The sequence below is a fragment of the Sphingomonas sp. NPDC092440 genome (assembly GCF_044754985.1).
Lineage (GTDB): Bacteria > Pseudomonadota > Alphaproteobacteria > Sphingomonadales > Sphingomonadaceae > Sphingomonas.
In genome coordinates, this window is the sequence record NZ_JBIVQA010000006.1 from 284,788 (window position 1) to 338,781 (window position 53,994).

The window sequence follows — 53,994 nt, forward strand, 5'->3', positions numbered from 1 at the left end:
ATCGCGGCGCGCAGGCTGATGCCTTCGCGGACCCGTGCCGCGACGCCGAGCGCCTTTTCGCGCACCCAGCGATTGGGGGTGACCGCCGCCGCGGCATGCAGCGCGTCGACCAGCGGGACGGCGCTGCCGACCAGCGTGGCGAGGCTGCCGGCGAAGCGGGCGGCGCTGAGCTGGCGGCTGAAGCGGCGGAACGGGCGCTTCTCGGAGAAGAAGCGATCGATGCGCAGCCGGTTGGCGGGCACACGGGCCCAGCGCAGGAAGAGCAGCCCGGCCACGGCAATTCCGAGCAGCAGGTACAGACCGAAATTCTGGAGGAACCAGCTCACCGCGATCAGCGCCTTGGTGAGGAACGGCAGGTCGGCCCCGCGCGAGACGAACACCTTCACGATGTCCGGCACGATATAGACGAGCAGCAGCGCCATCATGCCGATCGACACCAGCGCGAGCAGCGCGGGATACATCAGGGCAAGCTGGAGCTTCTGGCCATTGGCCTGGCGGTTCTCGACGAATTCGGCGAGGTGATTGAGCACGTCAGGCAGCTTGCCCGATGCTTCGCCCGCCGCGACCGAGGCGCGGTAGAATTCGGGAAAGGCCGCGGGATGCTGCGCCAGCGCGGCGGCGAAGCTGCGCCCGTCGAGGATCGCGGCACGCACGTCGAGCAGGAGCGAGCTGGTCGGGGCGTGCTCGGACTGGGTGGCGACCAGGCGCAGCGCTTCCTCGATCGCGATGTCCGAGCCGACCAGCGTGGCGACCTGGCGGGTGACGGTGGCAAGCGCCTTGGAGGACAGGCCGGGGCGGCGGAAGCGGGGCAGCTGGATGGAGCCGAAGCTGGCCCCTTTCGCGGCCGCCACCTCGACGGAAAGCGGCAACAGCGCCTGCTCGCGCAGCATGGCGCGCGCGGCGGCGGGGCTGGAGGCCTCGATGATCCCCTTCTTCGAGACGCCGGCCTTGTCGGCGGCGCGGTAGGAGTAGGCGGGCATCGTTCAGAGGGCCGGAACTGCGGAAAGCTCTTCCCCGGCGAAGGCCGGGGCCCAGACTTTCAGGCCGGGACACGGGGACTGTGGCCGGGCCTTCGCCGGGGAAAGAGAAGGAGAAAGGCTCACCCTTCGTCCCTCACCACCCGGGCAACTTCCTCGACCGTGGTCACCCCCGCCTTCATCTTCGCCAGCCCGTCGTCGAGCAGGCTCGGATTGTCCTTGCGGGCATGCGCCTCGAGTTCGGCCTCCGAAGCGCCGTCATGGATCAGCTTCTGGAACTTCTCGTCGACCGCGACGACTTCGTAGAGGCCTGCCCTCCCCCGATAGCCCTCGCCATGGCATTCCGCGCAGCCGACCGCGCGCCAGATCTTCTTGCCGGGCTTGATCGCGCCGCCGAGGAGGAGCGAATCCGCCTCGTTCGCCTCGTCCTGCCGGGCGCAGCTCGGGCAGAGCTTGCGCACCAGGCGCTGGGCGCACAGGCCCACGACCATCGGGGCGAGCAGATAGCGCTCCACCCCCATGTCGATCAGACGCGTCACCGAGCCGACCGCGCTGTTGGTATGGAGCGTCGAGAGCACGAAATGCCCGGTCATCGACGAGCGGACGGCGACCTGGGCAGTCTCCTGGTCGCGAATCTCGCCGACCATGATCACGTCCGGATCCTGGCGCAGGATCGCGCGGAGGCCGCGGGCGAACGTCATGTCGGTGCGCGGATTGACCTGGGTCTGGCCGATGCCGGCCAGCTCATATTCGATCGGATCCTCGACCGTCATGATATTGCGCTTGCGATCGTTCAGGCGATTGAGCGCGGCATAGAGCGTCGTCGTCTTGCCCGAGCCGGTGGGGCCGGTGACGAGCAGCATGCCGTGCGGGCGCTCGAGCAGGCGCATGAACACGCCGCGGTCGCGCTCGCTCATGCCCAGCACTTCCATGTCGAGGCGAAGCGAGCCCTTTTCCAGCAGGCGCATCACCACGCGCTCGCCATGCTGGGTCGGGATGGTCGAGACGCGGGCGTCGACGTCGTGGCCGCCGATCCGGAGCGTCACGCGCCCGTCCTGGGGAATGCGGCGCTCGGCGATGTCGAGCCTGGCCATCACCTTGATGCGGCTGACCAGCAAGGGCGCGAGCGCGCGGGGCGGCTCGATCATGTCGCGCAGCACGCCATCGATCCGAAAGCGGACGACCAGGCGCTTTTCCTGCGTCTCGATATGCACGTCCGACGCACCTTCGCGCACCGCCTCGAGCAGCAGCGCGTTGATCAGGCGGATGACGGGAGCGTCGTCGCGCGTGTCGAGCAGGTCGTCCACGCTCGCGGCGCTGTCGGCGAGCGCAGCCAGGTCCATGTCGCCGAGATCGATGTCGGCGGCCGCTCCGGCGCCCGAATAGGCGGCGCTCAGGGCAGCGTCGAACTGCTCGTCGGGCACCGAGACGAACCGGGCGGCGGGCGCGAGGCGCTGGACCTCGAGCAGGCCGTCGAGCGCGGCGCCGGCCTTGTGGACACACTCCACCACTCCCGCATCGCCGACGCGCAGCAGCACGCCGTTCCGGCGCGCAAAGCCATAGGGCAGCGTCACCGAGGGGGCGTCGGTGAGGATCAGCATCTCGTTCATCCGCCGAAGTCCATAGTGGCGCTGACCCGGCCGGGCTCCGGGCGGCGCTGGAGGTCGACGCGCCGGATCCGCAGGCTGCTGGTCGCGGAGAGATCGGCGAGCCAGGCCATGACCGAATCGTAGCTGCCGTCGGCGATCGTCGCGCGCACGCCGTCCGGGGTCGGCGCGACGGTGACGGCAAGGCCGAAACTGCCCACGGAGCCGTTGATCACATCGGCCGGCGAGCCCTGGCGACGCTGGGGCTGGTTCGGCGAAAGCGTGCCGGCGGCGCGGATGCGCGCAGTGAGCGTCTCATAAGTGCGGATGTCCTGCAGCGCCGAGGCGCGGGCGGCCTGGAGTGGCTTGATGACGCCATAGACCAGCATCAGCGCGGCGAGGAACAGGGCCAGGCCGCCGAGCATGACCTGCTCGCGGCGGCTGCGGCCGCTCCACCAGCCGTCGAAGCGGATCAGCGCGGCGTCCAGCGCCGGCATGCGGGCGAGAATCAGTCTCATGCGGCACTCGCCGTAATGCGGATCGCGCCTTCGGGCGAGCGCACGACCCGCGCCCCCACTCCGGCCCCCTTGAGCGTCGTCTCGATCCGCGACGCCAGCTCCGCATCGGGCGAGGCATCGAGATCGAGCGTGAGCAGCCTGCCCTCGAAGGTCATCGCCCGCACCGCGAACGAGCCGGCGAGCGGCGCCAGCGCGCCCGAAACGCGCGTGACCAGCGGCACGAACGGCTGCGGCACGCGCGCGCCGCCGCCCGCGGGCAGCATGGCGGTGACCGAATTGGCGAGATCGTCGCCCAGCGCCACCCCGGGCGCGGCGAGCGAGGCAGTGGCGCGCGCTTCCGCTTCGCGGCTATCGGCGATGTTGCGCAGCATGAGCACGTCGCCCAGCGCGATCACGGCATGGGCGGCGGCGCCGATCGCCGCGACCCAGACGAACTTGCGCCACAGGCCGGAGCCCGCCGCCTTGCGCACCGCATAGGCTCCCTGGCGCAGGTTCAGCGCAGCGACCGCGGCGCCGGCGGCAGGCCCGAACGCGGCGGGATCGAGCGCCGCCGCTCCCTTCTGCATGTCGTCGGGCAAGCGCTCGCCATAGCTGGTCACGCCCGGGCGCCCGGCGGCTTCCCAAGCGGGGCGGAGCAAGGCGGCGGGAACTTCGAAGCCGGTCCCCTCCGCATCGCGCACCGCGGCGCGGCCGCCGTCCTGCGATACCGCCCAGCCTTCGGTCGGGCGCGGAAGGGTCAGCACGTCCGGGGCCATCGCGGCGTGGCCGATGCCGGCCTCCTCGGCCTGGGCGACCCAGCGGGCCATCACCTCATGCCGGACCACGCCGACCAGATAGCGGCCGGGCGCGATCTGCTCGCCGAGCGCGAGATGCACCGAATCGACCGGCTCGGCGATTCGATCCTCGATCGCGAAGGGCAAGGCGGCGACGCGGCGCGCATGGCTGGGCAGCGGCAGGTCGACCGCCAGCAGCCGCACCTGCTCGGTGGGGACGAGAATGGTTGCGGGCCGGTCGCGCACGGCTATGATCAGGCGGTCACCCGCCAGCGTCCACACGCCCGCGGCGGGCGGCTCTGATGGGTCGGACGCACCCCTGGTGTTTGGGCTCATTGTCACATTTGCTTCATGGGCAGGACGCATGGGGCGGGGATGCGCATAGTTTTGAAACAGTTCCATGACATCGCACCTAAGGTGCACGACCGCAAGCGCGCCGTTCCCGATGGCGAGGCCGGCCTGACGCTCATCGAAATGATGATCGTGCTGGTGATCATCGCGATCGTCGCCGGGCTCGTCGCGGCGAACGTGATGGGCCGCCCGGACGAGGCGAAGGTCACCGCCACCAAGAGCAACATCGCCACCATCTCGGGCGCGCTCAAGATGTACCGGCTCGACAATGGCGACTATCCCACCACCGAACAGGGCCTGAAGGCGCTGGTGGAGAAGCCGACGGCGCCGCCGGTGCCGTCCAGCTTCCCGCAGGGCGGCTATCTCTCCGCGCCCGCGCTCGATGCCTGGGGCAAACCGTACGAATATCGTTCGGAGGGCGGCACCTTCACGATCCGCTCGCTCGGCAAGGACGGCAAGCCGGGCGGCGAAGGCGTGGACGCCGATATCGAAGGCAAGGGCTGATCCCGGTGCGGGGGGCCGACATCGCCGCGCGCCCCTCCGAGCAGGGCATGACGCTGGTCGAGATGCTGATCGTGCTGGTCATCATCGGCGTGATGGCGGGCGCGGTGGCGCTCGGCATGGGATCGGTGACGCGCGCACCGAGCGTGGAGACCGAGGCGCGCCGGCTGGCGACGCGGCTCCAGGCCGCCGCCGATGACGCGATGCTCGCCGACAGGGCGATCGCCTTCACCGTGCGGAAGAACGGCTATGGCTTCGCGATGGTGAGCGCCGACGGCAAGGCCGTGCCGCGCACCGACGATGCGTTCGGCTTCCACAAGCTGCCGGGCGGCATGGTGATGACGTTGAACGTGAAGCCGCCGGTGATGCTCGGCGTGGACGGCGCGGGCAAGCCGATGCAGGCGGTGATCGAGAGCGGGCAGAAGAGCTGGATCGTCGTCTATGACGGGATGACCGTGCGGGCGTTCCCGATGGGGGCTTCGTGATGCGCGCGATATCCCATCCTCCCGGCGACGCGGGTTTTTCATTGATCGAAGCGCTCGTCGCCCTGGCCGTGCTCGCCATCGCCACCGTGGGCCTGATGCGCACCGTCGAATCGCACATCGACTCCACGCGCGCGATGGAACGCCGCACCACCGCCATGTGGGTCGCCGAGAATCGGCTCGCCGAGCTGGAAGCGCACGCACCGGGCCGGGAACAGGTGGAGATGCTGGGCCAGCAATGGCGCGTCGCGGTCGCGCGGCGGCGGACCGACGATCCGGAGATCGAGCGCGTCCGCGTCGAAGTGTTCGCCGGAACCGAGAAGAGCGCGCTTGCATCGCTCGACGGCTTCGTGGACGGACGCAAGCTGTAATGGCCGCCCTCCTCCTCACGCCGCGCCAGGTGCGCATCGGGCTCAACCTGTTCACCGGCGCGATGGTCGTCTCGGTGGCGGTGGCGCTCGCCGGGCTCACCTGGCGGATCGCCGGCCATGCCGGCACCGGCGCAATCACCGTGCCCTCGGGCAGCAGCGGCCCGGCCGCGGCGCCGGACATCGCCGCGGCGGTGGCGCTCGCGCCGTTCGGCAAGCCCTCCGCCTCGGGAACCGGTCAGGCGACGAGCCTGTCGCTGGAGCTGAAGGGCGTGATCGCCGCGAGCCCCGCCGAGCTCTCGACCGCGTTCATCTCGGTGAGCGGGCAGCCGCCCAAGACCTATAAAGTGGGCGACAATATCGAGGGTGCGACGATCCAGACGATCCTGCCCGACCGCGTGATCCTCGCCAATGGCGGGCGCGACGAGTTCCTCGCCTTCCCCGATCCGACGCTGACGCCCGAGCAGCGCCAGGCCGCCGCCGCGGGCCGCCCGCCCGCCCCCGCCGCCAATCCGGTGACCGCACCGGGCGCCCCGCCGCCGGCCCGCACGCCTGGCGCCGCTCCCGCCGCCGCGCCGCCCCAGGCGACGGTGGCCGGTATCCTGCAGCGCTTCGACGCGACGCCCGTCTCCGGCGGCTATCGCATCGGCGACAATGGCCCGCCGGGCATGGTGGCGGGCGACGTGATCCAGTCGGTCAACGGCACCGCGCTTTCCGATTCCACTGCCGCGCAGGGCGCCTTCGCGGCCGCCCAGGCGAGCGGTTCCGCCCAGATCCAGGTCCTGCGCGACGGGAAGCGGCTGACGCTTACCGTGCCGCTCCGCTAGAAAGACTCCCCGTGAAGATTCGCTCCGCCATCGCCGCTATCGCGCTCGCCGGGATCGCCCTGGATACGGTTGCCCTCGCGCAGACCGCCCAGAATGCCGCGCAGAACGTCCCGCAGGACGCCGGCACCGGCGATGTGGTGGTGAACATGCGCGGTGTCGAGATTTCCGACGTCGCCGACCAGATCTCGCGCATCACCGGCCGCACGCTGATCCTCGATCCGGCGGTGAAGGGCGTGGTCACCGTCACGTCCTCGACGCCGCTGTCGCCCGCCGGCGTGTGGGAATTGTTCCAGTCGGTGCTGCGCGCCAACGGCTTCGCGGCGGTACGCTCGGGCCGGGCCTGGCGGATCGTGCCGGCAGCCAATGCGGTGCGCGACGGCGGCATCCCCAGCCGGGGCGTGTCGGGCCAGGAGCTGGTGACCCGGATGGTGCGGCTGCAGAACGTGCCGGCGGCAGACGTCGCCCGCGTGGTCCGCCCGCTGGTCGCCACCTTCGGCAGCGTCGAGCCGCTGAGCACGCCCAATGCCGTGGTGATCACCGACTATGCCGACAATGTCCGCCGGGTCGAGGCGATCGCCCGCCAGCTCGACGGCGGCAGCGGTGCAACCTTCTTCACCCTGGCGATGAAGAACGGCAACGCGACCGACGTGGCCCAGTCGCTCCAGACGGTGCTGGGCGAAGGCACGCGCGTGGCCGCCGACGCGCGCAGCAACACAGTGATCGTGCGCGGCACGCCCGCCTCGGTCGCCGAGGCCCGCAAGATGCTGATCGCGCTCGACCAGCCGGGCGGCGCGACGCCGATCACCCGCATGTTCCGCCTGAACTATGCCGATGCCGAAACGGTGACCAACGTGCTGCGCGGCGTGCTCGGCCAGGGCGACAGCGCCGACAATCCGATCGCGACCAGCCTGGGCAGCGGCAATTCCAACCCGTTCGCGCGGCTGAGCCAGAACAGCCAGAACCTCTCGGCGCTGCCCAACAGCGCGGCCTCGACCAGCGGCGGCATCGGCAGCGCGATGCAGGGCGCCAGCACCACCGGCACCACCATGCAGAACGTGCAGCAGCCGACGCCGAAGGGCTTCTCCACTCCCGAGCTGACCGTGCAGCCGGCGCCCGAGCTCAACGCGGTCGTGATCCGCGGCACGCCGGCGGCGATCGCCTCGATCGAGACGCTGATCACCGATCTCGACGTGCGCCGCCCGCAGGTGCTGATCGAGGCGGCGATCGCGGAGATCACCGGCGACGACGCCGAAGCGCTGGGCGTGCAGATCGGCACCAGCGGCGCGGTGATCAACCAGGTGAAGGGCGTGGCGACGTCCTTCACTCAGTCCGGCGTCTCGCTCGGGGCCATCCTGACCGCGCTCAAGGTGCCGGCGGCCGGGGCGATCGGCACGGGCCTCAATGCCAATTTCGCGATCGGCAACGATTTCTCGATCCTGGTCCAGGCGCTCGGCACCTCGACCCGCGCCAACCTCCTCTCCACCCCGCAGCTCACCGTGCTCGACAATGTCGCGGGCGAGTTCGTCTCGGGCCAGAACGTGCCGTTCCTCACCGGCTCGATCCTGACCAATTCCTCGACCGTGAACCCGTACACCACGATCGAGCGCAAGGACGTGGGCATCACGCTGCGGGTGCTGCCGCGGATCAATGCCGGCGACACGATCCGGCTTCAGGTGAACCAGGAAGCCTCTTCGATCGCCGAATCGCAGACCAAGGCGGCGTCCGACCTCGTCACCAATCGCCGCGCGATCACCACCACGGTGCTCGCCGACAATGGCCAGACGATCGTGCTCGGCGGCCTGACCGCCGACGATTTTCAGGACACGCGCCAGCAGGTGCCGATCCTGGGCGACATCCCGATCGTCGGCGAGCTGTTCAAGAGCCGGCGCGAGACGCACCAGAAGCGCACGCTGTTCATCTTCCTCAAGCCGACGATCCTGCGCGACGGCGCCGATGCCGCGGCGGCTTCGAAGGATCGCTACAACCGGCTGCGGGCCGACGAGCTTGCCAGCTCCAAGCGCGGCAGCCTGTTGCTCGCCCCGCCGACGCCGCGGCTGACGGTGGAGATCGACGGGATCTATTGAGGGGCGGCGCTCCGCACGGCGGCACCCCGTTGAACCTCCCTCTTCGCCCGCACAAAGGCAGCCTTCGATGATCCGCATCCTGATGCTTGCCATGGCGCTCCCGATTTCGGCGGTTCCATGGGGTGCGCCCCTGGCTGCCACACCGGGGCAGGACGCCGTGCGGTTGCGCGAGTTCATCTATCAGGCGGCCCCCTACCCCCAGAGCCATGCCTCGACGATCGTGCAGACCCGGGACGGCGCGCTGGCCGCCGCCTGGTTCGGCGGCACGCACGAACGGCATCCGGACGTCGAGATCTGGTTCGCGCGGCGCGGCGGGGCGGGCTGGGAGACGCCGAAATCGGTCGCCAACGGCATCCAGCCGGACGGCACCCGCCTGCCGACCTGGAACCCCGTCCTGTTCCAGGACCCGGCGGGGCCGCTGCACCTCTACTACAAGGTCGGCCCCAGTCCGCAGCGCTGGTGGGGCATGGTGATCACCTCCCCCGATGGCGGGCGCAGCTGGAGCCCGGCACGGCGGCTGCCGGCGGGCATTCTCGGCCCGATCAAGAACAAGCCGGTCGTCCTGCGTGACGGCGCCTGGCTCTCGCCGTCAAGCACCGAGGACGAAGGCGGCGGGCGCTGGCAGCTGCATTTCGAGCGCAGCGAGGATGCGGGCAAGCGCTGGTCGGCAACTGCCCCCGTCGATCCCGACGCGCGTTTCGACGCCATCCAGCCCAGCATCCTGTTCCTGCCCGACGGCAGGCTGGAGGCGATCGCCCGCACCCGCGAGGGCGTGCTGGCGGCCACCCAGTCCGCCGACAATGGCAAGAGTTGGGGCAAGCTGTTCGCCGTCGACCTTCCCAATCCCAATTCGGGCACCGATGCCGTGACGCTGAAGGACGGGCGCCAGCTGATCGTCTATAATCACGCCGCCCAGCGGCCCGAGACGCCCGGCTCCGGCAGGCGCTATCCGCTCAACATCGCGATATCGCGCGACGGAGTGCACTGGCGCCCGGCACTGACGCTGGAAACCGAGCCGCTGCCCGACGGCTATGCCTATCCGGCGGTGATCCAGTCGGCCGACGGGCTGGTGCACATCACCTATAGCTGGAACCGGCAGCGGATCCGCCACGTCGTCGTCGATCCGGCGCGGCTGGCGGGCTAGGGTCCCGACTCCATCCGCAAACTCCGTCATCCCGGCTCGAGGCGGGAGCGACGAGAGCGGAAGATGCTCATCTCCCCTCCCCGTCATCCCCGCGCAGGCGGGGATTCAGGGTAGGACGGGACGATCGAAGCAATCACGCGCATGCTTGCCGGAGCCGGTAAAGCGAGCCCTCGCGCGCCTTGCCCGTGGTCCTGGATCCCCGCCTGCGCGGGGATGACGGGGAAGGGACAACGGGGATGACAGTTAAAGGAAGATGACCCAATTCGGGGTCGCGCTCAATCAGCCACCCCCGTCACGGCCAGTCGAAAGGCGCCGCGGAAGCTGCCCCGACGCTTCGCCGGGGCGGCGCCGTTCATGCGTCGTCGCAGCGCGGGTCCCACCGGCGGTCCACGCCGGAGAGATCCTCGCGTGGCGCCCCGGTGTCGGTAAAGCGCCACGCGCAATAGCCATATTGGAACCAACGCCCGAAGGGGATGGCACGGAACCCGGCCAGTTCCTCCCTGCTATGATGCCAGCGCGGGGGCAGGATCGCGAAGAGCAGGTCGTTGGCGACAAGCCTGCTGCGCATCCTCAGCGAAAGCCAGGCGTGCCTTGGGCTGCCGCGCGCCGCGACGCGATCCACTCTGGGATGCGTCAGCAAATATCGAAGCCCCTGCAGCGCCTGGCCGAAGTTAAGCGTGGCGTGCTTGGCATATTCCTCGATCCATTCGAACATCCGTCACCTCAAAACCGAAATCGGAAAATCGCAGATTCGGGTTTGTGGCTCGGGACATGTCGCGCATCCTTGGCAATCGTGGGTGCCCTATCCTGCCGCAAGGCAGGCCGGCTGGAAACCATCCATCCTCGGGCGTTCGTTCGTGTCGCAATCAATCGTCCGCCCGCGGCACCTATCGGATTGCCGGTGCCAGTTTCTCGCTGGACCTGTTCTCCGGCAGATAGCCCCGAACATCGACGGCATGAGCCCGCCCTTCACGTTACCGAGGGGGGCGCAGCCGCTCAGCGCGCCGACGGACCTAGGCGACGGCGTACAAACGCCAAGCGCGGACAGGCCGTTGCGGCGACGGCAATCCTGACAAAGGCGGTCATCGCGTCGATCCCTTCACGCGCATATATCTCGCCGTGTCGCAAACTATGGCGGCGGCGCAGACCTGGAACTCGATCGTGTCGGCGTTCACCAGGCGCGCGCGCGCCGGAAAGGCCTGACGATCGGAGATGTATTCGCCTTTCCAGCCACCGTTCGCGGGCCGCAGGTTCCGCACAACGACCCGGCCGAGCGAGGAGACATCGCCAGGCGCAAGACGCTCTTCGATCACGGTGGCGCAGAGGCTTTCACCTGCAGAACAGGTCGCGATGCGGGCAACCGCCGAGCCGTCATGCGCGCGCCAGTCCCCCAGCAGCGGGGACGCCGCCTGCGCTTGGGCCTGCGCCGCGCCGGCCGTCGCCATACAGGCTGCGACAATACAGGTCGGAATCATACAAGCCGCAACAATCACAAGAGCGCCCAGGGGCTGGCTCGCCTTTATCGGATAGGTCATCTCGTCTCTCTTCCCCAGCAACGAAAGCGCTGCCAGGAACATCATCGCCCCGCCTCGTGGAGCGGATATGGAGATTTGAAGAAGAGTCCGTAGAAGCACCGTCACTTGAGCCTGATGCCAGGGCGAAGATTTACACGCGCCGCCAGCGAAGCGATGGTGCCCTGGGGCAGCCGAGAGGCCGCGCTGCACGGTCGCGAGGCCGATCCCCGCCAATTCCGCAAGACCCTCCTGCGTCGTCGCCCGGGATGCGCGGATCGCCGTGGTCCTCTGCCCGAGGGTCCGTTAGTCTCCGCGGCATCTTTCGAGATCGCGATAGCTTGACTGGAGCGACCGCTATGAGCGGCGCATAGCCGCCGTGCCCGCATTGCCATCGGAATGGCAGCTGACCGCCATTTCTCACCATTTGGTCGTTCCGCCAGGCGAGGTGCTCGATCGAGCGCTACGGGCCCGTTTCCCCCGGCCCCGCCTCGCCCCCGCCCGGCGCGATCGGCAGCGGCACCCGCACCCGTTCGGCGCCGCGCGTGAAGAAGGCCGCGTCGATCGCCAGGCTGGCGAGGCTCCAGCCATCGACGCTTTCCCCGATCGCAAGCGTGCGGGTCGTGCCGTCGCTCGCCTTGACCAGCGCCACCGCGTCGACATTGAGCCGGCCGACGATGCCGACCAGCCGGGGGGCGTCGGCGGGGGCCTCGACGGGCTCGGACGCGCCGAACAGCGGCCGCTCATAGACGCGCGCCAGCACCGGCATCGTGCCGGCCCCGATCGGCGCGGGGACGGGCGCGGCCCTGGGCGCAGTGCCGCCCCCGCCGGGCAGCAACAGCAGCACCGGCATGGCGATCGCCAGCGCGCCGGCGGCGGCAAGCAGGATTCCCGCGGGGCGCAGCTTCACTGCCATGCCGCGACCACTTCCCCGATCAGCCGGACGCCGCCTTCCGGAATCGGCTCGATCCGCCAGCTGCGCATCCGCATCAGCGGCCTGCCACGCTCCAGCGCGTCGGCGAGCGCGACCACTGCCTTTTCCGCGCCCGAGACGCGGATGCGCAGCGCGGCCACCCCGGCAGGCGCCTGGGCGGTGCTCGCCTCCTCCACCAGCACTCCGCCCGACCGGGCAAGCGCGCGGACCCGCGACAGGATCGCCGCCCGCCCCGCCGCCGCGTCCGCGACGTGCAGGCCGAGCCCGGGCGCGAGCAGGGGCGGCGGCGATGCCGGCCGCGCCGCCAGCGCGGCGAGCCGGGCATGCTCGGCGCGCGCCGCGGCCAGCTCGCCGAGCGCGGTGCCGGTAGCCGGCGCGAGCAGCAGCGCCACGGCCAGGCCGGCAATGCCGCCGATCGCCATCGGGGGCAGCCGCCGCGTCATTGCGCATCCTCGCGCATCGAGACGATCATCGCGGCATCGGTCCGCCGCTGGCTGGTGTTGCGCATGCCGGCCAGCTCGGGCGCGCGGCGGATCGCGGCGCGCAGCGTGTCGGGATCGGAACCGGCGGCGTCGAGCTCCAGCCCGCCGTCGCGGGTGCGCTCGACCCGGGCCAGCCTGGCCTCGGCGGGCAGCACGCCGGCCAGCAGCTCGAGCACCTGGCCCGGCGCGGCGCGGCCGGCGGCATTGGCGAGCGCGGCGCGCGCCTCACGCGCGGTGGCTTCCGCATCCAGCCGCGGCGCCAGCTGCGCCTGCAGCCGGACTGTCGCGTTTCTTTCATGTTGCGCGAGCATGCTGGCGCCGGCCAGGGTGAGCAGCGGCCCGGCGGCGAGCAGCGTGCCCAATGCCGCCGCCGCACGCCAGCCGCCGGGCAACGGCATCGCGCTCAGCGCCGCGAAGGGCATCGCGCCCAGCGCCGCGGAGGGCATCGCGCCCAGTGCCGCGGAAAGCCGGTGCGACAGGCTTTGTGCCGGCTCGGGCGGCGCCGGGGGCGGCAATGCGGGATCGGGCTCGGCGGCGTCCATCGCGTGCCTGCCTAGACGCTGCCGGGGCCCGCGCAAAGCGTCATGGAGCGTCATGGAGTGGCAACATAAAAGTCACGCCTACGAAACCGCAATCGCATGCTGGCGTCATCTCACGCTTCCAAGGACCGGCCAACCGGGTCGCCAGTGACTCGGATGCTTGGGGGTTTCCATGACCAATCTGACCGAGACGGGCTTCGGCTATACCGACGGCGACGTCGATACCAACATCCACAACAACGGCCCGACGCTGAACGAGATCGCGGCCCAGCGCTATTCGCGGCGCGCGACGCTTCAGCGCGGCGGTGCGGCGATCGTCGCGGCCACCATGGGCGGTTCGGTCCTCGCGGCCTGTGACAGCAAGGTCACGGACACCGGCGCGGGACCGACCGTGAACGCAGGCGCCGACGCGGCGACCACTTCGGGCCGCGTCGTCACGCTCACCGGCACCGCGACGGGCGGCAACGGCCTCACCACCGCCTGGAGCCAGATCAGCGGCCCGACCGTGACGCTGAACAGCGCCTCGAACAACACCGCCAACTTCATCGCGCCGAGCGTGAGCGCGGCCACGCCGCTGGTGTTCCAGTTCGCCGCTGCCGACGCCGCCGGCAAGCCGACGATCGCGCGCACCACGATCACCGTCAGCCCGGCCACGCTCGGCTTCGCCGCCGTCGCCAAGAACAAGCTCGACGTCGTGACCGTGCCGGCCGGCTACACCGTGCAGATCGGCGCGCGCCTGGGCGACCCGATCCTGGGCGGCGCCGCGGCCTATAAGAATGACGGCACCGACACCGGCTATGCGAACCGCATCGGCGACCATGGCGACGCGCTGTTCTGGTTCGGCCTGAACAGCTCGGCCGCCCGCGACGACACCAGCTCGACGCGCGGCCTGATCGTGCAGAACCACGAGAACATCAACCAGCAATATCTCCATCCGAACGGCCCGACCTCGACCGGCGGCGTCCGCCCCGAGGCGGAGGCGATCAAGGAGATCGAGTGCCACGGCGTCTCGGTCGTCGAATATGCGCAGGCCGCCAATGGCAGCTGGTCGTTCTCCGCCAACTCGACGCTCAACCGCCGCGTCACGCCGAACACCCCCACGGTGTTCAACGGGCCGGTCAAGGGCTCGGACCTGATCAAGACTCCCTATTCGCCGACCGGCGTGGCGGGCCGCGGCACGATCAACAACTGCGCCAACGGCTACACGCCCTGGGCGACGCTGCTGACCTGCGAGGAGAATTGGGCCGGCTATTTCCGCCGTTCGGGCGACAATGCCGCCCGCACCGCCAAGGAAGTGACTTCGCTCAGCCGCTATGGCGTGACGAGCGGCTCGGGCAGCTATGGCTGGTCGAGCGTGACCGCCGCCGACACCACGAACACCAGCTTCCGCCGCTGGGACGCCCGGGCCACCGCCGCGGATGCGCTCACCGACTATCGCAACGAGCCGAACCAGTTCGGCTGGGTGGTCGAGATCGATCCGTACAATCCGTCGGCCGCGCCTCGCAAGCGCACCGCGCTGGGCCGCATGGGCCATGAGGGCTGCTGGCCGGGCGCGTTCGTCGCCGGCCGCAAGCCCGCCTGGTACATGGGCGACGACGCCCGCCGCGAATATCTCTACAAGTTCGTCTCGAACACCGCCTGGTCGGCCGCGGACGCGAGCGCGACCGATCGCCTGGCGATCGGCGACAAGTATCTCGATGCCGGCACGCTCTATGTCGCCAAGTTCAACGCGGACGGCAGCGGCACCTGGCTGCCGCTGGTGTTCGGCCAGAACGGCATCGACGCGTCGAGCGCCGTCTATCCGTTCGCGGACCAGGCGGACGTGCTGGTCAACACCCGCCTCGCCGCGGACGTGGCCGGCGCCACGCCGATGGACCGCCCGGAATGGACCGCGGTGAACCCGGTGACCGGCGAGGTCTATCTGACCCTGACCAACAACAACGCCGCCAACCGCCCGCTCAACGGCACCGACGCCGCCAATCCGCGCCACTATAACGACCCCTATGGCGCGGCGCAGACGGCGCAGTACGGCAACCCCAACGGCCACATCATCCGCCTGAAGGAAGCCAATACCGAAGCCACGACCTTCGCCTGGGACATCTATGCCTTCGGCGCGGGCGCGGACCTGAATGCGACCAACATCAACCTGTCGGGCCTGACCGCGGACAACGACTTCTCGAGCCCGGACGGCCTGTGGTTCGGCCGCGCGAGCAATGCCACGGGCATGGTGAAGCCGCTGATGTGGATCCAGACCGATGACGGCGCCTATACCGACGTCACCAACTGCATGATGCTGGCGGCCCAGCCGGGCACCGTGAACGACGGCGGCGCGCGCACGATCACCAACACCGGCACCGGCGGCGCGACGGCCACCCAGGCCACGCGCGTCGGCGCGGCGCCGGGGGCGAACCTGAAGCGCTTCCTGGTCGGCCCGGTCGAGTGCGAGATCACCGGCGTGGACACGACGCCGGACGGCCGCACCATGTTCGTCGGCATCCAGCATCCCGGCGAGAATGGCGCTCCGGCGACGCCGTCGAGCCATTGGCCGGACAGCCAGGCGACCGGCACCGCCGGCGCCACGGTCCGTCCGCGCTCGGCGATCGTGATCATCACCAAGAATGACGGCGGCCTGGTGGGCCTCTGATCTTCCGGGATCGATGAAACAGAGAGGGAGGCTCCCGCAAGGGGGCCTCCCTTTTTGCTGCCGCGCCGGCGCGGCCCGTCGCGCGCTATCCGGCCGCGCCCGAGAGAATCCGGTCGCAGAGCGGCAGCAGCAGCGCGCACGCCGCCGCGCCGTCACGCTGCTCGCCGCGCAGGCTGGAGAAAGTCGCAAAGCTGGTGAGCGTGAACAGCAGGTCGACCAGGTCCGCCTTCGCCTGCCCCTCGGCCACACCCTGGCGATCGACCAGCACGCCCAGCAAGGCACGCCGCCGCTCGTTGCGCGCGGCCAGGGCGGCGCCCAGTTCGGCATCCATGGCCGCCGCCGCGAAGATGCCGCCCAGCCCATCATGCGCCATCCAGAAATCGCAGAAGATGCGCACGGCCCGGGCGAGCGCCGCGCGCGGCTCCGGGATCGCCATCGCCTCGGCCAGGCTGGCCAGATTGCCTCGCTCGGCAATCGCGTCGAACGCGGCCTCGAGCAGCCCGTTGCGCGAGCCGAACTGGTTATAGACCGTCAGCCGGGTGACTCCCGCCGCCTTCGCCACGGCGTCGAGCGACAACATCTGCCCACCGGGCTCGCGCAGGATGGCCAGCGCGGCAGCCACGAGGCGCGCCCGGGTCTCCGCCGCCTTCGCGTCACGCTTCTCGGTCGCATAGGGTCTTGACGACTTGCCGGGAATATTCACTATACATCCTGTATATCGAATCTGAGTTGCGCCCCCGGTCCGGAGCTTCGCACATGCAAGTCTTGCTGATCCTCACCATCGCTGTCCATGTCCTGTCGTCGATCTTCTGGGCGGGGTCGACCTTCGTCCTCGCGCGGAATGGCGGCCAGGGCGCCACCGGGCTGATCGGCCCGCAGACCGGCGCGGCGAGCGCCGCGGTCCTGTCCGGGCTGCTGCTCTGGCATCTGCTCCATCGGGGAAGCTTCCAGCTGGTCGAACAAGTCCTCGCGACGGGCGCGACGGCCGCGATCCTCGCCTTTCTCGTCCAGCTCCTGCTGGTCCGGCCGGCCCTGCGCTCCGGAGAAACGTCGCCGCGCGTTGCCGGCGGCTATCGCGCATCCGCCGCGCTGCTCGTCGTCACCATCATCTGCATGGCCGTGTCCCGTTACGTCTGAAGGAAGCTGTGATGCCCGATATTTCCCTCTTTCCCGATCTCGCCGGCAAGACCGTGCTGATCACCGGCGGCTCCGGCGGGATCGGTGCCGAGACGGCGCGCTGGTTCGCGCACAACGGCGCCCGGGTTACGGTCGCAGGGCGCGACCGGGCCCGGCTCGACAGCGTCCATGCTTCGCTCACCGCCATTTCGCCGGGGCATGCGGCGATCGCGCTCGATTGCACCAGCGCCGACCAGCTCGAAGCCGCCCGCGCCGCGCTGATCGCGCGACAGGGCGGCCTCGACATCCTGATCGCCTTCGCGGGCGGCGGCACCAGCCGGCCCGCGCCGATCGAGCAGGTGACCGAGAGCGACTGGCAGTCGAGCCTCGCGCACAATGTCACCGCGACCTTCCTGACATTGCGGACCTTCGCGCCCGACTTGCGGAAGAGCGGGCGCGGTGCCGCGGTGACCATGGCTTCCACCGCCGGTCGGGCACCGTCCGCGGCGCCGCTCGGCTATGGCGTCGCGAAGGCGGGGATCATCCTGCTCACCCGGCAACTCGCCCAGGATCTGGGCCCCGATGGCGTGCGGGTGAACTGCATCTCCCCATCGGCGGTGCTGACCGATCGCACGGCGGAGCGGATGCCGCCCGCCACGCGCCAGGAAATCGCCGATGCCCATCCGCTGCGGCGGCTCGGCACCCCTGCCGACGTCGCCGCCGCGACTCTGTTCCTGGCATCGGAAAGCGCCGGCTGGCTGACCGGCGCGACGCTCGACATCGCCGGCGGCCGGCTGATGCACTGATCGCCGCGCCCCCTTGACCGAAAGGCATTTGCGACATGGGTTTCGAACTCAACCACGCCATCGTCCGCTGCACCGACAAGGCCGGCGCGGCGCAGTTCTTCGCCGATCTGATCGGCGCCGCGCCCGTGCAAGCTTCGGGACCGTTCGCGGCGGTGCGGGTCAACGACCGATTGACGCTCGACTTCCATGACGAGGGCGATTTCGTGTTCGGCCATTTCGCCTTCATGGTCGCGGAGCGGGATTCCGATGCGATCCTGGAGCACATCGCGGCGCGGGACCTGTCGTTCGGATCCGGGCCGTTCGCCCGGGACCGGCGGATCAACCGCCACAATCGCGGGCGCGGGATCTATGTCTGGGACGGCAACAGCTACGAATTCTTCACCACCGACCCGCTGGGCTGAGGCGGCGCGTTCACCCGCCCGGGCGTCCGCCGCCGCACGCCATGGCTCTCACCGATCCGTGCGGCTGATGATCTTCGCCACGCCATCCTTCGGGATGCCGATCATGTAGTTGGTTCCGCCCTTGCAGGTGACCCGCCAGGTCGGCACGCCGTCCTGGTCGGCGATGCGGGTCGAGCTGTCGACATGCTCGCAGGGCAAGGGCGCGTCCTGCAGCGCCCGGATGAAGGTCGCATTGCGCTGGGCGTCGTTCTGGCCGAGCACGGCGGCGCTATAGTTGGTCGCGTCCGCCCCGTTCCCGGCGTCGAGCTCGTTGAGCGGCTCGGCGGTCACCGCGTCGTTGGCGGTGGGATTGGCCGTATCGGAACCTCCGCTGCAGCCCGCGAGCGCCAGCATGGCCAAAGCCGGCACGATGATCCGCTTCAACATGTCGCATCCCTTCCGAAAAGACGGTCCCGCAATCAATGCGGGACCGTAACCAAGGTTCCTAGGTTGAAAACCCATATTCTTGCTTCGTCACCCCGGTCTTCGGGGTCCCGCCATCTCGTCAGCGCAAGCAGCAGCGGGATCCCGGCGCAAGGCCGGGATGACGGTAGAAAATCAGATACTTGCTTGGGTTCTCAACCTGGGCTGAGGACTCATATTCTCCTTCGTCATCCCCGCTATCCCTTCAACCGTCATCCCGCGCAGGCGGGGATCCAGGGCCAAGGGCAAGGACGGCGAGGCTCGCCTTGCCGTTTCCGGCAAGCACCCGCGTGATCGCTTCGATCGTCCCTTGCCACCCGTCATCCCCGCCTGCGCGGGGATGACGGGCGTAGTTTCAAGGGCCTGTCCGGGTTCTCAACCTAGCGCTGATATGCCTTGGGCAGCGTGCCGTCCTTCGGATCGAGATAGCGCTGGCGCAGGCGCGTCCAGCGATTCTCGAGCGGCTGCTCGACGCCGTCGATGAACACGCTCACCGCCGAGGTGCCGATCTCGAGCGGGTCGCCGTCCCAGATCACCACATCGCCGCGGCGGCCGGGCTTGAGCGAGCCGAACTCGCCCCCCAGCCCGAGCGCCTCGGCCGGCTTCGAGCTGATCGCCGCAAAGGCCGCACCCCAATCGAGGCCGGAGGCACCGGGCACCTTGGTCAGTGCGACCAGGTTGCCGGCATATTGCTTCTCCCAGCGCGCCTGGCGCGCCTCGTCCTGGTTGATCGTGCCGATCGCCACCACGACACCCGCCGCCGCCATCCGGCCGATGTTCGACTGGCTCGCGGCGAGCTGCTCGAAGCTCTCGGGCAGGTCGTTGAGCGCGGTGGCGATCACCGGCACGCCCGCCGCCGCGATCTGCGGCGCGACCGTCCAGCCTTCGGTGGCACCGACGAACACCAGCTTGAGCGCGGGGATTTCCTTCCTGAGCTGGAGCAGCACCAGCATGTCGGACGCGCGCTCGACATGAACGAGGAGCGGCGTGCGGCCCTGAAGGACCGGCACCAGCGCCTCGGCATCCGCGCGCGTCAGGAAGGCATCCTTGCTGCGATCGTTGAAGCTGCCCGGCGCGCGGATATAGTCGCGCACCTCGAACAGCACGTTCTTCAGCGCGGCATAGGCGGCCGGCCGGCTGCCGCCCGCGGCACGGGCGCCGCTTTCGCCCCATTCCATGAACTGGAAGGCGCGCGGCTTGCTCACCGCGTCCATGTCCGCGCCCAGATCGATGATCGCGCCCTGGCCCGCGAAGATCGAGCCGGAATTGTCGGGAGCGACCACCGCGCGGGTGATGCCCTCGGCCCGGTTGATCGCGATCGGGCTCGACTTGGGGTTCACCGCCGGCGCCACGTCGATCGCGGCGTGGAAGCCAACATTGCCCGGGCCGGTATCGTTCGTCTGGTCGACGCCGTCGACCTCGACGATGCCCAGGCGCGTGAAGCCGGCGAAGATGCCGGGCGAGACCCATTTGCCGCCCGCATCGATCACGCGGACGCCGGCGGGCACGGCGACGCCGGGGCCGGCCGCGACGACCCGGCCGTCACGGATCACGACGGTGCCGCCATCGACCGGCTGGCCACCGTCGCCGACGACCAGCCTGGCGTTGGTGATCGCCACGGTCTGGGCCGCGGCGGGAGCTGCGAGGACGGCGATCGGAGCGAGCGCCGCGGCGGCGGCGAGAAGGAGCTTCCTGTTCATCACTTCACATCCCCCTCGCCCGGCTGGCCGAGCTCGAAATCGGAAACCGGCCGGCGCTTCGGATCCTTGGCATCGTAGAGCAGCGCGCCATCGACCCAGACCATCTCGGGCCGGGTATAGACGCTGAACGGATTGCCGTTCCACAGCACCACGTCCGCCATCTTGCCGGGCTTGAGGCTGCCGGTCTTGTCGGCGATGCCCAGCGCCTTGGCCGGGTTGATCGCCAGCCAGGTCCAGGCATGTTCCTCGCTGATGCGCATCCCCGCCTTGATGCCCGAGGCGCGCGCCTTGGCGACTTCCTGGTTGAGCCGCTGGATGCCGTTGGCGTCGTCCGAATGGATCATCGCGCAGGCGCCTTCCTTGTCGAGGATGGCGAGGTTCTCGGGCACCGCGTCATAGGCTTCCATCTTGAAGCCGTACCAATCGGCCCAGACGGCGGCGCAGGTGTTGTTCGCCTTGAGCAGGTCGGCGATCTTATAGGCTTCCACGGCGTGGTGGAAGGCCGAGACGTGATAGCCGAACTCCTTGGCCATATCCATGACGACGGCCATCTCGTCGGCGCGGTAGCAATGGTTCTGGACCAGGATCTCGCCCTCCAGCACGCCGCGCAGCGTGTCCATGGCGAGGTCGCGGGCGGGCGCTTCGCCGCCCTTCTCCTCATAGCGGTCCCAGCGGCGCTTATATTCGGCCGCGCGCGCCCAGGTCTGGCGATCGACCGCGACATTGCCCATCCGGGTGGAAGGCATGCGGCCCTTCGAGCCATAGACGCGCTTGGGGTTCTCGCCACAGGCCATCTTGAGGCCATAGGGCGCGCCGGGGAATTTCATGCCCTGCATGGTGCGGGCATAGACGTTCTTCACCACCACCGAGCGGCCGCCCATCAGATTGGCCGAGCCGGGAAGGATCTGCAGCGTGGTGACGCCCCCGTTCGCAAGCGCGCGGCCGAAGCCGGGGTCCTGCGGCCAGACGCTGTGCTCGGCCCAGACCTCGGCCGTGACCGGGCCGGTCATCTCGTTGCCGTCCGAATTGGCCTGGACGCCGGGCGAAGGATAGTCGCCGAGATGGCTGTGGATGTCGATCACGCCGGGGGTGACATATTTGCCCTGCCCGTCGATCACCGCCGCGCCGGCGGCGTCGAGATTCTGGCCGACCGCGACGATCTTGCCGTCGCGGAACAGCACCTGGCCGCGATCGATCCGCCCGCCCTCGCCGTCGAGCACGGTGACGTTGGTGAGCAATGTCGGCGCGCCCGGATAGGCATGATAGGTCGAGGGGAAGGGATCGTGGCTATAGCCCTTGCCCTTGCCAGGACCGCTCGCCGCCGGCGCGGGATCGGAAGCGGCGCTCCGCGCCCTGGTGCCGCCGGAATCGCAGGCAGCGAGCCCCGCCAGCGCACCAAAGATGATTAACGTCCGGATCAAGCGAATCCTCCCCCTTGCGTAAGGAACGAGTGATCGCGCAGGTGCTGTCCAGTTGGCAAGCCGTCCTTCTTCGCAAAGAAACTGGACCACTCTGGACTATCCCCATTTTCTCTTGGGCTTGATTGGTGTTATTGACAGTTCCCGGAAGGGGAAGGTGCATCGTTGCGCTCCGCAATTGACCCCACCGAGCCATCATGGGTGGCAGCGCCCGTGAATCGACGAGTCGCGCTCGCGCTCGCCTTTTTCGGGCTGGCCTGCAGCCTGGCAGCTTTCGCAGGCTGGCTCCTCCATATTCCGTCCTTGCGCGGATTCGGCCTGAACGATTTCCCGATCTGGCCCTGGACCGCGATTGGCTATATCGGCCTGTCGCTGGGCTTCCTGGCCTCGTTCCTGGGCCGGCGGCGGCTGGCGATCAATTGCCTCGCGGTGCCGCTGACCATCGCCCTCGTCGCGCTGTTCGAGCGCTGGACCGAGATCGACCTGGGCGTCGACCGGCTGCTCTTCCCGAGCCAGCTCGACCAGTTCAGCTTCAGCTTTCCGGGGCGGGTGGGCATCAATCCGGCTGCGGTGTTCCTCGTGCTCGGCCTCGCCGGGCTCGGGCAATGCGTGCAGGACCTGGTGGCGAAGGAGATGCGCAGCCTGGTCGCGATGGTCGCGCTGGGGCTGGCCTCGTCGGCCGCGATCATCATCCTGTTCTCGCGCGCCGGCACCGGTCCGGCCCTGCCGCTGCTCACCACTTCGCTGCCCGCCGCGATCGTCTCGATCGCGCTGGCGCTGGCCGCGATCACCTGGAACAGCGGCTTTGGCTGGATGCGCGACCTGGCGCGCGATCCCGACAATCGCCGCATGCTGCAGATCCTGCTGCCCGCCGCGCTGATCCTGCCCGTGCTGCCGGCGGTGCTGGAACTGGTGCTCGCGCGGCGGATGGTGTTCACCGCCGCGCCGGGCCAGCTGCTGGCGATGCTCGGCAACGTGCTGATCGTCGGCACGATCGCCTATTGGGCCGTCACCCGGGTCGCGCGCGAGCAATCGGTGCAGGTGGAGCTGAGCGAGGCCATCGACGTCACCACCATGGCGCTTACCTCGCCCGACGGCCGGATCGTCCACTGGTCGGAAGGCGCGGCCCGCCTGTTCGGGTGGAGCGAGGAGGAAGCCCGCGGGCAGAACAAATATCTCCTGCTCCGCTCGCGCTGCGAAAGCGCCGAGACCACCCTGCCCCGCCGCCCGCAGGACGAGACGCAGGAGCTGGTGGAGACGACGCGGGACGGACGCGAGATCGCCATCCTCGAGCGCGTCCATCGCGTCGAGATCGCCGGGCGCGATCCGGTGATCATCCACAAGATGACCGACATCTCCGACCGGGCCCGCGCCGTGGCCGAGCTGCGCGAAAGCGAGGAGCGGCTCGCGATCGCCACCGCGACTCACGAGGTGGGCGTGTTCGAATGGGACGTTGCCACCGGCCGGCTCGCCTGGGCGCCCGGCGCGGAGGAACGGCTGGGGCTGGTGCCCGGCACCGTCACCAGCTTCGACAGCTGGCGCGACCAGATCGAGCCCGAGGACGCCGAACGGGTGATGGAGACGATCGAGGCAGCCGTCGCCGATCGCGCACCGCGCTTCAGCTTCCGGTATCGCTTCAAGAAGAGCAACGGATCGGTGCGCGCGGTGGAGGGATCGTCGCGCGCCTTCTACGACACCGATGGCAATCTGGTCCGCACCATCGGCGCCATGCTCGACATCACCGAGCGCGAGGAGCGCGAGGCGGCGCTGCGCCGCCGCGAGGCGCAGCTGCGCTCGATCATCGAAACCGTGCCCGAGGCGATGCTGGCGGTGGATGAGGAAGGCACGATCCGCGTGTTCAGCACCGCCGCCGAAGCGCTGTGGGACTATCGCGCCCATGAGGTGCTGGGCCATAATTTCGCGATGCTCACGCCCTATCCCCGCGACGAGGAAGCGGAATCGGAGACGCGGCTGGGCGCCTTCCTCAAGGCCGGCAAGCCGCTGGAACCGGGCCAGACGATCGCCGCCGCCGGCCTGACGCGCACCGGCGAGCATTTCCCGATGGAGATCCGGGGCGGCGTCGCCCAGATCGACGGGCATTTGCTCTACACGCTCTTCGCCCGCAGCCTCAGCGAGCAGTTCGCCGCCGAGGAGCGGCTGAGCGAGCTCAACGCCGAGCTTGCCCATGTCGGCCGCCAGTCGGCGATGAGCGAGCTCGCCGCCGACATGGCGCACGAGCTCAACCAGCCGCTCGCCGCCACCTCCAACTTCCTCGCCGCCGCGCGGATGCTGCTCGACAAGGGCGAGGAATTCGAACGGGTCGGCGAATTGCTGCGCATGGCCAATGAACAGACGCTGCGGGCCGGAGAGATCATCCGCCGACTGCGCAGCTTTACCATGCGCGGCGAAGTGGATCTGCGCGCCACCCCGCTGGCGCCGACAATTCGTGACGCAGCCGATCTGGTCCTCATCGGAACCAGCCAGTTCAACATCAGGCTGACTTACGATCTGGACCCCGAAATACCCTGCGTCTTCGCGGATCGCGTACAAGTTCAGCAAGTCGTCGTTAATCTTTTGCGCAATTCCATAGATGTCCTTCGTCAACAAGGCGCCAACGATCGCCGGATTACCGTGAGGTCACGCAAGTCTACCAAAGATATGATTGCAATAGAGATCGCTGATAGTGGACCGGGCATACCGGAACCAATGCTCGACCAACTCTTTTCCCGTTTTACGACAACGAAGAAAGAAGGTGCAGGAATGGGTATTGGACTTTCCATCAGCAAGCGTATCATTGAAGCCCATGGTGGGGTTCTGAGCGCCGAAAACCGACCCGAAGGGGGCGCGGTTTTCCGCTTCACGCTACCCACGACGGAACAGGGTGGAGAGTAGATGACAAAAACGGTCTATATCGTGGACGACGACGATGCCGTCCGGGCCTCTTTGCACAGTCTCCTTTCGCTTCGCTCCGATCTGGTGATCCGGGCCTTTCGTTCGGGCGACATTTTCCTGGAATCGCTGGCGGATCTCGATCCGGGGGTGCTGCTGCTCGATTTCCACATGCCGGGCTCGACCGGGCTCGACGTGCTCAACGCGGTGACCAGCGATCCGCGCTTCGTGGCGATCATCCTGACCGGCCAGGGCAATGTCGGCCTGGCGGTGCAGGCGATGAAGGCCGGTGCGCTCGATTTCATCGAGAAGCCCTATGAGGCCGAGTTCCTGATGACGGCGATCGACCTCGCCTTCTCCCGGCTCGAGGAAGGCAGCGAGGCGGCGACCCGGGTCAATGCCGCGGAATCGAAGATCGGCAAGCTCTCGCCGCGCGAGAAGGACGTGCTCAAGGGACTGATCGAGGGACGCTCGAACAAGATCATCGCCTATGAGCTCGACATCAGCCCGCGCACCGTCGAGATCTATCGCGCGAACCTGATGGAGAAGCTGGAGGTGCGCAGCCTTTCCGAAGCCCTGCGCATCGCCTTTGCCGCAGGGATGTTCCCCAAGAGCTAGGGGCCCCTGCTCAGCGCTCGGGATAGCCCCAGCCGGGCAGCATCTCCTCGATAGCGCTGGCCGGATCGTCGCGCGGGATGCGCGGCGGATATGCCGCATCGGTCGCCGCGCCCCCGACCACCGCGACGGCGCGCCAGCGCGGATCGGCGCGGAGCGCGGCCTCGCCGCCGGGCCGCAGGGCCAGCGCGGCCTCGTCGATGACCAGGACCGGGCTCCGGGCCAGCCAGCGCTCGACGCGCGGATCATCGAGATTGTCGATGGTGACGAGATCGGCGCCCGCCATGGACAGGTGCGCGATCAGCGTGCTGCGGAGGCCCATCTCACGCGCAACGAGCACCAGCAATGGGAACCTGGGGCTCACCTGGCCCTCCTGCGACTTGCGACCCGGGCTTCCCGCCCGCAGCTGCGCGAATCTATGCGCGATGATGCAGATACTGCCATCCGTGGCTTCTACCTAAGTGTCGGACCGCAAAGGCGGATCAGAATGAAAAGGTGAGATCGGCGTGCCCGAAGCGGGTGTCGCCGGTGTGCGGCGCATTGGGCGCGTCATGCAGGAAACGGCCCTTGGCGAGCCAGGCGGCGCCGAGCTCCAGGCGCAATTCCTGCGGCACCAGCCAGCGGCGGCCACGCAGCTCGAACTGGGTGCCGCCGAAACGCCCCGCGCGACCGGTCCGGTCGGTCACGCCGGTCGCCGAGAAACTGTCGGTCGCGGAGGCCAGCCACGCGCCGCGCACCGATGCCATCAGGTCGAGCCGCCTGGAAGGCCTGGCCTCGAAGCGGATGCCCGGCGACACGATGTTCGCCCGTCCGAGTGCGCCATAGAGCGAGAGCGGGCCGAAATCGGCGCGGCGGGCGCCATAGAGCGTGTCGAAGCGCGTGAAGGTGTCGGGACTGGCCGTGTCGCCGCTGGCATAGTCGAACAGCGCGGCGAGGCGCGGCGCCCAGCCGCCACCGAAGGTCCAGCCCGCCTCGGCGTGCACGAAGCCCGCGCGGACCCGAAGATCATGCACATCCGTCACCGCGGCGGTGGCACGGGCCAGGCCGCGCTGCAGGGCGGTTTCCACTTCATAGTCGAGCGCATGCGTCGCGGGCGCCCGGCGCAGGCGCATGCCGAACGTCACCAGGCGGCGGTTGCGGGTCGGGTGCGTCGCCCGGTCATGCTCGATCAGGCGAAAGGCATAGGCTTCGAGCGCGCTCTTGCCGAACAGGCTGGCGAGCGTGGCGTTGCCGCCGAAGAACTCGATATTCTCGGTCGCGCGGTCGAGCTGGACCTTGTTGTCATAGATATCCGCGGGCGTGTCCGGCAGCGCGGTGAAGGGCCGCGTCCAGAACAGGAAAAGCTGGTTGCGGCGCGCATCCTGCATCTCGAGCCTGGCGCCGAGATAGGTGGGTACGCCGTTGGGGAAATCGGTGCGCCCGACGAGGCGGCTCGCGCCGATGTCCATCGCGAACTTGCCCATGGTGAGCTGCATGCCCTTGGCGGGCCGCCAGGCGAGATAGGCCTGGACCGGCTCGAGATCGTTGATCTCGTTGGTGCGCACCGAGCTCCCGGCGCTCTCGCCATAACCGCGCGCGTCGACCAGCTCGCCGGCCAGCGTGAACCCGCCGATCTCGGCCTTTGCCGCCAGCACCGAGCGGAACGAGAGGAAGCTGTCATGCTCGGGCGTGTTCGGGCGAAACTGCCCGCCGATCGTCTCGGCGCGGGCGCGCAGGCTGCCGTTCACGCTCAGCTTCATCCCATCCTGCGCGAATGCCGGCATGGCGGCGAGCGGCAGGATCGCCGCGCAGGCGACGGGGATGCGAACGGAACGGGTCAAGGGTCACTCCGGAGATGGTTATCCGGAAAATTATAGGATGATTTGCGAGCCCCGGGCCGAAGCCCAGTGGAAACTACGCCGCCTCCGGGCGATTCCGGGGATAGTCCTAAAATGATCCTAGTTTCTCTTGCGTGCCAGGACAACCCCTCGGCCGCAGCCGCCTACAATGGAACCGCCGGAAGGCAATGGAGGATCAGGAATGTTCGGCAGGATCGACAGATGGCCGCTTGCGAAGAAGAGGCCGGTGGCGTTCGCGCTTCCCGGCACCCTGGCCCTCGGCCCGGGCTGCAACGACCATGTGTCGAACAAGGCGCTCAGTAGCGGGAACGACGACTGGATGTCGCCCTGACGCTCCCGCTCCCCATCCAATTTCAGTCGAGACAGGCTCTCGCCGAGAGCCTGTTCCCTCGCAGGAGACGCATGAGATGCTTACGAAGTTGAAGATTCCAACGAAGATTCTGTCGCTCGTCACCCTCATCGCCACTGTGGGGATGGGCGTCGCACTGTTCGGATCGAGCGCGCTCCTGCGCATCGACACGAGCTATTCGGAAGTGATCGATAAGCAAATGCCGGCGACGACCGAGCTGGCGCGCGCCAATCGCCGGGCATCGGACATCGCCTATGCCGGCTACCGCGCCTTTGCCTATGACGGTGCCTCGAAGGCCGCGCAGGAAGCCGGCAAGGTGGAAGAGAATAATTTCCTGACGGCCAACAAGCTGCTCGACAATGCCGAGGCGCTCCAGCCCTCGCTGAAGCCGCAGCTCGACCAGTTCCGCAGCCAGATCGCCAGGGTGCATGCGCTCGCGTCGCAGGCGATCGCGCTCGGCCAGCGCGACGACGATGCCGGCGCCAAGGCAAAGCTCGCCGAGATGGATCCGCTGCTCATCGACCTTTCGGCGCAGATGGCGAAGCTCAACGACGACCAGCTCGCCAGCGGCAAGAACCGATCGACCGAACTCACCGAGAACAGCTATTCCACCGTCTATACGATGCTGATCGTCAGCGTGGTTTCGATCCTGATCGCGATGGGCGTCAGCTTCTTCGTTTCGCGCGCCGGGATCACCCAGCCGCTCGCCCGCCTGCAGGACACGATGCGCGCGCTGGCCGGCGGCAACAACCGGGTCGAGGTGCCGGGCACCGAACGCGGTGACGAGCTGGGCGCGATGGCGAAGACCGTGCTGGTCTTCCGCGACGCCGCCCAGGCCCAGGAAACCGCCGCCGCGGCCAAGGCCGTCGCCGATGCCGAGCAGAAGATGGTGGTCGACACGCTGAGCGAGAATCTCGGCGAAGTCGCCAAGGGCGACCTGACCGCGGAGATCGCCCGCGAGTTCCCGAGCGACTATGCCGCGCTCAAGACCAATTTCAACGCGGCGCTGACCAGCCTGCGCACGCTGATCGGCTCGGTGATGGAATCGACCTCGACGATCCAGACCGGCTCGAGCGAGATCGCCCAGGCCTCGGAAGACCTGGCCCGCCGGACCGAAGCCAATGCCGCCAGCCTGGAGGAGACCTCCGCCGCGGTCGCGCAGATGGACGAGCGGCTGAAGATCATGGCCACCTCGGCCGGTCGCACGGTGGCGCGCGCCGACGGCGCGATCTCGACCGTGTCAGGCGGCCGCGCGATCGCGGACGAAGCGGTGCAGGCAATGACCCGGGTGTCGGAGTCCGCCAAGGGCATCGACAGCGTGATCGAGGGGCTGGACAAGATCGCCTTCCAGACGCGCGTGCTCGCGATGAACGCCGCCGTGGAAGCGGGCCGTGCCGGCGAAGCGGGCCGCGGCTTCGCGGTCGTCGCCGATCTCGTCTCGGCGCTGGCGATGCGGGCGGAGGAAGAGGCCGGCCGCGCCCGCGACCAGCTGACCGCGACCCAGACCGACATCGTCGCGGCAGTGGAGATGGTCGAGAAGGTCGACGGCGCGCTGGCCGATATCTCGAGCGACGTCGGCGAGGTGCACACGCTGCTCGCCGAGATGGCGACGGACAATGCCGCGCAATCGACTGCCATCACCCAGATCAGCACCGCCATCGGCTCGATGGACCAGGCCACGCAGCAGAATGCCGCCATGGTCGAGGAAACCTCCGCCGCCGCCCGCAACCTGAACACCGAGGTCAGCGCGCTTTCCGAACAGGCCGGCCGCTTCACGGTAGGCAATGCCGCCGCCGTGCGCCCGGCCATGCGCTCCGCTTCGGCCCCGGTGCCTGCGCGCGCGGCCAAGCCCGCCGCGAAGAAGGCCGGGGCCTATGTTTCCCCGGTGAAGGCGCTGCCGCGCACCAAGACCACGCCGAACAGCGGCGGGAACGACGACTGGACGGCGTTCTGATGCCGCCGCTCCCATAGGATTTTAGTCGAGACGGGCTCTCGTCGAGAGCCCGTTTCATTTCAGGAGAAGTACTAGATGCTCGCAAAGTTGAAGATTCCAACCAAGATACTGGCGCTCGTCGCCATCGTCGCCACCGTGGGAATGGGCGTCGCGCTGTTCGGATCGAACGCGCTCAAGCGCATCGACCGGAATTATTCGGACCTGGTGGTGAACCACATGCCGGTGGCGACCGAGCTGGCGCGCGCCAATCGCCGCGCGTCGGACATGGCCTATGCCGGCTATCGCGCGCTTTCCTATGACGGTTCCTCGAAGGTCGCGCAGGAAGCCGGCAAGGTGGAAGAGAATAATTTCCTGACGGCCAACAAGCTGCTCGACAATGCCGAGGCGCTCCAGCCCGCGCTGAAGCCGCAGCTCGACCAGTTCCGCAGCCAGATCGCCAGGGTGCATGCGCTCGCGTCGCAGGCGATCGCGCTCGGCCAGCGCAACGACAATGAGGGCGCCAAGGCGAAGCTCGCCGAGATGGATCCGCTGCTCATCGACCTGTCGGCGCAGATGGCGAAGTTCAACGACGATCTGGTCGCCAGCGGCAAGACCCGATCGATCGAGCTCGGCGCGAGCAGCAACCATACCATCTACACGATGGTGATCGTCAGCCTGATCTCGATCCTGATCGCGATGGGCTTCAGCTTCTTCGTCTCGCGCTCCGGGATCACCCAGCCGCTCGCGCGCCTGCAGGACACGATGCGCGCGCTGGCCGGCGGCAACAACCGGGTCGACGTGCCGGGCACCGAACGCGGCGACGAGCTGGGCGCGATGGCGAAGACCGTGCTGGTCTTCCGCGACGCCGCCCAGGCCCAGGAAACCGCCGCCGCGGCCAAGGCCGTCGCGGATGCCGAGCAGAAGATGGTGGTCGACACGCTGGGCGAGAATCTCGGCGAAGTCGCCAAGGGCGACCTGACCGCGGAGATCGCCCGCGAGTTCCCGAGCGACTATGCCGCGCTCAAGACCAATTTCAACGCGGCGCTGACCAGCCTGCGCACGCTGATCGGCTCGGTGATGGAATCGACCTCGACGATCCATACCGGCTCGAGCGAGATCGCCCAGGCCTCGGAAGACCTGGCCCGCCGGACCGAAGCCAATGCCGCCAGCCTGGAGGAGACCTCCGCCGCGGTCGCGCAGATGGACGAGCGGCTGAAGACCATGGCGGCCTCGGCCGGCCGCACCGTCGAACGCGCCGATGGTGCGATCTCGACGGTATCGGGCGGCCGCGCGATCGCCGACGAGGCGGTGCAGGCGATGACCCGCGTGAGCGAGAGCGCCAAGGGCATCGACAGCGTGATCGAGGGGCTGGACAAGATCGCGTTCCAGACGCGGGTGCTGGCGATGAATGCGGCGGTGGAGGCTGGCCGCGCCGGCGAAGCGGGGCGCGGCTTCGCCGTCGTCGCCGATCTGGTCAGCGCGCTGGCGATGCGCGCCGAAGAGGAAGCCGGCCGCGCCCGCGACCAGCTGACCGCGACCCAGACCGACATCGTCGCCGCAGTGGAGATGGTCGAGAAAGTCGACGGCGCGCTGGCCGATATCTCGAGCGACGTCGGCGAGGTCCACATGCTGCTCGCCGAGATGGCGACGGACAACGCCGCGCAGTCGACGGCGATCACTCAGATCAGCACCGCCATCGGCTCGATGGACCAGGCCACGCAGCAGAACGCCGCCATGGTCGAGGAAACTTCCGCCGCCGCCCGCAACCTGAATACCGAGGTCAGCGCGCTCTCCGACCAAGCCGGCCGCTTCACCGTGGGCAACGCCGCCGCCGTGCGCCCGGCCATGCGCCCGGCCCCGATGCCCGCCAACCGGGCATCGAAACCGGCTGCAAGAAAGGCCTATGTCTCGCCGGTAAAGGCCCTGGCCACCGCCGCCGCCATGGAGACCAGCGAGGAATGGGCCGCGTTCTGAGGCACGGCTTCATGTGAAGGAAATGGGGGCGTCCCGGCTTCGGCCAGGGCGCCCTTTCCTTACCCCGCCAGGGGTTCACTCGAGCATGCGCTTCCCGATCGCTGCGACGAAATCATCGAGATCCATGGTCCCGGCATTGCTCAGAAGGATCACCGTCAGGTCGCTGTCCAGGAACCGGTAGAGCTGGCTCTGCGTGCCCATGATATGGCCCGGACGCTTCGCGACACGATGCATCACGCCGCCGGCCTTGGTGTCATACACCCAGAGGCCAAGGCCGTAGCGGTCGAGCCCGGGCGTGGTCATCTGGTCGAGCATCGGCCGGCCGATCAGCCGGCCGCCGAACAGCGCGTTGGCAAAGCGCAGCAGGTCGCCCGCACTCGAATAAAGCGCACCGGCCGCATACCAGTTCTCGGGATAGACCGGCATGTCGTGTTGCAGCGTGCGGCGATCGGCGCCGAGCGAATAGGCGTCGGCCAGACCGGGAACGACTTCCTGGTGGCGCATCAGGCCGCTGTGCCGCATGTTCAGGGGAGCCAGGATGCGCTCGCCGAGCACGGCGCCGAACGGCTTGCCATAGGCCCGTTCGATGATCTTCCCGAGGATGATATAGTCGGCGTTGTTATAGTCGAAGACCTTGCCCGGCGCGTTGACCAGCGGATCGCTGCAGAACTTCCGGAGCAGATCGTCGCTGCTATAGGGCGTCTGGTAGAGCGGAAGCCGGTCGTGCCGGACGGCATCCTCGACCTGGGCCCGGATGGCCTGCCGCTCGTCCTCGATATTGGGGATCGCGTCGATGTTCCGGAGCCCGGAAGTGTGGTTGAGAAGCTGGCGGACCGTGACCCTGGCCGCCGCCTCGCCACGATAATCGGGAAGATAGGTGCCGATCGTCCCGTCGAGATCCAGCCGCCGCTGCTCCGCAAGCTGGAGGATGAGCGTCGCGGTGAAGAGCTTGGTGATCGAGGCGGCCCAATAGACCGTATGCCGCGTGTTCGGAACATTGTGCTCGCGATTGGCCAAGCCGAAGCTGCGCTCGAACACTGTCCGGCCGCCCTTCTGCACCAGGATGGTGCCGCTGAAGCCATGTTCCGCCGCATAGCCGGCGATGAAATCCCCGGGCGATTGCCCGGCCGGTGCCCGGAAGGCGGCCGGCATGGACGGAGCCGGTTGGGCGCCGGCGGCCGGAACGGGGGCGGCGGCCAGGCCGATGGCCATTATCGCCAAGGAGGAGAAGAACGGACGCACGCGAACCTCCTGCAGCGATCCCCCGCGATATCCCGTCGGCACGCGAGCGCATCGCCGGGCAGTTGCGGCGCAACATTGCGCCAGCATTGCGCCCGCGCGCGCTTCCCCCTCTATGCCGGCAGCACGCCGCGCAGCAGCGCCGCGCTCGCCACTCCGACGAGGACGGTGGGCAGGAGCGGCAGCCTGGCGGCGGCGAGCGCCGTCACGGCAAGCGCAAGCAGATCCGCGGGACGCCCGCTCGCAAAGGCCGGGGCGATCACCGAGACGAGGACGCAACCGGGCGCCGCATCCATCACCGCCGTCATGCGCGCGGACAGCACGCGATCGCCGAGCAGAAGATATCCGCCGATGCGCGTGGCATAGGTCACCATCGCCATCAGCAGGATGGCCCCCAGGGTGGCGGGATCGGGCATCACGGCCGCGCCCAGGCACAAGCGGCCAGGACGCCCGCAACGGCGCCCGCCGGCACATACCAGGCGCCGGGCAGCAACAGGCAGGCCGCAACGGCGGCGACAAGGCTCACCGCCCAGGGCATCGCCGCGCGCATGCCCTTCCACATGCCCCGCAGCAGGACGAGGAACACGGCCGGGAACGCCATGTCGAAGCCATAGCGGGTGATGTCGCCCAGCACCGGCCCAAGCAATGCGCCCAGCGCCGTAAAGACCACCCAGGTGGCGTAGAGCCCGATCGAGACGCCGATATAGTAAGCAAGGCTGAACGGCTGCGGCCGGCCGGCGTCCGCCCTCTGCCTGGCGTCGGCGAGCCCCATCGCCCAGCTCTCGTCGCACATGAAGAACAACGCCGGCAGCACCCGCCGGTGGGGCAGGTGACGCAGATAGGGCGCCAACGCCGCCCCCATCAGCAGGTGACGGCAATTCACCAGCATCGTCACGCCAACGATCAGGAGGAGATGGGGCGGCGAGGTCCACAGGCCGATCGCGGCGAACTCGGATCCGCCGCCGAAATTGAGCCCGGTGAGGATCGGCACCTCGATGGCGCCGAACCCCTTGGCCGATGCCTGCGCGCCCAGCACCAGCGCGAACGGCACGAACCCGATCATCACGGGCAGCGATGCCCGCAATCCCCGCCGCAGTTCGGCGCGGCTTTCCGTCCCCGGCAGCGATCCGCCCGGTTTCCCTTCCGTCATCGCTTCCCTTCGGATTCCGACGTTGCTCATGGGCAGTCGTATATACCGGATGGAAGCGCATTTGGTTGCGAACTTGTGAGTGTAACGGGATTATATCGGCATAGATGATCGCCTTCAGCAAAATATGTGGCATACTACGCCAATGAAACTGGATCGCATCGACCGCCGGATCCTGGTGGCCTTGCAGCGCAACGGGCGCCTGACCAACGTGGAGCTGGCGCAGGAAGTCGGATTGTCGCCATCGCCCTGCCTGCGGCGCGTGCGACTGCTGGAGGAATCCGGCGTCATCGAACGCTATGTCGCGCTGCTCGATCCCGAGCGGATCGGCTTCGGCATGTCGCTGTTCGTCCGGGTCTGGCTCAAGAGCCAGGACGAGGAGACGGTGCAGCAGTTCATCGCCGGCATCCGGCCGCTCGGCGAAGTCGTCGAATGCCACCTGATGGCCGGCGACTGCGATTTTCTTCTGCGCGTCGTCGCTGCGGACCTGACGGCCTTTCGCCGATTCCAGGCGGAGCGGCTGGCGCGCATTCCCTGCGTGCTCAGCCTGAAGACGGACATTCCCATGCAGAAGGTGAAGCTCACCTCCGCGCTGCCACTCTCGACGGACTAGGCTGAGAATCCAAACAAGTATTTGATTTTCTGCCGTCATCCCGGCCTGGAGCCGGGATCCCGCTTCTGCTTCTGCTTCCGCCGGTAAGGCAGCGGGACCCCGGCTCAAGGCCGGGGCGACGAAAGAAGAATGAGTCCCCAATCCAGGCGCGCGGCCTGGGGGCGACGGCTCATCTTGTCCGCAGCGGAAAGAGGCGCCACGGCTGTCGCCGGGGCGCCCCTTTCGTCGGCCATGCGCAGGTTCAGGCGGCGGCGCGTTGCGGCCCGCGCAGCCCCTCCATGATCATGCGGTTCACTTCGATCAGTTCGCGGATCCGCTCGCGGCCGGCGATCACGTCGCTGGTGAAGCGGTCCACCCACAGGGCCAGGGAGATGATCTGTGCGCGCAGCTCACGCGGCAGGCCGTTGCCCGCAACGCCGCAATCGGTAGAGAAGGCGTCCCACATCTGGCGATTGCGATGCAGTGGCGGCATCAGCAACGCGCCCTTCAGGCCGCGCTCCTCCGCTTCCATCATCTCGCCGGTGATCTCGCCCAACAGCCTGAGCTCTGCCGAGCGCGGCGTTTCAGCCCGGGCACGGGCCGCCTGATAGGCACTAAGGGTCATGCTCGCTCCATTTGCTTGACCCTTCATTCTAGGACGATCGCGACCGTTCCGGGTGCGCGCATCCTATAAGATTAGTGCGCCCTACCGAATTGCGGGCGCGCATCCGGGGAAAATCATTGGCCAACGCAATCCTTCCGCACGCGCTGCCGTCGGCACTGGACGCCTATCCGGGCGTGACCCTGCTCTCGCTCGACTGTTTCGACACGCTGCTGTGGCGAGACGTGCACGCCCCGCACGATCTGTTCGGCGCGCTCGGCGGCGCCAACCTCCTCCAGCGCAGCTGGGCCGAGCAGACCGCGCGGAGCACCGCCGCGGTCCGCCACCGCCGCAACGAAGTCCATATCGACGAGATCTATGCCGAGCTGATGCCCAATGCGAACGCCGCCGAGCGCGCGGCCGCGGTGCAGGACGAGCTCGACGCCGAGGCGCGCCACTGCTTTGCCTTCCGGCCAACAGTGGAGCTGATGCGCGCGGCCAGGGCCAGGGGCATCGAGACGATCATCGTCTCCGACACCTATCTCGACGAGAAGCAGCTGCGCGGCCTGATCGCCGCCGCGGCGGGCGAGGACGTCGCCGGGCTGATCGGCCGCATCTTCTGCTCGTCGCACTACGGCAAGTCCAAGGGCGAGGGCCTGTACGAGCCGGTGCTCAAGGCGCTGCAGATCGCGCCCGACCGGATCCTGCACATCGGCGACAACAAGAAGGCCGATGTCGACGGCGTCGCGCCGTTCGGCGTGAACACGCTGCACCTCGCCCAGTTCACCGCGGACAGCGAGCAGCGCATCCGCCTGGAAAGCGCGATCAGCAACATCTTCCACCCGACCGAGGCCGGCGTGGCGATCACCCACCAGCCGCACCGCGCGACGATCGCCGCCATCGAGCCGCAGCTGGGCGATGCCGCCGAAATGCTCGGCTTCACTACGCTGGGGCCCGTGCTGAACGGGTTCGACCGCTGGCTGGACGATGAGGCCGCGGCGTTGCGGGCGAAGCATGGCGGCACGGTGCATGCCGTGTTCCTGATGCGTGACGGCTATCTGCCCCAGCGCGTGCACCAGGCGCGCGGCGGCACCGGCCATGCGGTGGAGATCAGCCGCTTCACCGCCACCGCCGCCTCGCTGGGCACCGCCGAGGCAGTCGAACGTCATCTGCAGCGCGATATCTGCAGCGACCTGAGCGTGGTGGCGAAGCAGCTGCTGCTCCCCGCTCCCGAAGCCGCCAAGCTGATCAAGGACCATCCCCGCCCCGGCGCCTTCCTCAAGGCGATCCGGGATCCGCAACGCATGCGCCGCATCACCAATGCATCGCACGGCTTTGCCGAACGGCTGGTCGCGCATGTCCGCAAGATCGTGAACCCGGCCCGTGGCGACACGCTGATGCTGGTCGACCTGGGCTATAACGGCTCGGTCCAGAACGATGTCGAGCCGCTCCTCGCGCGCGCGCTGGGCGTGCGGGTTGCCGGCCGCTACCTGCTGCTGCGCGAGCAGTCGCGCACCGGATTGGACAAGAAGGGGTTCATCGGCCACGACGATTATGACTGTGCCGCGCTCGAGGCGCTGTGCACGAACGTCGCCGTGCTCGAGCAGCTCTGCACGGCCGCCCAGGGATCGGTGGTCGACTATGAGAAGAACGGCACCGCGATCCGCCGCGGCAGCTCGATCAAATCGCGCCAGTCGGACGTGCGCGACCGGGTGCAGGCGGGCTGCCTGCGCTTCGTGCGCGACGAAGGCAGCGTCACGATCCGCGCCCGGCGGCCGGCGCACGAAGCGATCCTGTGGCGCCGCGGCGCGGCGGGCGTGCTCGGCCGGCTGATGTACGTGCCGCTGGAAGCGGAGCTCGCGGTGCTCGGCGCGTTCGAGCACGACATCAATCTGGGTGTCGACAACACCGTATCGCTGTTCGACCCGGCCATCGCCCGGCGCGGCCTGCGCCAGCGCGGCCTGTTCTACATGAAGGGCGCCGAGCGCATGTACCTGCCGGCGGAACTGCACGGCGAGGGACTGGCGCTCAAGCTCAGCCTGCTGGCCCAGCGCCGCTTCGCGATGCCGCTCAAGTACCGGGACTTCGTTGATACCTCGATCGCGCTGCCGCTGATCGTCGCCGACGGCAACCAGGTCTCGACCGGCACGGTGACCGCCACGCCGACGCATGACGGCTATTATCTCGCCCCCATCCCGATCGGCGACAGCCGCTTCTCGGTGGGCGTGCAGTTCGGCCAGCTCTTCGACTATGTGCAGGTGGAGAGCGTGACCTTCATGCCCGTCGACCGCTTCCTGAGCGACAAGCAGCATCCCGACGGCAATCAGGAAACCGAGGCGCTACCTTCGCTGGAGGGCATGGAGCAGGTCGCGCCCCATCTCTTCCGCTGCGAGAACGAGTTCGCCTTCATGATGGTCCCGCCGCCGCCGCGGCAGGAGGGACGGCAGATGATGCTGGCCCTGGCCTTCCGCCCCATCGCCGCACGCCAGGCGGCCGCGCCCGCCCCTTCCCACGCCGCGCTCCAGGGAGCCATCGCATGAGCCTGTTGATCCATTCCATGTCCGAATTCTCGGACATCATCCTCCACGGCCTCCAGATCGCGGGCGCCCGCAACATCGCCGAGGTGGGCGCCGAGTTCGGCGGCATGTCGCAGCAGCTCGCTGCCTATGCGCGCGTGGCCGGCGGCAGCCTGACCAGCATCGATCCCGCGCCCAAGGCCGAGTTCCTGGCCTGGGCCCGCCAGACGCCCGAAGTGCGCCATATCGCCGAGCCCAGCCATGACGCGATGCCGAAGCTTTCGGACATCGATGCCTGGGTGATCGACGGCGACCATAATTACTACACCGTGATCAACGAGCTGCGCATCGCCGACCAGCTCGCCAGGCGCGACGGCAAGCCGCTGCTGGCAATCCTGCACGACGTCTCCTGGCCGTGCGCGCGCCGCGACTGCTATTATGCGCCCGACCGGATTCCCGAGGAACATCGCCACCCCCACAGCTTCGAAGGCGGCGTCTCGCTCGGCGAGGCCGCCTGCCTGCCCAATCGCGGCTTCCGCGGTGCGGGCAGCTTCGCCTGGGCGCTGCACGAAGGCGGCCCGCGCAACGGCGTGCTGACCGCGGTGGAGGATTTCCGGGCCGAGGCGCAGACCGAGGCGCGTCCGCTCGCCTGGGCGCATGTGCCCGCGGTGTTCGGCCTGGGCGTGCTGTTCGACAGCTCCGCGCCCTGGGCTCCGGCCCTCGCGGAGATGATCGTGCCCTGGCACAACAACAAGCTCCTCGCCTCGCTCGAGCAGAACCGGCTGCGCAATTATCTGGCGGTCATCGACTGGCAGGATCGGGCCGCCGAGGCGGCCTGAGCAATTTGCCGGCACGGCAACACCGGCCGGCAAATCCTTCCTATAATTCTGGAAACAACAGGGACATCGGGCGAACCGCCATGCTCAACGGCATCGGATTCATCATCATTCTCGTCTGCGTGTTCGGCAGCTTCATCATGTCGGGCGGCAAGTTCGAGATCATCGCGCATGCGCTGCCGCACGAGATGATGGCCATCGCGGGCGCCGCGATCGGCGCGTTCATCGTCGCCAATTCCATGTCGACGGTGAAGAAGGCCGGCGCGGGCATCATGCGCTCGTTCAAGGGCGGCAAGTGGAAGGCGCAGGACTATAAGGACCTGCTCACGCTGATGTTCACCGTGCTCTCCACCTTCAAGAAGGGGGGCGCCACCGCGCTGGAGCCGCACCTGGACGCGCCGGGGGAGAGCAACCTCTTCACGCCCTATCCGCGCCTGCTCAAGGACCATCACCTGATCGAGTTCATCTGCGACTATCTGCGCATGATGACGGTCAACTTCGAGGACCCGCATCAGATCGAGGCCGCGATGGACGCGGACATCGAGAAGCACCACCACGAAGAGGCCGGCCCGCAGCACGCGCTGCAGATCATGGCCGACGGCCTGCCCGCGCTGGGCATCGTCGCCGCGGTGCTGGGCGTGATCAAGACCATGGGCTCGATCGACCAGCCGACCGAGATCCTGGGCGCGATGATCGGCGGCGCGCTGGTCGGCACCTTCCTGGGCGTGCTGCTGAGCTACTGCGTGGTCGGCCCGCTCGCCGCCAAGCTGCTCGAGACGCTCGAGGCCGACGCCAAGCCCTATTCGATCGTGAAGACGGCGATCGTCGCCTATGCCCAGAACCAGCCGGTCCAGGTGGCGATCGAGATTGCCCGCCGCATGACCCCCTCGGCCTATGCGCCGAGCTTCCAGCAACTTGAAACCGCACTTGACGAGGCCAAGAATGGACCAGTCCCAGTCGCCGCCGCTGCCTGACGTCGAGGAGCGCGCGCTGCGCCTTCCCGTCCATGGCACCACCGTCACGGCCGAAGACCTGCGCGTGCGCCTGGTGCTCGCCGCGGACCTGGACGATGCGATCGAGATCGACGCGTCCGAGGTCGAGAGCGTCGGCCAGGCCGTGCTCCAGCTGCTCGTCGCCGCGCGCGCCGAGGCGGCCGCGGGCGGCCAGCAGTTCCGCATCGCCAATCCCAGCCCCGCATTCGTCGATCGCGCGCAGCGCTGCCACCTGGCCGCGACGATCGGCCTCGAGACCGGAGACGCCCAGTGAGCAAGTTGATCCTTACCGTCGACGATTCGGCGAGCATGCGCATGCTGCTCAAGACGTCGCTGACCGCACAGGGCTTCCGCATCGAGAGCGCCAATGACGGCGAGCATGGGCTGGAGCGCATGCACGAAGTGAAGCCCGACCTCCTGATCACCGACATCAACATGCCGAAGATGGACGGGTTCGAGCTGATCGAGGCGGTGCGCGCGGTCTCCGGTTTCCGCGGCACGCCGATCCTGGTGCTGTCGACCGAATTCTCGGACGAGAAGAAGGCCCGCGCCCGCTCGGCCGGCGCCACCGGCTGGATCACCAAGCCGTTCGAGGCCACCAAGCTGGGGGCGGCGATCCGCCGCGTGTGCCCGTGAGCGACGAATTCGACGATATCCAGGCGATCTTCTTCGAGGAATGCGCCGAGGGGCTGACCACCGCCGAGCAGGGCCTGTCGGCGATGCAGGCGGGCGACGTCTCGGCCGAGACGATCGCCGGCGTGTTCCGCGCGGTCCATTCGATCAAGGGCGGCGCCGGCGCGTTCGGCCATGCCGATCTCACCGCCTTCGCGCACAAGTTCGAGAATGTCCTCGACGAAGTGCGCGGCGGCAAGATCCCGCCGAGCCCCGGCGTGGTCAAGGTGATGCTGAGCGCCTTCGACATCCTGAGCGACCATGTGGAATCGGCCAAGGGCCTGGCGCCCCGCCCGGCCGACCAGGCGGCGCTGGCCGCGCTCGAGCAGGTTCTCGCGAGCAAGGGCGCCGATGACGGCACGCCCGCTACGAGCCCCGCCCCGGCCCCGGCAGCAGCCGAGGTGCCGGCCGGGGAAGCGGACGAGTTCGGCTTCGTGCCGATGGCCGTGTCGCTCGACGATTTCGACGCGCCGGCGGAGGCCCCGGCCATGGAAGGCGCCTGGATCGTCACCTTCAAGCCGTCGCGCGCCGCGCTCGCCAATGCCGGCGAGCCGCTGCTGATCATCCGCGAGCTCGAGGCGCTGGGCGGCGAGGTCGTCGCGGTTGATACCGCAACGGTGCCGCCGCTGCGCGACCTCGATCCCGAGGACGCCTATCTCACCTGGACGCTGCGCGTGCCGGCCGAGGTTGCCGAGAGCGACATCAACGACTGTTTCGACTTCGTCGCGCCGGATTCGGTCGTCGAGGTCCGGCGTGACGAGACCCCTGCCCCGGTGGCCGAGGCCGCGCCCGCCACGATCGCCGACGAATTCGGCTTCGTGCCGGTGTCCGCCGGCATCGAGGACTTCGCCGCGGAGATGCAGCGGGTAGTCGAGACGATCGCCGCGGCCTCGCCCTCGATCGGCAGCGTCGAGACGCCGGCCATCGCCCCCAAGGCGGGCAGCGAGGCGCAGCAGACGATCCGCGTCGACCTGGGCAAGCTCGACCTGCTGCTCAACCTGGTCGGCGAGCTGGTGATCCGCAACTCGATCCTGGCCGACCGGCTCTCGCCGGCCGATCGCCAGCGTGTCGAGCTGCCCGAGCTCGCTCGCCTCACGCGCCAGATCCAGGACAATGTGATGTCGCTGCGCGCGCAGCCGATCAAGCAGGCCTTCAGCCGGGTGCCGCGCATGCTGCGCGACCTCTCGGTGGAGACCGGCAAGCAGATCCTGCTCGAGACCGTGGGCGAGACCACCGAAGTCGACAAGGGCGTGATCGAGAAGATCGGCGATCCGCTGACCCATATGATCCGCAACGCCGCCGACCATGGCCTGGAGAGCGCCGAGGAGCGCATCGCCGCCGGCAAGAGCCCCGAGGGCACGATCAAGCTCTCGGCCGAGCAGCGCGGCGCCCGCATCTTCGTGCGGGTGCAGGACGATGGCCGCGGCATCAATCGCGAGAAGGTCCGCGCCAAGGCCGTCGAGAGGGGCATCATCGGCGCCGATGCGCAGCTGTCGAACGAAGAGATCGACCAGCTGATCTGCGCGCCGGGCTTCTCCACCGCCGAAACGATCTCGAACATCTCCGGCCGCGGCGTCGGCATGGACGTGGTCCGCTCGAACGTCGAGGCACTGGGCGGCCGCGTGGAGATCCACTCGGTTCCCGGCGAAGGCACCACCTTCACGATGATCCTGCCGCTCACCCTGGCGATCCTGGACGGCATGATCGTCCGCCTCGCCGGCCAGCGCTTCGTGCTGCCGCTCGCGCATGTGCTCGAGACGGTGCAGCCCGAGCCGGGCCAGGTCAAGCGCACCTCGCCCGACAGCGAAGTGATCGACATGCGCGGCGAATATGTCCCCGTGAAGCGCGCCACCGAGATCTTCGGCCTCAACGACGACCGCGCGATCGAGGACAGCCTGGTCGTGATCGTCGAGAACGAAGGCTCGGGCAAGGTCGGCCTGGTGGTCGACACGATCGACGACCGCCGCGAGGTGGTGATCAAGAGCCTCGACCAGAATCTCCATCCGATCCGCGGCCTGGGCGGCGCCACCATCCTCGGCGACGGCTCGATCGCGCTCATCCTCGACATCGAGGCGCTCGTCGCCTCGACCAACCGCTTCACGCCGAAAGGACTGGCAGCATGACCACCACCAACGACAACGCCGGCACCGACCGCAAGATCGTCACCTTCTCGCTCGCCCAGCAGACCTTCGGGATCGACATGCGGGCGCTGATCGAGATCCGCGAATGGGACGAGCCCACCCCGCTCCCCAATGTCCCGGGCTTCATCAAGGGCGTGACCAACCTGCGCGGCAATGTGGTTCCCGTCGTCGGCCTCGCCGAGCGGCTGGGCTGGGAGCCGAGCGCGATCCATGCCCGCTCGTGCATCCTCGTCGTCCATATCGCGGGCAAGCAGGCCGGCTTCCTGGTCGATGAAGTCAACGACATCGTCGCGATCGGCGAGGCCGAGATCCAGCCGGCGCCCGAGGTCGAGACGATCGAGCCGAGCGTGATCGCCGGCCTGGTGCGCATCGCGACCCGCCAGAAGGACGGCACGCGGGACGAGAAGGGCACGATGGTGCTGCTGCTCGATCTCGACGCGCTGAGCCTGACCAAGCATCTGGACATCGCAGCGTGACCGCCGCCGGGGGCGCCCTGGCGCCTGCCGGCGTCGCCACGGCCATGACGGGCAGCAATGCGGAGCTCACGCCCCGCGACTTCGCCGCCATCGCCGCGATCATGCACGAGGATGCGCGCATCGCGCTGAGCGCGGCGAAGACCACGCTCGTCCAGTCGCGCCTGGGGCGCCGGCTGCGCGAGCATGGCCTGGCCAGGTTCGCCGACTATGTCGCGCTGGTGCAGAGCGATCCGGCGGAACGCCATGCGATGGTGGTGGCGCTGACCACCAACCACACGCACTTCTTCCGCGAGCCGCATCATTTCGATCATTTCCGCGAGGCTGTGCTGCCGGCGCTCAAGCGCAAGCAGGGCCCGGTGCGGATCTGGTCGGCGGGCTGCTCCTCGGGCGAGGAAGTCTATACGATCGCCATGTGCCTGCTGGGGACGGACCGCGCGTCTGCCGCGTGGCTGCGCAACGCCGATGTCCGCCTGCTGGCGACCGACATCGCTCCGCATGTAGTGGAATCGGTGAAGCGCGGCTTCTATGCCGACAGCGTCGCCGAAGCGGTGCCCGAGCCCTGGCGCAGCCTGTGGATGAAGCCCGTCCAGGGCGGTTTCCAGATGGCGGACGAGGCGCGGTCGCTGGTGACGGCCCGGGTGCTCAACCTGTTCGAGCCCTGGCCGCTCCGCGCCGCCTATGACGTGATCTTCTGCCGCAATGTGATGATCTATTTCGGCGATCCGGCGAAGGAGGAGCTGGAGGCGGGCTTCGTCGACCAGCTCGCCCCCGGCGGCCATCTCTACATCGGTCATTCCGAGCGGCTGATCGGCCCGGCCGCGCGCCAGATGCGCTCGTGCGGGCACACCATCTACCAGAAGCCGGAGGTGCATTGATGGCACCGGTACGCACGCTGATCGTCGACGACAGCGCCTCGATGCGCGCGACGCTCAACCGCATGCTTTCCGCCGACCCCGCGATCGAGGTCGTCGGCATGGCGCCCGAACCCTTCGCGGCGCGGGAGATGATCAAGTCGCTCAACCCCGACGTGCTGACGCTCGACGTCGAGATGCCGGGGATGGACGGCCTGTCCTTTCTCGAGCGGATCATGCGCCTGCGGCCGATGCCAGTGGTGATGTGCTCGACGCTGACGGCGCGCGGGGCGGAAGTGACGATCGAGGCGCTTCGCCTGGGCGCGGTCGACTATGTCACCAAGCCCAGCGGCACGCCCGAGGATATCGAGCGCGACGCCGCGCTGCTCTGCGAGAAGGTGAAGGCCGCCGCCCGTTCGGTTGCCCGCGCCGGCCCGCAGCGCCTGCCCGCCCAGCCCGCGCTGGCGGCCGGCACGGTCGGCGAGCGGATCATCGCCATGGGCTCGTCCACAGGCGGCGTCGAGGCGCTGTTCTCGCTGCTGCCGGCCTTGCCCGAGAATTGCCCGCCGGTGCTGATCGTCCAGCACATGCCGGCCGCCTTCACGCACAATTTCGCGGAGCGGCTGAACGGCGAATGCCGGGTGCATGTGGTGGAAGCTAGGGATGGCGCGCCGGTGCTGCCGGGAACCGTCTATATTGCTCCTGGGGGGCAGCGCCACATGGAGCTGCGCGGCGGCGTCCGTGGCCATATCAAGCTGCGCGACGGCGATCCGGTCTCCGGCCATCGCCCGTCGGTGGACATGCTGTTCAACTCGGTGGCGCCGCTCGGCAAAGCCGCGGTCGGCGTGATCCTGACCGGCATGGGTGCCGACGGCGCCCAGGGCATGCTGGCGATGCGCCAGGCCGGGGCCCGCACGCTGGGCCAGAGCAGGGAGACCTGCGTGGTCTGGGGAATGCCGCGCTCGGCGAAGGAGCTGGGCGCGGTGGAACAGGAAGTTGGTTTGTCTGGCATGCCTGAGGCGATCCTCAAGGCATGCCGCGAGAAGATTGGGAGCGTCTGATGCCTGCTGCTGCAGCGATCAAGGTGATGGTCGTCGATGACCAGACCAGCATGCGCGCGATGATCCGTCGCGCGCTGCAGGATCTCGGGTTCAAGGACGTGCGCGACAAGCCGAGCGCCCAGGAGGCGCTGGCGGCGGTCAAGAGCGACCGCGTGCATCTGATCATCTCCGACTACAACATGCCGGAGATGGACGGCCTCCAGTTCCTGGAGGCGGTGCGCACCGATGCCGTGATCGGCAAGACGGTGTTCATCATGCTCACCGGCTCGTCCGACAAGGAGATCGTCCAGAAGGCCGCGGCGCTGGGCGTGAACAACTATGTCGTGAAACCCTTCGCGCCGGCCGCGCTGAAGGAAAAGATCGAGCGCGTCTTCGGCGAGCTCACCTGATGCGCCGGCTCGCCATCGTTCAGGGCGAGCATGCCGTGGTGGCCGAGCCTGGGGTGGTCGTCTCCACCCTGCTCGGCAGCTGCGTCGCCGCATGCCTGTTCGATCCGGTCGCCCGGATCGGCGGCATGAACCATTTCCTGCTGGGCGAGCCCGGCGCGGATCAGCGCGTCGGCGCCTCGGAAATGGCGCGCTACGGCGTGCACGCGATGGAGCTGCTGATCAACGGGATGATGCAGAAGGGCGCGGTGCGCGGCCGGCTGATGGCGCATCTCTATGGCGGCGCCAACATCGTCTCGGGACTGGGTTCGATCGGCTCCTCGAACGCCGCCTTCGCGCGCCGCTTCATGGCGACCGAGGGCATTGCGGTGGGGCATACCGATCTGGGGGGTACCAGCGCCCGCAAGATCGAGTTCCTTCCGCATGAAGGCCGCAGCCGCTGCGTCAAGGTTACGGACCGCGTGCCCGAGCGCCCGCCGGTCCCCGTTCACGCCCCGGTTTCCGGCGGCGATCTGGAGCTGTTCTGATGTCCTGCATGCCCGTTCCCTCGCAGCTCCCTACCGCACGGGCGATCTCCGGCTTCGATCCCTTCTCGGCGACGCTGCACAATGTGATCGCCGGCGAGATCCGCGAGATGCGCGCCAAGCTGGAGGCGCTTGCCGAGGTGCTCGTCGGCGACGCACATTTCGCCAGCGCCTATCTCGAGCAGCTCCAGGACTTCGACTATCTCATCCAGCATGCCGACGAGTGCGTGAACCTGCTCGAGCGGATCGCCCGGGGCGAGGATTCGCTCTCGGCGATCGGCCATATCCGCCTGGGCGCGGTGCAGCAGCGCATGCGCGACGCGCTTGGAGGCGCCTGACCATGCCCGTTCCCGGCGCCAATGATCGCCCGATCGTCATCAAGCGGGTCAAGAAAGTCGCGGGCGGCCATCATGGCGGCGCCTGGAAGGTCGCCTATGCCGACTTCGTGACCGCGATGATGGCCTTTTTCATGCTGCTCTGGCTGATCGCCAATCCCGACAAGCAGCGGCTGAAGGGCCTGGCCGCCTATTTCTCGCCGACCATCTCCGACACTTCGCCCTCGACGCCGGTGATGGGCACGTCCGAAGGCGCGGGCGGCCAGGCGCGCCGCTCGTCGAACGACAGCAGCCGCGCGAACGGCACGCCGACGACCGAGGCCGCCACCAACGGCGCGGCGCGCGGCGGCACCGCCGACGTGCCCGACACCTCGATGCGCGTGCTCGCCAGCGAACTGCAGATCGCGCTCGACGCCGTGCCGCAGGACCAGGCGCGCAAGAACGTGGCGATCGAGCCGGAGCGCGCGGGCATGCGGATCACGCTGATGGACACCGACAAGCAATCGATGTTCCGCCCGGGTACCGCCGAGCTCAATCCCTTCGCCCGCGCGCTGCTCGCCAAGACCGCTGGCAAGCTCGCCCAGGCGGGCGGGCAGATCGCGATCGAGGGCCATACCGACGCGACCGGCGGCGGCCAGAGCGATGCGAACTGGCAGCTCTCGGGCGCGCGCGCGCTCGCCGCGCGCCAGGCGATGATCGCCTCGGGCATGACGCCGGACCGCTTCGCCGAAATCGTCGCCATGGGCGGCACCCGGCCGGTCTTCCCGGACCAGCCCGATCGGGCGGAGAACCGCCGCATCACCATCGTCCTGAAGGCGGAGGCGTCCTCGCTCCCGACCGACAGCAGCTTCAAGTTCTGAGTATCGCCGCCATGAAGAAGATCCTGTTCCTGGCCATCGTGCTGCTCTCCGGGCTCGGCCTGGGTGGGGCCGCCGCCTTCGGCACGCTGGTGGTGCTCGGCCCCCGCCCCGCACATGCCGCCACCGCGCCGGCCCCCGCGGACGTCGAGACCGCGTTCGTCCAGGTGGACAAGCTGCTCGCGCCGCTGGTCTCGCCCGATGACGGGCGGCTCACCGGCTATGTCCAGTTCCAGTTCAACCTCGAGGTGCCGAAGGACAAATCGTCCGAAGTGACCAAGCGGCTGCCGCTGCTGCTGCACGCAATCAACATGCGCACCTTCAGGACGCCGATGGCGGCCGGCAAGGACGGGCTGCTGCCCAGCCTCGAGCAGTTTCGCAAGATCGTGGAAGCCGCCGCCCCCGAGGCGTTCGGTGCCAGCGTGGTGCGCAAGGTGGCGATCACCCAGGCGACTCCTGCGTAAAATACGTATTTTACGTCGAGACGCCCCGCTCCCGCCGGCGATCCCCCTATAAAAAACAGAGGTCACGCAATTTCGTCGAGGACATAGTGGAAGCAAACCCCGCCATCGCAAGCGAGAACCGCGACGAGTGGATCGAGCGCGCGCCGCGGGCGGTGGCCACGCTCCTCGTCGGCAAGCTGCGCCATGAAGGCAATCCCGGCCAGCTGTGCCGGGTGCGCAACCTCTCCGAGCGCGGCATGCAGATCGACACGATCGCGTCGCTGCTGCCCGACATGCGGATCACCGTGGAGCTGCGCGGTGGCGCGCTGCTGAACGGCGCGATCGCCTGGACCAAGGGCGGCCGTGCCGGCGTGCGGTTCGATACTCCGGCCGATGTGAACGCCATCCTGGGCAAGCCGCAGCCCGAGGCGGCCGCGGCGCGCCCGCGCTCGCCGCGCTTCGCCGCCGACCTCCCCGCGCGGCTCAGCTCGTTCGGCCGCGCGATCGACGTGGTCGTCGTCGACCTGTCGCAGGGCGGCGCCTGCCTGCGGATGCAGCGCCCGCTGCGCCCCGACACCGAAGTGATCCTGATGATCCCGGGCCTGCCGTCGCGCCGCTGCACCACGCGCTGGAGCAACGAGGAGCTCACCGGCGTCGCCTTTCACGACCCCATTTCCTATGCCGAGCTCTCGACATGGCTGGACAGCCCCGCCGCCCGCGGCTGATCCTTTCCGGCCCCGGCATGATCGAGGCGTCCGCGCGGTGGCACGGGCGCCTTCGCTCTTGGCGACCGCATCGGTTCCGGGCCCGGAGACGCGCATCCAATTTCGATCGTCACCCCGGACTTGCCAGGGTCCACTGTGCCGCATCGACGAAATTAGAGCCTCTTGTCCCGTGTCTGGCCTCCCCGTGCCCCCCGGAACAAGTTCGGGGTGACGATAGAATTACGACAAGCGCCACCGTCATTGGCGGCTGCGTTTGCGGTCGCCCTTTCGTCTGGAACGGACATCCTACATCACCCGGGACCTATCTTGGCGGAAGGTCACAAAGGCCATGACATGGGCGGCACAGGCACCGGGCATGCCGCATCCTTGTTGCGTGGATACCCATCCAGGTCGCTCCTATATTTCCTACCGAGACAAGGAGCGCCGAACATGCCCCGGAGCGTGGGCAGCCCAGCAGGCGAAACCCTACATTGCAAGGTGCACGTTCCGCACGAACGAAAGGGGCGGACGCCCCCCGGCATCCGCCCCTTCCCTGATCCCTGGCCGCTTCGCTACTGGGCGAAGCTCTTGACCAGCGATCCGGCGACCAGCGCCCAGCCATCCACCAGCACGAAGAAGATGATCTTCATCGGCAGCGATATCGTTGGCGGCGGCAGCATCATCATGCCCATCGCCATCAGCACCGCCGACACCGCCAAGTCGATCACCAGGAACGGCAGCAGCAGCAGGAAGCCGATCTCGAAGGCACGGCGCAACTCCGAGATCATGAAGGCCGGCGCCAGCGTGGTCAGCGGCGTCTCGGCGCGGTTCTGGATCTTCTTGCCCCCCAGGTCGGCGAACAGCTTGAGGTCGCTGTCCCGCACCTGGCCGAGCATGAACTTGCGGAAGGGCTCGGCCGTCCGTTCAAAGGCCTGGCTCTCGGTGATCCTGCCCTTGGTATAGGGATCGACGCCCTGGCTCCATGCCTTCTCGAAGGTGGGCGCCATCACGAAGAAGCTGAGGAACAGCGCCAGGCTGATGATCACCGGGTTGGGCGGCACGCCCTGCGCGCCGATGCCGGTGCGCAGCAGCGAGAGCGCCACCACCATGCGGGTGAAGCTGGTGACGGTCATCAGCAGGCCCGGGGCCAGGCTGAGCACCGTCAGCATCAGCACCAGCTGGATCGCCTTGGCCGAGAGCGCGCCGTCCGCGCCGCCGATGTTGATCGTCGTGCCCTTGGCCTGGGCATAGGCCTCGGCCGGCATGAGGATCAGGGCGGCAAGGGCCGCCGCGAGGAGCCTATGCATCGAGCGCGGCCCGCACCGCGGCGCGGTTCCATCGCGTGGTGTTGCGCTGCTCGCGGACGCGCTTGGGCGCGCGCGGCGGATGGGCATTGCGTGCGGCGGCGGCAGTCGCGGCCCGCGCGGCCACCGCCCTGGGCAGCTCCGCCAGCCTGGGCAGATCGACCAGCCGGGCGAAATTGGCGCCGAGCGCGGCGATGTCCTCGGCGAGATTGGCCGCCGGCGCGGGTTCCGCCGCCGGCGGGGGCATCACCGGCTCGGGCGCGACGATGCCGCTCTCGATCGTCGCCTGCCCCTCGGGGCCGAACATCACCAGATGCTCCATCCCGTCGCGGCGGATCAGCGCGACCGAGCGCTTGCCGTCGACCGACAGACGCTCGACGATCTCGATCCGCTTGCGGCGCGTGCTGGTCACGCGGCCGGGCAGCTTCACGTCGTAGCGCTTCACGAACCACAGCGCGCCGGCGAGCATGCCGAGCACCATCCCGAGCGCACCCAGCGTGCGCAGCATCGACAGGATGTCCATCAGTTGCGCTGCTTCTTCACGAGTTCGGTGATCTCGAGCGACATCACTTCGCCGTCGACCAGGACCACGCCCTTCGCGACGAGTTCGTCGTTCACATATACGAGCGAGGGATCGTCCTGGCTGCTTTCCAGCGGGATCATCGCGCCGCGGCTCATCTGCAGGACCTGGCGGATCGGCACATTGGCCGAGCCCAGCACGATCGACATATCGACCATAATTCCGTCGAGCACTGACATGCGTGTTCCTTTCAGGAGGACTTATAGGAACCTTTTTTCCGCGCCCGGCGCCCGGCCCGGCAATTTTTGCCTACAATGGAGGAAACGGCCCGTCGGGCCTGCGTGGAAGGACGATCATGGACCTCAAGACCTCGCTCGGCATCTCCGCCTCGGGCCTGCGCGCGCAATCGCTGCGCATGCGCGTGATCGCGGAAAATCTGGCGAACCAGGACTCGGTGGCGGATACGCCGGGCGGCAATCCCTATCGCCGCCGCGTCGCCAGCTTCCAGTCCGAGGTCGACCGCTCGACCGGCGGCCTGGGCGTCAAGGTCAAGGCCATCGAGAACGACAAGTCGGACTTCGTGAAGGTCTACCAGCCCGGCCATCCGGCCGCGGACAAGGACGGCTATGTTATGAAGCCCAACGTCAACGGCCTGATCGAGACGGCCGACATGAAGGCGGCGCAGCGCAGCTACGAAGCCAATCTCAATGCCATCGAGGCCGCCAAGAGCCTGACGATGCGCACCATCGACCTCCTCAAGTAAAGGATACCCAGAATGTCCATCGGAGCACTTGATGCGATGTCGGCCTATGGCCGCGTCGCCGGCCTTGGCGGCAACAGCAAGACGGACCCGATCAAGACCGGCGGCAGCGCCGGCGGCTTCGGCGCGATGGTCGAGGACATGGTCACCGGCACCGCCGACCAGCTGCGCACGGCCGAGAAGGCCTCGGCCCAGCAGGTCGCCGGCAAGGGCGACCTGATCGACGTCGTCACCGCGATCGGCGCGGCCGAGACCGCGCTCGACACCATGGTCGCCGTGCGCGACCGCGTGGTGAACGCCTATTCCGACATCATGCGGATGCAGATCTAGGCGCGATGCTGCCGTCGCAGGTCCTCGCACTGGCGCAGAGCGCGCTGATGCTGGTGCTCACCATCGCGGGTCCGCTGCTGCTGACCTCGCTGATCGTGGGCACCATCATCGGCCTGCTCCAGGCGCTGACGCAGATCCAGGAAACCACGCTCACCTTCGTGCCCAAGCTGCTCGCCATGGGGCTGGTGCTGCTGCTGATGCTGCCCACGATCGGACAGGCGCTGAACGATTTCATGACGAGGATCGGCAGCCTGATCGTGACCGCCGGATGACGCTGCCCCCCGACCTGGCGCTGCAGGCATCGGCCTTCTTCATCGTCTTCGCCCGGGTGGGCGCGGTGCTGATGCTGCTGCCCGTGTTCGGTGACGACGCGATCCCCGGCCGCATCCGGCTGATGATCGCCTTCGCGCTGTCGGCGGCGATGTACGGCCTGGTCGGCGCCCCGGCCCGCGTGGCGGTGGAAGCCGGGGCGGCGCTGCCCGCGGTGCTCGTTGCCGAGCTGATGACGGGCCTGGCCATGGGCATGATCGTCAAGATCCTGTTCTTCGCCGTCGCCATGGCGGGTTCGGTGATCTCAACCCAGATCGGCCTCTCCTCCGCGGTGATCTTCGATCCCGCGCAGAGCAGCGCGGCGCCGCAGCTCTCCAAGTTCGTCGCCATGGCCGCCGCGCTGGTGTGCATGGGCATGCAGGTCCATCACCTGTGGCTGGGCGCGATCGTGCACAGCTATCAGAGCTTCCCGGTCGGCGGGCTGCCGCCGGCGCATGATTTCGCCATGCTCGCGGTCGAGGCCATCGGCCGCTCGATGACGCTGGGGCTGAGCCTGGCCGCGCCCCTGCTCATCTACGGCATCGTCTTCAACGTCGCGCTCGGCCTGGCGGCGCGCGTCGCCCCGGCGATCCAGGTCTTCTTCATCGCCCAGCCGCTCAACCTGCTGCTCGGCATCAGCCTCACCGCCGCCACGCTCGGCACCATGCTCACCTTCTTCGCCCGCGCCATGGGCGATGCGATGCAGGGAGGCTGGTGATGTCCGGCGACACCGACCAGGACGACAAGACTCACGATCCGACGGACAAGAAGCTCGAGGACGCACGCGCGAAAGGCGATGTGCCGATGGCGCCCGAGATGCGCCACGCGGCGATCTTCGTCGGCATGCTCGTGGTGATGGGCGGCCTGGGCACCTACACGCTGCAGATGATGGGCACGCTGTTCGTGCGCCTGTGGGGCAGCGCCGACGATTTCCGGATGGAGCCGCAGGGCGCCGAGAGCTTCGTGACCGGCGTGATGCGCGCCAGCGCCTTCGCGCTGCTGCCGATCCTGGGCACGCTGTTCGGCATCGCGCTGCTGGGTGGCATACTTCAGGGCCGGCCGATGCTCAGCTGGAGCCGGGTGAAGCCCAAATGGTCGAAGCTCAATCCCGCGAGCGGCGCCAAGCGCATGTTCGGCAAGCAGGCGATGATGGAGTTCGCCAAGACGCTGGCCAAGCTCTGCCTGGTCGGCGGCGTGGCGGCGTATCTGGCCTGGCCCCATGCCGCCACGATCGATGCCATGGTGGGCGCAGACCTGCAGCAGGTGGGCAGCGCCACGCACGGCATCGTCTATTCGATGCTCCGCCCGATCGCGATGCTGGTGGGCGCGCTCGCCCTGTTCGACTTCGTCTGGCAGCGTCGCACGTTCCTGCAACGGATGCGCATGAGCCTCCAGGAGATCAAGGACGAGCACAAGCAGAGCGAGGGCGATCCCCACATCAAGGCGAAGGTCCGCCAGATCCAGATGCAGCGCTCGCGCGGCCGCATGATGCAGAACGTGCCCAAGGCCAGCGTGGTGATCACCAACCCGACCCATTATGCCGTGGCGCTGCACTATGACCATGGCCAGATGGCGGCGCCGGTGGTGGTCGCCAAGGGCGTCGACGGGATCGCGCTCAAGATCCGCGAGATCGCGGGCGAGCATGGCATCCCGCTGGTCGAGAACCGCCCCCTCGCCCGCGCGCTCTATGCCAGCGCCGAGATCGATCGCCCGATCCCGGTGGAGCATTATGCCGCGGTCGCCGAAGTGATCAGCTATGTGCTGAAGATCGCGAAGAAGCGGCGCTGAGCGCCCCTTCCCCGCGATACTTCGGAGTTCCTCAGAACTTCAGGCGCGCGCCCGCCGAAAGCACGATGGCATGGGCGTCGCGCAGCTCGCCGTCGGTGAGGATCGGCGTCTGCGCGGCGGTGCCCGCATAGGCGGCGGTCACCCGGTCGATCGGCGCGTCGGCAAAGGTGACATAATTGGCGGCCAGGTCGAACGAGAGCTTCTTGTTCGCCGCGAGGCTGCCGCCCACGCCGAAGTTCCAGCGGTTCGAATCCGGCACCCGGGCATCGCGCTCGCCGTCCTGGGTCGGCGTGATCGCGCGCTGGACGCCGGCGCGCAGCGTCACCTTGGGCGACAGGGCATAGTCGACGCCGCCGGCATAGCTCCAGCTGGTGCGGTAGTTCTCGGGGATCGCCTGGTTGACCGGCGCGCCCAGGCGGATCGCGTCGAACTTGTCCCAGCCATAGCGGATCACCTGCGCGTTCAGGGTCAGCTTGTCGGTGGCCGCGAAACGCGCGCCGACGATCGCCTGGGACGGGGTGTAGAACTTCGCCTCCACGCCCGAGAGCTGCATGTTCGACGTGGCGAGCGGGCCCACCAGGCCGGAGACGGTGAGGTCGCCCTTCAGCGTGTGCTCGATCGCCGACTTGTAGCTGAGGCCCAGGGTGAAGCGGCGCGAGTGCAGCTGCACGCCGGCCGTCCAGCCGAGATCCCAGCCGTCGCCCTTCAGCTCCTGGTGCCCGTCGGGCAGCACCGCCGCCAGATTGGGCAGCGCGTTGCTGAGGCTGGCATCGGTATATTCGATGTTCAGCCCGGCGCCGACGCGCAGCCAGTCGGTCACCGCCACGCCGATGCTGGGCTGGATGTCGATCGTGCGCAGCTTCGTCCGGTCGGCGCTGTAGCGCGCCCAGCTGTCCGCCGGATAATCGGTGGTGAAGCTGTAGGGCGAAGTGATCGACACGCCGAGCGCGATGCGGTCGTTCAGCGGCACGGCGATCGCGCCCGAGGGGAGCACGCCGTTGTTGATCGGATTGCGGGTGACGCCGTTGCCGCCCACCGGCGCGGGCGGCTGGCCCGGGCGGACGATCAGCGTGCCGCTGTCGGCAACCTCGCCGCGCGGCAGGATGACCGAGGCGGAGATCGTCGCGTCGCCGCTATCGATGCCGCCGATCGCGGCGGGGTTCCACCAGATCGACGCGGCGCCGGTATCGGCGGCCTCGCCCGAAAAGGCACGGCCGGCCGCGCGGGCCGATTGTTCCTGGAGATAGAAGGCCTGGGCCTGGGCAGCCTGGGAGAAGCCGAGCAGCGCGGTCAGCGCGCTGCCGGCGGCCAGCGAATATTTGAAGGGGGACATCGGGGTAATCCTTGTACGCGTACGGATACTGAGAACTCGGAAACGCGTGTCAGCG

60 protein-coding genes (2 of these 60 cut by a window edge) are annotated in these 53,994 nt (G+C 68.5%); 36 read left to right on the forward strand and 24 right to left on the reverse strand.

Features of this window, described 5'->3' with window-relative positions; all coding sequences use genetic code 11:
- The 4 genes from ACIQCS_RS12560 to gspL all read right to left on the reverse strand — a co-directional run.
- Positions 1-980, reverse strand: partial view of a type II secretion system F family protein gene (locus ACIQCS_RS12560; protein ID WP_345847760.1) — the 5' portion only. Its footprint begins 247 nt before the window's first position; only the first 980 of its 1,227 coding nucleotides appear in the window; the start codon lies at positions 978-980; its stop codon lies beyond the left edge, outside the window.
- 119 nt (positions 981-1,099) lie between these two features.
- Positions 1,100-2,587 (reverse strand): type II secretion system ATPase GspE, encoded by a 1,488-nt coding sequence (gene gspE / locus ACIQCS_RS12565; RefSeq protein WP_345847762.1) that lies wholly within the window; start codon positions 2,585-2,587, stop codon positions 1,100-1,102.
- On the reverse strand, positions 2,584-3,081 hold the full coding sequence (gene gspM, locus ACIQCS_RS12570) for a type II secretion system protein GspM (protein ID WP_345847763.1): 498 nt from the start codon (positions 3,079-3,081) through the stop codon (positions 2,584-2,586). The genes gspE and gspM overlap by 4 nt, the downstream gene beginning before the upstream one ends.
- Positions 3,078-4,190, reverse strand: a complete 1,113-nt coding sequence (gspL, locus tag ACIQCS_RS12575; protein ID WP_345851991.1) for a type II secretion system protein GspL — start codon at positions 4,188-4,190, stop codon at positions 3,078-3,080. Before gspL ends, gspM begins: the two co-directional genes overlap by 4 nt.
- 39 nt (positions 4,191-4,229) lie before the next feature.
- Between gspL and gspG the strand changes: the two genes are divergently transcribed.
- The 6 genes from gspG (at position 4,230) to ACIQCS_RS12605 (ending at position 9,611) form a co-directional block, all read left to right on the forward strand.
- A complete protein-coding gene (gene gspG / locus ACIQCS_RS12580; RefSeq protein ID WP_345847765.1) occupies positions 4,230-4,709 on the forward strand; it encodes a type II secretion system major pseudopilin GspG in 480 nt (159 codons plus the stop codon).
- 5 nt (positions 4,710-4,714) lie between these two features.
- Entirely contained in the window at positions 4,715-5,191 is a 477-nt protein-coding gene (locus tag ACIQCS_RS12585) for a prepilin-type N-terminal cleavage/methylation domain-containing protein (protein ID WP_345847767.1), read from the forward strand.
- The gene (gspI, locus tag ACIQCS_RS12590; RefSeq protein WP_345847768.1) at positions 5,191-5,559 is read left to right on the forward strand and encodes a type II secretion system minor pseudopilin GspI; all 369 of its coding nucleotides are present in this window, start codon (positions 5,191-5,193) and stop codon (positions 5,557-5,559) included. Before ACIQCS_RS12585 ends, gspI begins: the two co-directional genes overlap by 1 nt.
- A complete protein-coding gene (locus ACIQCS_RS12595; RefSeq protein WP_345847770.1) occupies positions 5,559-6,383 on the forward strand; it encodes a type II secretion system protein N in 825 nt (274 codons plus the stop codon). Before gspI ends, ACIQCS_RS12595 begins: the two co-directional genes overlap by 1 nt.
- Positions 6,384-6,394: 11 nt before the next feature.
- The gene (gene gspD, locus ACIQCS_RS12600) at positions 6,395-8,467 is read left to right on the forward strand and encodes a type II secretion system secretin GspD (protein ID WP_345847772.1); all 2,073 of its coding nucleotides are present in this window, start codon (positions 6,395-6,397) and stop codon (positions 8,465-8,467) included.
- A gap of 67 nt (positions 8,468-8,534) precedes the next feature.
- Positions 8,535-9,611 (forward strand): sialidase family protein, encoded by a 1,077-nt coding sequence (locus tag ACIQCS_RS12605; protein WP_345847773.1) that lies wholly within the window; start codon positions 8,535-8,537, stop codon positions 9,609-9,611.
- 352 nt (positions 9,612-9,963) lie between these two features.
- Here the strand turns inward: ACIQCS_RS12605 and ACIQCS_RS12610 are convergent, their stop codons facing one another.
- From ACIQCS_RS12610 to ACIQCS_RS12630, 5 genes are all read right to left on the reverse strand, one after another.
- Positions 9,964-10,326 carry a hypothetical protein gene (locus ACIQCS_RS12610; protein ID WP_345847775.1) on the reverse strand — a complete coding sequence of 121 codons (363 nt, stop codon included), beginning with the start codon at positions 10,324-10,326 and terminating at the stop codon, positions 9,964-9,966.
- A gap of 367 nt (positions 10,327-10,693) precedes the next feature.
- Positions 10,694-11,146 (reverse strand): hypothetical protein, encoded by a 453-nt coding sequence (locus ACIQCS_RS12615; RefSeq protein ID WP_401531005.1) that lies wholly within the window; start codon positions 11,144-11,146, stop codon positions 10,694-10,696.
- Positions 11,147-11,585: 439 nt separating this feature from the next.
- Positions 11,586-12,038: a hypothetical protein gene (locus ACIQCS_RS12620; RefSeq protein WP_345847777.1), complete on the reverse strand. Its 453-nt coding sequence runs from the start codon at positions 12,036-12,038 to the stop codon at positions 11,586-11,588.
- Positions 12,029-12,499, reverse strand: coding sequence for a hypothetical protein (locus tag ACIQCS_RS12625; RefSeq protein WP_345847779.1), 471 nt, complete (start codon positions 12,497-12,499; stop codon positions 12,029-12,031). Before ACIQCS_RS12625 ends, ACIQCS_RS12620 begins: the two co-directional genes overlap by 10 nt.
- Entirely contained in the window at positions 12,496-13,080 is a 585-nt protein-coding gene (locus ACIQCS_RS12630) for a hypothetical protein (protein ID WP_345847781.1), read from the reverse strand. The genes ACIQCS_RS12625 and ACIQCS_RS12630 overlap by 4 nt, the downstream gene beginning before the upstream one ends.
- A gap of 169 nt (positions 13,081-13,249) precedes the next feature.
- Here ACIQCS_RS12630 and ACIQCS_RS12635 point away from each other — a divergent pair, with 169 nt between their 5' ends.
- Positions 13,250-15,721: an alkaline phosphatase PhoX gene (locus ACIQCS_RS12635; protein WP_345847783.1), complete on the forward strand. Its 2,472-nt coding sequence runs from the start codon at positions 13,250-13,252 to the stop codon at positions 15,719-15,721.
- An 85-nt stretch (positions 15,722-15,806) separates the two neighbouring features.
- Here ACIQCS_RS12635 and ACIQCS_RS12640 read toward each other — a convergent pair whose 3' ends face one another.
- Positions 15,807-16,424 (reverse strand): TetR/AcrR family transcriptional regulator, encoded by a 618-nt coding sequence (locus tag ACIQCS_RS12640; RefSeq protein WP_345847785.1) that lies wholly within the window; start codon positions 16,422-16,424, stop codon positions 15,807-15,809.
- A gap of 53 nt (positions 16,425-16,477) precedes the next feature.
- Here ACIQCS_RS12640 and ACIQCS_RS12645 point away from each other — a divergent pair, with 53 nt between their 5' ends.
- The 3 genes from ACIQCS_RS12645 to ACIQCS_RS12655 are packed head-to-tail and all read left to right on the forward strand — an operon-like array spanning position 16,478 to position 18,044.
- Positions 16,478-16,858, forward strand: a complete 381-nt coding sequence (locus ACIQCS_RS12645) for a hypothetical protein (protein ID WP_345847787.1) — start codon at positions 16,478-16,480, stop codon at positions 16,856-16,858.
- 11 nt (positions 16,859-16,869) lie between these two features.
- The gene (locus tag ACIQCS_RS12650) at positions 16,870-17,643 is read left to right on the forward strand and encodes an SDR family NAD(P)-dependent oxidoreductase (RefSeq protein WP_345847789.1); all 774 of its coding nucleotides are present in this window, start codon (positions 16,870-16,872) and stop codon (positions 17,641-17,643) included.
- A 35-nt stretch (positions 17,644-17,678) separates the two neighbouring features.
- The gene (locus tag ACIQCS_RS12655) at positions 17,679-18,044 is read left to right on the forward strand and encodes a hypothetical protein (protein WP_345847790.1); all 366 of its coding nucleotides are present in this window, start codon (positions 17,679-17,681) and stop codon (positions 18,042-18,044) included.
- Between the two features lie 48 nt (positions 18,045-18,092).
- Here ACIQCS_RS12655 and ACIQCS_RS12660 read toward each other — a convergent pair whose 3' ends face one another.
- The 3 genes from ACIQCS_RS12660 to ACIQCS_RS12670 all read right to left on the reverse strand — a co-directional run bounded on the left by ACIQCS_RS12660 (position 18,093) and on the right by ACIQCS_RS12670 (position 21,627).
- On the reverse strand, positions 18,093-18,470 hold the full coding sequence (locus ACIQCS_RS12660; RefSeq protein ID WP_345847792.1) for a hypothetical protein: 378 nt from the start codon (positions 18,468-18,470) through the stop codon (positions 18,093-18,095).
- A gap of 416 nt (positions 18,471-18,886) precedes the next feature.
- Positions 18,887-20,206: an amidohydrolase family protein gene (locus ACIQCS_RS12665; RefSeq protein WP_345847794.1), complete on the reverse strand. Its 1,320-nt coding sequence runs from the start codon at positions 20,204-20,206 to the stop codon at positions 18,887-18,889.
- Entirely contained in the window at positions 20,206-21,627 is a 1,422-nt protein-coding gene (locus ACIQCS_RS12670) for an amidohydrolase (protein ID WP_345847795.1), read from the reverse strand. Before ACIQCS_RS12670 ends, ACIQCS_RS12665 begins: the two co-directional genes overlap by 1 nt.
- Positions 21,628-21,837: 210 nt before the next feature.
- Here ACIQCS_RS12670 and ACIQCS_RS12675 point away from each other — a divergent pair, with 210 nt between their 5' ends.
- Together ACIQCS_RS12675 and ACIQCS_RS12680 are read left to right on the forward strand one after the other, a co-directional pair.
- The gene (locus ACIQCS_RS12675; protein WP_345847798.1) at positions 21,838-24,516 is read left to right on the forward strand and encodes a PAS domain S-box protein; all 2,679 of its coding nucleotides are present in this window, start codon (positions 21,838-21,840) and stop codon (positions 24,514-24,516) included.
- The gene (locus tag ACIQCS_RS12680; RefSeq protein ID WP_345847800.1) at positions 24,517-25,131 is read left to right on the forward strand and encodes a response regulator; all 615 of its coding nucleotides are present in this window, start codon (positions 24,517-24,519) and stop codon (positions 25,129-25,131) included.
- Between the two features lie 10 nt (positions 25,132-25,141).
- Here ACIQCS_RS12680 and ACIQCS_RS12685 read toward each other — a convergent pair whose 3' ends face one another.
- Positions 25,142-25,492 carry a hypothetical protein gene (locus ACIQCS_RS12685; protein ID WP_345847801.1) on the reverse strand — a complete coding sequence of 117 codons (351 nt, stop codon included), beginning with the start codon at positions 25,490-25,492 and terminating at the stop codon, positions 25,142-25,144.
- A 118-nt stretch (positions 25,493-25,610) separates the two neighbouring features.
- Positions 25,611-26,948, reverse strand: a complete 1,338-nt coding sequence (locus ACIQCS_RS12690) for an alginate export family protein (protein WP_345847802.1) — start codon at positions 26,946-26,948, stop codon at positions 25,611-25,613.
- 199 nt (positions 26,949-27,147) lie between these two features.
- Between ACIQCS_RS12690 and ACIQCS_RS12695 the strand changes: the two genes are divergently transcribed.
- The 3 genes from ACIQCS_RS12695 (at position 27,148) to ACIQCS_RS12705 (ending at position 31,222) form a co-directional block, all read left to right on the forward strand.
- Positions 27,148-27,297 (forward strand): hypothetical protein, encoded by a 150-nt coding sequence (locus ACIQCS_RS12695; RefSeq protein ID WP_345847804.1) that lies wholly within the window; start codon positions 27,148-27,150, stop codon positions 27,295-27,297.
- 76 nt (positions 27,298-27,373) lie between these two features.
- Positions 27,374-29,269 carry a methyl-accepting chemotaxis protein gene (locus ACIQCS_RS12700; protein WP_345847807.1) on the forward strand — a complete coding sequence of 632 codons (1,896 nt, stop codon included), beginning with the start codon at positions 27,374-27,376 and terminating at the stop codon, positions 29,267-29,269.
- A 75-nt stretch (positions 29,270-29,344) separates the two neighbouring features.
- Positions 29,345-31,222: a methyl-accepting chemotaxis protein gene (locus tag ACIQCS_RS12705; protein WP_345847809.1), complete on the forward strand. Its 1,878-nt coding sequence runs from the start codon at positions 29,345-29,347 to the stop codon at positions 31,220-31,222.
- Positions 31,223-31,297: 75 nt separating this feature from the next.
- Here ACIQCS_RS12705 and ACIQCS_RS12710 read toward each other — a convergent pair whose 3' ends face one another.
- The 3 genes from ACIQCS_RS12710 to ACIQCS_RS12720 form a co-directional block, all read right to left on the reverse strand.
- Positions 31,298-32,434 carry a serine hydrolase domain-containing protein gene (locus ACIQCS_RS12710; protein WP_401531015.1) on the reverse strand — a complete coding sequence of 379 codons (1,137 nt, stop codon included), beginning with the start codon at positions 32,432-32,434 and terminating at the stop codon, positions 31,298-31,300.
- Positions 32,435-32,574: 140 nt separating this feature from the next.
- The gene (locus ACIQCS_RS12715) at positions 32,575-32,877 is read right to left on the reverse strand and encodes an AzlD family protein (protein ID WP_280278734.1); all 303 of its coding nucleotides are present in this window, start codon (positions 32,875-32,877) and stop codon (positions 32,575-32,577) included.
- Positions 32,877-33,611, reverse strand: a complete 735-nt coding sequence (locus tag ACIQCS_RS12720; protein WP_345847814.1) for an AzlC family ABC transporter permease — start codon at positions 33,609-33,611, stop codon at positions 32,877-32,879. The genes ACIQCS_RS12715 and ACIQCS_RS12720 overlap by 1 nt, the downstream gene beginning before the upstream one ends.
- A 142-nt stretch (positions 33,612-33,753) precedes the next feature.
- Between ACIQCS_RS12720 and ACIQCS_RS12725 the strand changes: the two genes are divergently transcribed.
- Entirely contained in the window at positions 33,754-34,221 is a 468-nt protein-coding gene (locus ACIQCS_RS12725) for an Lrp/AsnC family transcriptional regulator (protein ID WP_125621570.1), read from the forward strand.
- Positions 34,222-34,462: 241 nt separating this feature from the next.
- Here the strand turns inward: ACIQCS_RS12725 and flaF are convergent, their stop codons facing one another.
- A complete protein-coding gene (flaF, locus tag ACIQCS_RS12730; RefSeq protein WP_345847816.1) occupies positions 34,463-34,852 on the reverse strand; it encodes a flagellar biosynthesis regulator FlaF in 390 nt (129 codons plus the stop codon).
- 89 nt (positions 34,853-34,941) lie between these two features.
- On the opposite strand from flaF, the gene ACIQCS_RS12735 reads away from it, so the two are divergent.
- The 15 genes from ACIQCS_RS12735 (at position 34,942) to ACIQCS_RS12805 (ending at position 47,616) form a co-directional block, all read left to right on the forward strand.
- Positions 34,942-37,341 carry an HAD family hydrolase gene (locus ACIQCS_RS12735; protein ID WP_345847818.1) on the forward strand — a complete coding sequence of 800 codons (2,400 nt, stop codon included), beginning with the start codon at positions 34,942-34,944 and terminating at the stop codon, positions 37,339-37,341.
- Positions 37,338-38,156 (forward strand): class I SAM-dependent methyltransferase, encoded by an 819-nt coding sequence (locus tag ACIQCS_RS12740; protein WP_345847820.1) that lies wholly within the window; start codon positions 37,338-37,340, stop codon positions 38,154-38,156. The genes ACIQCS_RS12735 and ACIQCS_RS12740 overlap by 4 nt, the downstream gene beginning before the upstream one ends.
- 80 nt (positions 38,157-38,236) lie before the next feature.
- Entirely contained in the window at positions 38,237-39,127 is an 891-nt protein-coding gene (gene motA, locus ACIQCS_RS12745; protein ID WP_345847822.1) for a flagellar motor stator protein MotA, read from the forward strand.
- Entirely contained in the window at positions 39,096-39,419 is a 324-nt protein-coding gene (locus ACIQCS_RS12750) for an STAS domain-containing protein (protein ID WP_345847824.1), read from the forward strand. The genes motA and ACIQCS_RS12750 overlap by 32 nt, the downstream gene beginning before the upstream one ends.
- Complete coding sequence (locus ACIQCS_RS12755) at positions 39,416-39,781, forward strand: response regulator (RefSeq protein WP_345847826.1); 366 nt, start codon at positions 39,416-39,418, stop codon at positions 39,779-39,781. The genes ACIQCS_RS12750 and ACIQCS_RS12755 overlap by 4 nt, the downstream gene beginning before the upstream one ends.
- Positions 39,778-41,940 (forward strand): chemotaxis protein CheA, encoded by a 2,163-nt coding sequence (locus ACIQCS_RS12760; RefSeq protein ID WP_345847828.1) that lies wholly within the window; start codon positions 39,778-39,780, stop codon positions 41,938-41,940. Before ACIQCS_RS12755 ends, ACIQCS_RS12760 begins: the two co-directional genes overlap by 4 nt.
- Positions 41,937-42,434, forward strand: a complete 498-nt coding sequence (locus ACIQCS_RS12765) for a chemotaxis protein CheW (protein WP_167300854.1) — start codon at positions 41,937-41,939, stop codon at positions 42,432-42,434. The genes ACIQCS_RS12760 and ACIQCS_RS12765 overlap by 4 nt, the downstream gene beginning before the upstream one ends.
- Positions 42,431-43,309, forward strand: coding sequence for a protein-glutamate O-methyltransferase CheR (locus ACIQCS_RS12770; RefSeq protein ID WP_345847831.1), 879 nt, complete (start codon positions 42,431-42,433; stop codon positions 43,307-43,309). The genes ACIQCS_RS12765 and ACIQCS_RS12770 overlap by 4 nt, the downstream gene beginning before the upstream one ends.
- Positions 43,309-44,346 (forward strand): chemotaxis response regulator protein-glutamate methylesterase, encoded by a 1,038-nt coding sequence (locus ACIQCS_RS12775; protein ID WP_345847833.1) that lies wholly within the window; start codon positions 43,309-43,311, stop codon positions 44,344-44,346. The genes ACIQCS_RS12770 and ACIQCS_RS12775 overlap by 1 nt, the downstream gene beginning before the upstream one ends.
- Positions 44,346-44,735, forward strand: a complete 390-nt coding sequence (locus tag ACIQCS_RS12780) for a response regulator (protein WP_179188181.1) — start codon at positions 44,346-44,348, stop codon at positions 44,733-44,735. Before ACIQCS_RS12775 ends, ACIQCS_RS12780 begins: the two co-directional genes overlap by 1 nt.
- A complete protein-coding gene (locus tag ACIQCS_RS12785) occupies positions 44,735-45,259 on the forward strand; it encodes a chemotaxis protein CheD (RefSeq protein WP_345847836.1) in 525 nt (174 codons plus the stop codon). The genes ACIQCS_RS12780 and ACIQCS_RS12785 overlap by 1 nt, the downstream gene beginning before the upstream one ends.
- Positions 45,259-45,594, forward strand: a complete 336-nt coding sequence (locus ACIQCS_RS12790; RefSeq protein WP_280278746.1) for a hypothetical protein — start codon at positions 45,259-45,261, stop codon at positions 45,592-45,594. The genes ACIQCS_RS12785 and ACIQCS_RS12790 overlap by 1 nt, the downstream gene beginning before the upstream one ends.
- 2 nt (positions 45,595-45,596) lie before the next feature.
- Positions 45,597-46,451, forward strand: a complete 855-nt coding sequence (locus ACIQCS_RS12795; RefSeq protein WP_345847839.1) for a flagellar motor protein MotB — start codon at positions 45,597-45,599, stop codon at positions 46,449-46,451.
- Positions 46,452-46,462: 11 nt separating this feature from the next.
- Positions 46,463-46,912 carry a hypothetical protein gene (locus tag ACIQCS_RS12800; protein ID WP_345847841.1) on the forward strand — a complete coding sequence of 150 codons (450 nt, stop codon included), beginning with the start codon at positions 46,463-46,465 and terminating at the stop codon, positions 46,910-46,912.
- Positions 46,913-46,998: 86 nt separating this feature from the next.
- Positions 46,999-47,616: a PilZ domain-containing protein gene (locus tag ACIQCS_RS12805; RefSeq protein WP_345847842.1), complete on the forward strand. Its 618-nt coding sequence runs from the start codon at positions 46,999-47,001 to the stop codon at positions 47,614-47,616.
- Positions 47,617-48,167: 551 nt separating this feature from the next.
- On the opposite strand, the gene fliP is transcribed toward ACIQCS_RS12805, so the two are convergent.
- Genes fliP through ACIQCS_RS12820 form a run of 3 tightly spaced genes read right to left on the reverse strand, consistent with a single transcriptional unit; the run spans position 48,168 to position 49,658 of the window.
- Positions 48,168-48,902: a flagellar type III secretion system pore protein FliP gene (gene fliP, locus ACIQCS_RS12810; protein WP_167300862.1), complete on the reverse strand. Its 735-nt coding sequence runs from the start codon at positions 48,900-48,902 to the stop codon at positions 48,168-48,170.
- Positions 48,895-49,422 (reverse strand): flagellar biosynthetic protein FliO, encoded by a 528-nt coding sequence (locus tag ACIQCS_RS12815; RefSeq protein WP_345847843.1) that lies wholly within the window; start codon positions 49,420-49,422, stop codon positions 48,895-48,897. The genes fliP and ACIQCS_RS12815 overlap by 8 nt, the downstream gene beginning before the upstream one ends.
- Entirely contained in the window at positions 49,422-49,658 is a 237-nt protein-coding gene (locus tag ACIQCS_RS12820; protein WP_086130154.1) for a FliM/FliN family flagellar motor switch protein, read from the reverse strand. The genes ACIQCS_RS12815 and ACIQCS_RS12820 overlap by 1 nt, the downstream gene beginning before the upstream one ends.
- Before the next feature lie 116 nt (positions 49,659-49,774).
- Here ACIQCS_RS12820 and flgC point away from each other — a divergent pair, with 116 nt between their 5' ends.
- From flgC to flhB, 5 genes are read left to right on the forward strand one after another with little or no spacing between them, the layout of a single operon-like run.
- Complete coding sequence (gene flgC / locus ACIQCS_RS12825) at positions 49,775-50,182, forward strand: flagellar basal body rod protein FlgC (protein WP_086130153.1); 408 nt, start codon at positions 49,775-49,777, stop codon at positions 50,180-50,182.
- Positions 50,183-50,194: 12 nt separating this feature from the next.
- A complete protein-coding gene (locus ACIQCS_RS12830; protein WP_086130152.1) occupies positions 50,195-50,509 on the forward strand; it encodes a flagellar hook-basal body complex protein FliE in 315 nt (104 codons plus the stop codon).
- Between the two features lie 5 nt (positions 50,510-50,514).
- Positions 50,515-50,781 (forward strand): flagellar biosynthetic protein FliQ, encoded by a 267-nt coding sequence (locus ACIQCS_RS12835; protein WP_280278752.1) that lies wholly within the window; start codon positions 50,515-50,517, stop codon positions 50,779-50,781.
- A complete protein-coding gene (fliR, locus tag ACIQCS_RS12840) occupies positions 50,778-51,536 on the forward strand; it encodes a flagellar biosynthetic protein FliR (protein ID WP_280278753.1) in 759 nt (252 codons plus the stop codon). The genes ACIQCS_RS12835 and fliR overlap by 4 nt, the downstream gene beginning before the upstream one ends.
- Positions 51,536-52,606, forward strand: a complete 1,071-nt coding sequence (gene flhB, locus ACIQCS_RS12845) for a flagellar biosynthesis protein FlhB (RefSeq protein ID WP_345847846.1) — start codon at positions 51,536-51,538, stop codon at positions 52,604-52,606. The genes fliR and flhB overlap by 1 nt, the downstream gene beginning before the upstream one ends.
- A 31-nt stretch (positions 52,607-52,637) precedes the next feature.
- On the opposite strand, the gene ACIQCS_RS12850 is transcribed toward flhB, so the two are convergent.
- Positions 52,638-53,939 carry an outer membrane protein transport protein gene (locus ACIQCS_RS12850; RefSeq protein WP_345847848.1) on the reverse strand — a complete coding sequence of 434 codons (1,302 nt, stop codon included), beginning with the start codon at positions 53,937-53,939 and terminating at the stop codon, positions 52,638-52,640.
- A 49-nt stretch (positions 53,940-53,988) separates the two neighbouring features.
- A protein-coding gene (locus tag ACIQCS_RS12855) for a DUF2147 domain-containing protein (RefSeq protein ID WP_345847849.1) crosses the window boundary here: on the reverse strand, positions 53,989-53,994 show its 3' end. It continues 408 nt past the right edge of the window; 6 of the gene's 414 nt are visible here — the last part of the coding sequence; its start codon lies off the right edge, out of view; its stop codon occupies positions 53,989-53,991.

Excerpts from the sequence above, each read along its gene's own strand:
- ACIQCS_RS12835 (WP_280278752.1), top strand. The coding sequence starts at position 50,515 with ATGCTGCCGTCGCAGGTCCTCGCACTGGCGCAGAGCGCGCTGATGCTG.
- flhB (WP_345847846.1), top strand. The coding sequence starts at position 51,536 with ATGTCCGGCGACACCGACCAGGACGACAAGACTCACGATCCGACGGAC.
- ACIQCS_RS12790 (WP_280278746.1), top strand. The coding sequence starts at position 45,259 with ATGTCCTGCATGCCCGTTCCCTCGCAGCTCCCTACCGCACGGGCGATC.
- ACIQCS_RS12710 (WP_401531015.1), bottom strand. The coding sequence starts at position 32,434 with ATGGCCATCGGCCTGGCCGCCGCCCCCGTTCCGGCCGCCGGCGCCCAA.
- ACIQCS_RS12625 (WP_345847779.1), bottom strand. The coding sequence starts at position 12,499 with ATGACGCGGCGGCTGCCCCCGATGGCGATCGGCGGCATTGCCGGCCTG.
- gspG (WP_345847765.1), top strand. The coding sequence starts at position 4,230 with ATGCGCATAGTTTTGAAACAGTTCCATGACATCGCACCTAAGGTGCAC.
- ACIQCS_RS12800 (WP_345847841.1), top strand. The coding sequence starts at position 46,463 with ATGAAGAAGATCCTGTTCCTGGCCATCGTGCTGCTCTCCGGGCTCGGC.
- ACIQCS_RS12645 (WP_345847787.1), top strand. The coding sequence starts at position 16,478 with ATGCAAGTCTTGCTGATCCTCACCATCGCTGTCCATGTCCTGTCGTCG.
- ACIQCS_RS12620 (WP_345847777.1), bottom strand. The coding sequence starts at position 12,038 with ATGGCAGTGAAGCTGCGCCCCGCGGGAATCCTGCTTGCCGCCGCCGGC.
- ACIQCS_RS12815 (WP_345847843.1), bottom strand. The coding sequence starts at position 49,422 with ATGGACATCCTGTCGATGCTGCGCACGCTGGGTGCGCTCGGGATGGTG.
- flaF (WP_345847816.1), bottom strand. The coding sequence starts at position 34,852 with ATGAAGGGTCAAGCAAATGGAGCGAGCATGACCCTTAGTGCCTATCAG.
- gspE (WP_345847762.1), bottom strand. The coding sequence starts at position 2,587 with ATGAACGAGATGCTGATCCTCACCGACGCCCCCTCGGTGACGCTGCCC.
- ACIQCS_RS12765 (WP_167300854.1), top strand. The coding sequence starts at position 41,937 with ATGACCACCACCAACGACAACGCCGGCACCGACCGCAAGATCGTCACC.
- fliR (WP_280278753.1), top strand. The coding sequence starts at position 50,778 with ATGACGCTGCCCCCCGACCTGGCGCTGCAGGCATCGGCCTTCTTCATC.
- ACIQCS_RS12650 (WP_345847789.1), top strand. The coding sequence starts at position 16,870 with ATGCCCGATATTTCCCTCTTTCCCGATCTCGCCGGCAAGACCGTGCTG.
- ACIQCS_RS12595 (WP_345847770.1), top strand. The coding sequence starts at position 5,559 with ATGGCCGCCCTCCTCCTCACGCCGCGCCAGGTGCGCATCGGGCTCAAC.
- motA (WP_345847822.1), top strand. The coding sequence starts at position 38,237 with ATGCTCAACGGCATCGGATTCATCATCATTCTCGTCTGCGTGTTCGGC.
- ACIQCS_RS12720 (WP_345847814.1), bottom strand. The coding sequence starts at position 33,611 with ATGACGGAAGGGAAACCGGGCGGATCGCTGCCGGGGACGGAAAGCCGC.
- ACIQCS_RS12680 (WP_345847800.1), top strand. The coding sequence starts at position 24,517 with ATGACAAAAACGGTCTATATCGTGGACGACGACGATGCCGTCCGGGCC.
- ACIQCS_RS12655 (WP_345847790.1), top strand. The coding sequence starts at position 17,679 with ATGGGTTTCGAACTCAACCACGCCATCGTCCGCTGCACCGACAAGGCC.
- ACIQCS_RS12820 (WP_086130154.1), bottom strand. The coding sequence starts at position 49,658 with ATGTCAGTGCTCGACGGAATTATGGTCGATATGTCGATCGTGCTGGGC.
- gspM (WP_345847763.1), bottom strand. The coding sequence starts at position 3,081 with ATGAGACTGATTCTCGCCCGCATGCCGGCGCTGGACGCCGCGCTGATC.
- ACIQCS_RS12715 (WP_280278734.1), bottom strand. The coding sequence starts at position 32,877 with ATGCCCGATCCCGCCACCCTGGGGGCCATCCTGCTGATGGCGATGGTG.
- ACIQCS_RS12615 (WP_401531005.1), bottom strand. The coding sequence starts at position 11,146 with ATGACCTATCCGATAAAGGCGAGCCAGCCCCTGGGCGCTCTTGTGATT.
- ACIQCS_RS12635 (WP_345847783.1), top strand. The coding sequence starts at position 13,250 with ATGACCAATCTGACCGAGACGGGCTTCGGCTATACCGACGGCGACGTC.
- ACIQCS_RS12660 (WP_345847792.1), bottom strand. The coding sequence starts at position 18,470 with ATGTTGAAGCGGATCATCGTGCCGGCTTTGGCCATGCTGGCGCTCGCG.
- gspI (WP_345847768.1), top strand. The coding sequence starts at position 5,191 with ATGCGCGCGATATCCCATCCTCCCGGCGACGCGGGTTTTTCATTGATC.
- ACIQCS_RS12785 (WP_345847836.1), top strand. The coding sequence starts at position 44,735 with ATGCGCCGGCTCGCCATCGTTCAGGGCGAGCATGCCGTGGTGGCCGAG.
- ACIQCS_RS12780 (WP_179188181.1), top strand. The coding sequence starts at position 44,346 with ATGCCTGCTGCTGCAGCGATCAAGGTGATGGTCGTCGATGACCAGACC.
- ACIQCS_RS12830 (WP_086130152.1), top strand. The coding sequence starts at position 50,195 with ATGTCCATCGGAGCACTTGATGCGATGTCGGCCTATGGCCGCGTCGCC.
- ACIQCS_RS12705 (WP_345847809.1), top strand. The coding sequence starts at position 29,345 with ATGCTCGCAAAGTTGAAGATTCCAACCAAGATACTGGCGCTCGTCGCC.
- ACIQCS_RS12610 (WP_345847775.1), bottom strand. The coding sequence starts at position 10,326 with ATGTTCGAATGGATCGAGGAATATGCCAAGCACGCCACGCTTAACTTC.
- ACIQCS_RS12850 (WP_345847848.1), bottom strand. The coding sequence starts at position 53,939 with ATGTCCCCCTTCAAATATTCGCTGGCCGCCGGCAGCGCGCTGACCGCG.
- ACIQCS_RS12740 (WP_345847820.1), top strand. The coding sequence starts at position 37,338 with ATGAGCCTGTTGATCCATTCCATGTCCGAATTCTCGGACATCATCCTC.
- flgC (WP_086130153.1), top strand. The coding sequence starts at position 49,775 with ATGGACCTCAAGACCTCGCTCGGCATCTCCGCCTCGGGCCTGCGCGCG.
- ACIQCS_RS12795 (WP_345847839.1), top strand. The coding sequence starts at position 45,597 with ATGCCCGTTCCCGGCGCCAATGATCGCCCGATCGTCATCAAGCGGGTC.
- ACIQCS_RS12630 (WP_345847781.1), bottom strand. The coding sequence starts at position 13,080 with ATGGACGCCGCCGAGCCCGATCCCGCATTGCCGCCCCCGGCGCCGCCC.
- fliP (WP_167300862.1), bottom strand. The coding sequence starts at position 48,902 with ATGCATAGGCTCCTCGCGGCGGCCCTTGCCGCCCTGATCCTCATGCCG.
- ACIQCS_RS12750 (WP_345847824.1), top strand. The coding sequence starts at position 39,096 with ATGGACCAGTCCCAGTCGCCGCCGCTGCCTGACGTCGAGGAGCGCGCG.
- ACIQCS_RS12605 (WP_345847773.1), top strand. The coding sequence starts at position 8,535 with ATGATCCGCATCCTGATGCTTGCCATGGCGCTCCCGATTTCGGCGGTT.
- ACIQCS_RS12775 (WP_345847833.1), top strand. The coding sequence starts at position 43,309 with ATGGCACCGGTACGCACGCTGATCGTCGACGACAGCGCCTCGATGCGC.
- gspL (WP_345851991.1), bottom strand. The coding sequence starts at position 4,190 with ATGAGCCCAAACACCAGGGGTGCGTCCGACCCATCAGAGCCGCCCGCC.
- ACIQCS_RS12695 (WP_345847804.1), top strand. The coding sequence starts at position 27,148 with ATGTTCGGCAGGATCGACAGATGGCCGCTTGCGAAGAAGAGGCCGGTG.
- ACIQCS_RS12725 (WP_125621570.1), top strand. The coding sequence starts at position 33,754 with ATGAAACTGGATCGCATCGACCGCCGGATCCTGGTGGCCTTGCAGCGC.
- ACIQCS_RS12700 (WP_345847807.1), top strand. The coding sequence starts at position 27,374 with ATGCTTACGAAGTTGAAGATTCCAACGAAGATTCTGTCGCTCGTCACC.
- ACIQCS_RS12665 (WP_345847794.1), bottom strand. The coding sequence starts at position 20,206 with ATGAACAGGAAGCTCCTTCTCGCCGCCGCCGCGGCGCTCGCTCCGATC.